50 protein-coding genes (1 of these 50 running past the window's edge) are annotated in these 57,671 nt (G+C 45.6%); 6 read left to right on the forward strand and 44 right to left on the reverse strand.

What is annotated here, in order from left to right; all coding sequences use genetic code 11:
• Window positions 1–302: 302 nt before the first annotated feature.
• The 3 genes from csrA to F0261_RS13810 form a co-directional block, all read right to left on the reverse strand.
• Window positions 303–494 (reverse strand): carbon storage regulator CsrA, encoded by a 192-nt coding sequence (gene csrA, locus F0261_RS13800; protein WP_012517705.1) that lies wholly within the window; start codon window positions 492–494, stop codon window positions 303–305.
• A 134-nt stretch (window positions 495–628) separates the two neighbouring features.
• Window positions 629–3,226, reverse strand: a complete 2,598-nt coding sequence (gene alaS / locus F0261_RS13805) for an alanine--tRNA ligase (RefSeq protein ID WP_014948671.1) — start codon at window positions 3,224–3,226, stop codon at window positions 629–631.
• Window positions 3,227–3,539: 313 nt separating this feature from the next.
• Window positions 3,540–3,998 carry a regulatory protein RecX gene (locus F0261_RS13810; protein ID WP_014948670.1) on the reverse strand — a complete coding sequence of 153 codons (459 nt, stop codon included), beginning with the start codon at window positions 3,996–3,998 and terminating at the stop codon, window positions 3,540–3,542.
• A 118-nt stretch (window positions 3,999–4,116) separates the two neighbouring features.
• Here F0261_RS13810 and F0261_RS13815 point away from each other — a divergent pair, with 118 nt between their 5' ends.
• Both F0261_RS13815 and F0261_RS13820 read left to right on the forward strand, forming a co-directional pair.
• Window positions 4,117–5,442, forward strand: coding sequence for a GNAT family N-acetyltransferase (locus tag F0261_RS13815; RefSeq protein WP_171338253.1), 1,326 nt, complete (start codon window positions 4,117–4,119; stop codon window positions 5,440–5,442).
• Entirely contained in the window at window positions 5,432–7,507 is a 2,076-nt protein-coding gene (locus F0261_RS13820; protein WP_171338254.1) for a M13 family metallopeptidase, read from the forward strand. Before F0261_RS13815 ends, F0261_RS13820 begins: the two co-directional genes overlap by 11 nt.
• Before the next feature lie 236 nt (window positions 7,508–7,743).
• On the opposite strand, the gene betI is transcribed toward F0261_RS13820, so the two are convergent.
• From betI to F0261_RS13840, 4 genes are all read right to left on the reverse strand, one after another.
• Complete coding sequence (gene betI, locus F0261_RS13825) at window positions 7,744–8,319, reverse strand: transcriptional regulator BetI (RefSeq protein ID WP_069943918.1); 576 nt, start codon at window positions 8,317–8,319, stop codon at window positions 7,744–7,746.
• A 73-nt stretch (window positions 8,320–8,392) separates the two neighbouring features.
• The gene (locus F0261_RS13830; RefSeq protein ID WP_171338255.1) at window positions 8,393–10,816 is read right to left on the reverse strand and encodes a TonB-dependent receptor; all 2,424 of its coding nucleotides are present in this window, start codon (window positions 10,814–10,816) and stop codon (window positions 8,393–8,395) included.
• A 253-nt stretch (window positions 10,817–11,069) separates the two neighbouring features.
• Window positions 11,070–12,707, reverse strand: coding sequence for a SulP family inorganic anion transporter (locus F0261_RS13835; protein WP_014978618.1), 1,638 nt, complete (start codon window positions 12,705–12,707; stop codon window positions 11,070–11,072).
• An 11-nt stretch (window positions 12,708–12,718) separates the two neighbouring features.
• A complete protein-coding gene (locus F0261_RS13840; protein WP_014948664.1) occupies window positions 12,719–13,372 on the reverse strand; it encodes a carbonic anhydrase in 654 nt (217 codons plus the stop codon).
• Window positions 13,373–13,531: 159 nt separating this feature from the next.
• On the opposite strand from F0261_RS13840, the gene F0261_RS13845 reads away from it, so the two are divergent.
• Window positions 13,532–14,500: a hydrogen peroxide-inducible genes activator gene (locus tag F0261_RS13845; protein ID WP_014978617.1), complete on the forward strand. Its 969-nt coding sequence runs from the start codon at window positions 13,532–13,534 to the stop codon at window positions 14,498–14,500.
• Window positions 14,501–14,517: 17 nt separating this feature from the next.
• Window positions 14,518–15,405: a LysR family transcriptional regulator gene (locus F0261_RS13850; RefSeq protein WP_041449819.1), complete on the forward strand. Its 888-nt coding sequence runs from the start codon at window positions 14,518–14,520 to the stop codon at window positions 15,403–15,405.
• A gap of 135 nt (window positions 15,406–15,540) precedes the next feature.
• Here the strand turns inward: F0261_RS13850 and F0261_RS13855 are convergent, their stop codons facing one another.
• From F0261_RS13855 to metA, 6 genes are all read right to left on the reverse strand, one after another.
• Complete coding sequence (locus F0261_RS13855; RefSeq protein ID WP_014978615.1) at window positions 15,541–17,562, reverse strand: methyl-accepting chemotaxis protein; 2,022 nt, start codon at window positions 17,560–17,562, stop codon at window positions 15,541–15,543.
• A gap of 488 nt (window positions 17,563–18,050) precedes the next feature.
• Entirely contained in the window at window positions 18,051–18,335 is a 285-nt protein-coding gene (locus F0261_RS13860) for a pyrimidine/purine nucleoside phosphorylase (RefSeq protein WP_014948660.1), read from the reverse strand.
• A 79-nt stretch (window positions 18,336–18,414) separates the two neighbouring features.
• On the reverse strand, window positions 18,415–19,005 hold the full coding sequence (locus tag F0261_RS13865; RefSeq protein WP_171338256.1) for a DUF938 domain-containing protein: 591 nt from the start codon (window positions 19,003–19,005) through the stop codon (window positions 18,415–18,417).
• A 23-nt stretch (window positions 19,006–19,028) separates the two neighbouring features.
• Window positions 19,029–21,653, reverse strand: coding sequence for a methionine synthase (metH, locus tag F0261_RS13870; protein WP_171338257.1), 2,625 nt, complete (start codon window positions 21,651–21,653; stop codon window positions 19,029–19,031).
• 9 nt (window positions 21,654–21,662) lie between these two features.
• Window positions 21,663–22,730: a homocysteine S-methyltransferase family protein gene (locus F0261_RS13875; protein ID WP_171338258.1), complete on the reverse strand. Its 1,068-nt coding sequence runs from the start codon at window positions 22,728–22,730 to the stop codon at window positions 21,663–21,665.
• A gap of 3 nt (window positions 22,731–22,733) precedes the next feature.
• Window positions 22,734–23,672 carry a homoserine O-succinyltransferase gene (gene metA, locus F0261_RS13880; protein WP_014978611.1) on the reverse strand — a complete coding sequence of 313 codons (939 nt, stop codon included), beginning with the start codon at window positions 23,670–23,672 and terminating at the stop codon, window positions 22,734–22,736.
• A 232-nt stretch (window positions 23,673–23,904) separates the two neighbouring features.
• Here metA and F0261_RS13885 point away from each other — a divergent pair, with 232 nt between their 5' ends.
• On the forward strand, window positions 23,905–25,821 hold the full coding sequence (locus tag F0261_RS13885; RefSeq protein WP_014978610.1) for a tetratricopeptide repeat protein: 1,917 nt from the start codon (window positions 23,905–23,907) through the stop codon (window positions 25,819–25,821).
• A gap of 30 nt (window positions 25,822–25,851) precedes the next feature.
• On the opposite strand, the gene F0261_RS13890 is transcribed toward F0261_RS13885, so the two are convergent.
• The 12 genes from F0261_RS13890 to flhA are packed head-to-tail and all read right to left on the reverse strand — an operon-like array spanning window position 25,852 to window position 38,216.
• The gene (locus F0261_RS13890; protein ID WP_171338259.1) at window positions 25,852–26,286 is read right to left on the reverse strand and encodes a DUF2802 domain-containing protein; all 435 of its coding nucleotides are present in this window, start codon (window positions 26,284–26,286) and stop codon (window positions 25,852–25,854) included.
• A 59-nt stretch (window positions 26,287–26,345) separates the two neighbouring features.
• Window positions 26,346–26,837 carry a chemotaxis protein CheW gene (locus F0261_RS13895; RefSeq protein WP_014978609.1) on the reverse strand — a complete coding sequence of 164 codons (492 nt, stop codon included), beginning with the start codon at window positions 26,835–26,837 and terminating at the stop codon, window positions 26,346–26,348.
• 17 nt (window positions 26,838–26,854) lie between these two features.
• Window positions 26,855–27,661: a chemotaxis protein CheW gene (locus F0261_RS13900; protein ID WP_014948653.1), complete on the reverse strand. Its 807-nt coding sequence runs from the start codon at window positions 27,659–27,661 to the stop codon at window positions 26,855–26,857.
• A gap of 7 nt (window positions 27,662–27,668) precedes the next feature.
• The gene (locus F0261_RS13905; protein ID WP_171338260.1) at window positions 27,669–28,433 is read right to left on the reverse strand and encodes a ParA family protein; all 765 of its coding nucleotides are present in this window, start codon (window positions 28,431–28,433) and stop codon (window positions 27,669–27,671) included.
• 28 nt (window positions 28,434–28,461) lie between these two features.
• Window positions 28,462–29,592 carry a chemotaxis response regulator protein-glutamate methylesterase gene (locus tag F0261_RS13910; protein ID WP_014948651.1) on the reverse strand — a complete coding sequence of 377 codons (1,131 nt, stop codon included), beginning with the start codon at window positions 29,590–29,592 and terminating at the stop codon, window positions 28,462–28,464.
• A gap of 28 nt (window positions 29,593–29,620) precedes the next feature.
• Window positions 29,621–31,855, reverse strand: coding sequence for a chemotaxis protein CheA (locus F0261_RS13915; protein ID WP_075176149.1), 2,235 nt, complete (start codon window positions 31,853–31,855; stop codon window positions 29,621–29,623).
• 12 nt (window positions 31,856–31,867) lie between these two features.
• Window positions 31,868–32,623 carry a protein phosphatase CheZ gene (locus F0261_RS13920; protein WP_014948650.1) on the reverse strand — a complete coding sequence of 252 codons (756 nt, stop codon included), beginning with the start codon at window positions 32,621–32,623 and terminating at the stop codon, window positions 31,868–31,870.
• Window positions 32,624–32,657: 34 nt separating this feature from the next.
• Window positions 32,658–33,041: a chemotaxis response regulator CheY gene (gene cheY / locus F0261_RS13925; protein WP_012517682.1), complete on the reverse strand. Its 384-nt coding sequence runs from the start codon at window positions 33,039–33,041 to the stop codon at window positions 32,658–32,660.
• 36 nt (window positions 33,042–33,077) lie between these two features.
• Window positions 33,078–33,809, reverse strand: a complete 732-nt coding sequence (locus F0261_RS13930; RefSeq protein WP_014948649.1) for an RNA polymerase sigma factor FliA — start codon at window positions 33,807–33,809, stop codon at window positions 33,078–33,080.
• Entirely contained in the window at window positions 33,806–34,672 is an 867-nt protein-coding gene (locus F0261_RS13935; protein WP_014948648.1) for a MinD/ParA family protein, read from the reverse strand. The genes F0261_RS13930 and F0261_RS13935 overlap by 4 nt, the downstream gene beginning before the upstream one ends.
• Before the next feature lie 5 nt (window positions 34,673–34,677).
• Complete coding sequence (gene flhF / locus F0261_RS13940; RefSeq protein WP_014978607.1) at window positions 34,678–36,087, reverse strand: flagellar biosynthesis protein FlhF; 1,410 nt, start codon at window positions 36,085–36,087, stop codon at window positions 34,678–34,680.
• A 29-nt stretch (window positions 36,088–36,116) separates the two neighbouring features.
• Complete coding sequence (gene flhA, locus F0261_RS13945) at window positions 36,117–38,216, reverse strand: flagellar biosynthesis protein FlhA (protein WP_014948646.1); 2,100 nt, start codon at window positions 38,214–38,216, stop codon at window positions 36,117–36,119.
• A 66-nt stretch (window positions 38,217–38,282) separates the two neighbouring features.
• On the opposite strand from flhA, the gene F0261_RS13950 reads away from it, so the two are divergent.
• The gene (locus F0261_RS13950) at window positions 38,283–38,744 is read left to right on the forward strand and encodes a D-Ala-D-Ala carboxypeptidase family metallohydrolase (RefSeq protein ID WP_367613868.1); all 462 of its coding nucleotides are present in this window, start codon (window positions 38,283–38,285) and stop codon (window positions 38,742–38,744) included.
• Between the two features lie 69 nt (window positions 38,745–38,813).
• Here the strand turns inward: F0261_RS13950 and flhB are convergent, their stop codons facing one another.
• The 19 genes from flhB to F0261_RS14045 all read right to left on the reverse strand — a co-directional run.
• Window positions 38,814–39,938: a flagellar biosynthesis protein FlhB gene (gene flhB / locus F0261_RS13955; RefSeq protein ID WP_131137291.1), complete on the reverse strand. Its 1,125-nt coding sequence runs from the start codon at window positions 39,936–39,938 to the stop codon at window positions 38,814–38,816.
• Between the two features lie 6 nt (window positions 39,939–39,944).
• Window positions 39,945–40,724, reverse strand: a complete 780-nt coding sequence (gene fliR / locus F0261_RS13960; RefSeq protein ID WP_171338261.1) for a flagellar biosynthetic protein FliR — start codon at window positions 40,722–40,724, stop codon at window positions 39,945–39,947.
• A gap of 12 nt (window positions 40,725–40,736) precedes the next feature.
• Complete coding sequence (gene fliQ, locus F0261_RS13965; protein ID WP_012517675.1) at window positions 40,737–41,006, reverse strand: flagellar biosynthesis protein FliQ; 270 nt, start codon at window positions 41,004–41,006, stop codon at window positions 40,737–40,739.
• Between the two features lie 8 nt (window positions 41,007–41,014).
• Entirely contained in the window at window positions 41,015–41,770 is a 756-nt protein-coding gene (gene fliP / locus F0261_RS13970; RefSeq protein ID WP_014978603.1) for a flagellar type III secretion system pore protein FliP, read from the reverse strand.
• Window positions 41,763–42,215: a flagellar biosynthetic protein FliO gene (fliO, locus tag F0261_RS13975; RefSeq protein WP_171338262.1), complete on the reverse strand. Its 453-nt coding sequence runs from the start codon at window positions 42,213–42,215 to the stop codon at window positions 41,763–41,765. The genes fliP and fliO overlap by 8 nt, the downstream gene beginning before the upstream one ends.
• Before the next feature lie 28 nt (window positions 42,216–42,243).
• Entirely contained in the window at window positions 42,244–42,651 is a 408-nt protein-coding gene (gene fliN / locus F0261_RS13980; RefSeq protein ID WP_014948639.1) for a flagellar motor switch protein FliN, read from the reverse strand.
• 17 nt (window positions 42,652–42,668) lie between these two features.
• Window positions 42,669–43,727 carry a flagellar motor switch protein FliM gene (fliM, locus tag F0261_RS13985; protein WP_014978601.1) on the reverse strand — a complete coding sequence of 353 codons (1,059 nt, stop codon included), beginning with the start codon at window positions 43,725–43,727 and terminating at the stop codon, window positions 42,669–42,671.
• Between the two features lie 27 nt (window positions 43,728–43,754).
• The gene (gene fliL / locus F0261_RS13990) at window positions 43,755–44,294 is read right to left on the reverse strand and encodes a flagellar basal body-associated protein FliL (RefSeq protein WP_014948637.1); all 540 of its coding nucleotides are present in this window, start codon (window positions 44,292–44,294) and stop codon (window positions 43,755–43,757) included.
• Between the two features lie 227 nt (window positions 44,295–44,521).
• The gene (locus F0261_RS13995; RefSeq protein WP_171338263.1) at window positions 44,522–46,837 is read right to left on the reverse strand and encodes a flagellar hook-length control protein FliK; all 2,316 of its coding nucleotides are present in this window, start codon (window positions 46,835–46,837) and stop codon (window positions 44,522–44,524) included.
• A 351-nt stretch (window positions 46,838–47,188) separates the two neighbouring features.
• Window positions 47,189–47,635 (reverse strand): flagellar export protein FliJ, encoded by a 447-nt coding sequence (gene fliJ, locus F0261_RS14000; RefSeq protein ID WP_014978599.1) that lies wholly within the window; start codon window positions 47,633–47,635, stop codon window positions 47,189–47,191.
• Window positions 47,636–47,707: 72 nt separating this feature from the next.
• Window positions 47,708–49,042 carry a flagellar protein export ATPase FliI gene (gene fliI, locus F0261_RS14005; protein WP_014948634.1) on the reverse strand — a complete coding sequence of 445 codons (1,335 nt, stop codon included), beginning with the start codon at window positions 49,040–49,042 and terminating at the stop codon, window positions 47,708–47,710.
• The gene (gene fliH / locus F0261_RS14010) at window positions 49,035–49,817 is read right to left on the reverse strand and encodes a flagellar assembly protein FliH (protein WP_014978597.1); all 783 of its coding nucleotides are present in this window, start codon (window positions 49,815–49,817) and stop codon (window positions 49,035–49,037) included. The genes fliI and fliH overlap by 8 nt, the downstream gene beginning before the upstream one ends.
• A gap of 39 nt (window positions 49,818–49,856) precedes the next feature.
• Complete coding sequence (fliG, locus tag F0261_RS14015; protein WP_014975903.1) at window positions 49,857–50,897, reverse strand: flagellar motor switch protein FliG; 1,041 nt, start codon at window positions 50,895–50,897, stop codon at window positions 49,857–49,859.
• Between the two features lie 12 nt (window positions 50,898–50,909).
• Window positions 50,910–52,604, reverse strand: a complete 1,695-nt coding sequence (fliF, locus tag F0261_RS14020) for a flagellar basal-body MS-ring/collar protein FliF (protein ID WP_171338264.1) — start codon at window positions 52,602–52,604, stop codon at window positions 50,910–50,912.
• Between the two features lie 12 nt (window positions 52,605–52,616).
• Window positions 52,617–52,952, reverse strand: coding sequence for a flagellar hook-basal body complex protein FliE (fliE, locus tag F0261_RS14025; RefSeq protein ID WP_014948630.1), 336 nt, complete (start codon window positions 52,950–52,952; stop codon window positions 52,617–52,619).
• 241 nt (window positions 52,953–53,193) lie between these two features.
• Window positions 53,194–54,531, reverse strand: a complete 1,338-nt coding sequence (locus tag F0261_RS14030; RefSeq protein WP_171338265.1) for a sigma-54 dependent transcriptional regulator — start codon at window positions 54,529–54,531, stop codon at window positions 53,194–53,196.
• Window positions 54,532–54,547: 16 nt separating this feature from the next.
• Window positions 54,548–55,690 (reverse strand): PAS domain-containing sensor histidine kinase, encoded by a 1,143-nt coding sequence (locus F0261_RS14035; RefSeq protein WP_171338266.1) that lies wholly within the window; start codon window positions 55,688–55,690, stop codon window positions 54,548–54,550.
• A 136-nt stretch (window positions 55,691–55,826) separates the two neighbouring features.
• Window positions 55,827–57,290 (reverse strand): sigma-54 dependent transcriptional regulator, encoded by a 1,464-nt coding sequence (locus F0261_RS14040; RefSeq protein ID WP_014978594.1) that lies wholly within the window; start codon window positions 57,288–57,290, stop codon window positions 55,827–55,829.
• A 163-nt stretch (window positions 57,291–57,453) separates the two neighbouring features.
• Window positions 57,454–57,671, reverse strand: the 3' end of a protein-coding gene (locus F0261_RS14045; RefSeq protein WP_014978593.1) for a flagellin. 577 nt of this gene lie beyond the right edge of the window; the window shows 218 of its 795 coding nt (coding positions 578–795); its start codon lies off the right edge, out of view — the gene reads right to left on this strand; it ends in the stop codon at window positions 57,454–57,456.

The raw sequence follows: 57,671 nt of genomic DNA on the forward strand, positions 1-57,671 counted from the left end.
GTTCATAACCAAGTACGCTGATTCGTATTACTTACTTGAGTTATTTAAAAACGCTCCAAAATCTCAAATAAAGCGGTAAATGTCTCGATTTAAAAATCGTCCACCCAGAAGGCTTTGTGCTAGAAAAAAGCTGTGCACGACCCAGAGACTTAACTTGGTCGTTAGCGCGAGACATCACAACGTCATTTCTGGCGAAATAGAACAGAAACAATAGACTTGCGCTAAAGCCCGATAAGATTTACTCACTTAAAACAAAAAAGGCCAGCGTAAGCTGACCTTTTCCAATGAAGCGTATAATGCAATTATTCTGCAGAGCCTGGCTGACCGCCTTTTTCTGCTTGAATGCGCATGTATATCTCTTCACGGTGCACAGAAACTTCTTTTGGTGCATTCACACCGATACGTACCTGATTCCCTTTTACACCTAGTACGGTAACGGTTACATCGTCACCAACCATAAGCGTTTCACCAACTCGACGAGTCAAAATAAGCATTCGCTTGCTCCTGTTCCTTAATACTGAACATCATCCATTAAGATTTGCCAACCCATCGGCACGACCCGATGGAAGCGACAGTGATTCCATGTTTCTGCGTCACTTCAAAAACTCACTGTTATACACAAAAATAATTATAGCTTATCTTGTAACCAAGCGTTAACCGAATCTAGTGCCTGGCCCAAGTTTTCAGGCTGATCACCGCCTGCCTGTGCCATATCTGGACGACCGCCCCCTTTGCCACCTACTTGTGATGCGACAAAGTTAACTAGCTCGCCCGCTTTAACTTTACTAGTGAGGTTTTTAGTAACGCCAGCAATAAGATTCACTTTCGCGTCATTAGCCACACCTAATACTACGATCCCTTCACCAATTCGGTTTTTAATGTCATCCATCATTGAACGCAAAGACTTCGCTTCAACACCTTCCAAATTCGCAATAAGAACTTTAACGCCATTTATCTCTACTGCATTACTAAGCATATCAGCACCTTGCTGACTCGCCAGTTTTTGTTTCGCAGAATTGAGCGCTTTTTCTAGTTCTTTAGTCTGATTTTGTAGAGAAACTACGCGATCAAGTACATTTTGGCTATCTGTTTTCAATAACGCAGACAATGAAGACAGTGTCGCTTGTTGGGTTTGCACGACTTCAAGTGCATGCTCGCCAGTAACTGCTTCGATACGTCGAACGCCCGATGCAATACCCGCTTCACTGGTAATTTTAAACAAGCCAATATCACCAGTACGTGTAACGTGAGTACCACCACATAGCTCTACAGAGAATGGCCCCATGGTTACCACGCGAACTTTTTCGTCGTACTTTTCACCAAATAGCGCCATTGCGCCTGATGCTTTGGCTTCATCCAAATCCATTAGTTCAGTTGCTAACGTGTGGTTTGCACGTATTTCTTGGTTAACTCGTCTTTCAATTTCAGCAAGTTGCTCAGCCGTTACTGCCTCAAAATGCGAGAAGTCAAAACGCATGCGCGGCGCTTCAACCAATGAACCTTTCTGAGTTACGTGCTCACCTAAAATTTCACGCAGTGCTGCATGAAGTAAATGCGTTGCGCTGTGGTTCTTTTTAATGGCTTCACGATTTGCTGCATCAATCGCTGCGGTTGCCGTATCACCTTTAGATACCGAACCTTTAGCAATACCTTTGTGTGCAAACGCATTACCCATTTTTTGGGTGTCGGTAACGATGAATTCACCGTTTGCCACGCGAAGCACACCTTTATCTCCAGCCTGACCACCACTTTCAGCGTAGAACGGTGTGCTGTCTAATACCACAACGCCTTCTTGACCGTCTTCAAGCTTCTCAACAAACGCATTGTCGGCAATAAGTTCAACCACATTCGCCTGGCCTTCTACATCGGTGTACCCCGTAAATGAGGTTGTGTGGTCAATAGCGAGTTTACTATTGTAGTCTGCACCAAAATTGCTAGCCTGCTGTGCACGGGCACGCTGTGCTTGCATAGCAGCTTCAAAACCTTCTTCGTCAATCTTAAGGTCGTGCTCACGTGCTACATCATTGGTTAAATCAGTAGGGAAACCATAGGTGTCGTAAAGCTTGAACACTACGTCACCCGGCACTGTGTCGCCTTCTAGAGTTTCTAATGTATCGTTTAGGATAGCCATACCACGGGCTAACGTTTTGCTAAACTGCTCTTCTTCAACACGTAGTACTTTTTCAATTACCGGTAGCTGGTCTACAAGTTCTGGATACGCTTCACCCATTTCTTTGGCAAGTGATGCCACAAGTTTATAGAAGAAGATATCGTTTGCGCCAAGCTGATAGCCGTGGCGAACAGCGCGACGAATAATGCGACGTAATACGTATCCGCGCCCTTCATTTGATGGCATAACGCCATCGCAAATTAAGAAGCTGCACGAACGAATGTGATCGGCGATAACCCGTAGCGATTTATTTTCTAAATCTTCGCTTCCAACAATTGATGCTGCTGATTTGATCAAGTTTTGGAAAAGGTCGATCTCGTAGTTGCTGTGCACGTTCTGCAAGATAGCGGAAATACGCTCTAGGCCCATACCGGTATCGATTGAAGGCTTAGGGAGTGGTTCCATGGTACCGTCAGCTTGTTTGTTAAACTGCATAAATACCAGGTTCCAAATTTCGATAAAGCGGTCGCCGTCTTCTTCAGGTGTTCCCGGAGGACCTCCCCAAATGTGCGCACCGTGATCGTAAAAGATTTCAGAACAAGGACCACATGGACCGGTATCGCCCATAGACCAGAAGTTATCTGACGTGCTAATGCGAATAATCTTTTCTTTTGGAACACCAATATGGTTTTCCCAGATGTCGAAAGCTTCGTCATCTTCAGAATAAACGGTGACTAAGAGCTTTTCTTTTGGCAAACCAATTTCTTTGGTAAGGAAATTCCATGCAAACTCTATCGCTTCTTTTTTGAAATAATCGCCAAAGCTGAAATTACCCAGCATTTCAAAAAAGGTATGGTGACGCGCAGTGTAACCTACGTTCTCAAGGTCATTATGCTTACCACCTGCGCGAACGCAGCGCTGCGACGATACCGCACGGGTATAGCTGCGCTTTTCCGCACCTAAAAAACAGTCTTTAAACTGGTTCATGCCCGCATTGGTAAAAAGAAGTGTGGGATCATCTGCCGGAACCAGTGACGAGCTCGCCACCGCTTGGTGGCCATGGCTTTTAAAATAATCGATAAACTTGTTACGTAAGTCAGCAGTTGATAATGTCATTGAAAACCTAACTTCCTTTATTCTATTTTTGAAACGTGCGATTTGCCTGTTCTAATGAGCCTTATAATCGGGGCGTTTTGCTAATACACAACACGCCAATCTCCGCTATATTTCTCTGGATAATTAAAATGCACACAAATTTGCGCAACAATACCATGGATAGCGCAATTTTGTTAAGTCTAACGGGGGTAAGATAGGCTCAAATTTCACTTTAAGTAGACGAAAATAGCCAGTATTAACAAAACGAATCGCCGACAGCCCATATTTACAAGGCAACATAGCCGAGAACCCAGCCGTTCGTGCCAAAGCCGTTTTAGCTAGATTCGTTTGCGCTTACCGCATATTCAATGTGATCTTGGTAAAAGCCACGATATTGAAGAAATTGTTTCTGCTTTTGTCTCAACGCGAATTCGGTTTCATAAAACTCGCCAAACTTTTTCTCTTTTACTTTTTTAGCACTTTCAAACCAGTCAGCATCAATCTCTCTCATTGCGTGTTCTGCAGTACTTTCATCTACACCGTATTGCTGTAAGTCTAATTTAATCGCGCGGGGTCCCTTCCCTTTTAAGTACAGTGCGCGAGCTCGGCTTTCTGCAAATCTAGCATCGCTTTGGATATCAGCATCTTTGAATTCCTCCAGAATAGGCATGAAAGCATCACTCGCTATTCCCTTCTGCTGCAACTTTCGCATAATCTCGTTAAAACTATGCTCTCGTCGTGCCAGCATGCGAGTAATCGCGTCGGTAATGATTTTTCGGTCGAACTCTGACATTTTTGTAAACTTACTCTTCTGTATTAAACGTAGAAACCGCGTTATTTTAGCGTTAATTACTAGTACATTGCGACTATCTAGCGTTTTACGCACTTAACCTCTACATGATGTAAACTGCATGACAGCATCCAACTATCGCATAACAATAATAGATTCGATTGAACAGATCTCTAAAGAGCGCTGGCAATACCTCGCAAAAGAATCGGGTCCTTTCGTTTCTTATGAATTTTTACATGCGCTAGAACGCAGCGGCTCGTGCAGCAATGAATCTGGGTGGCAGCCTTGCCATATTGCTATAGCGCAGAGCCAGCATGAGGCTGTTAATCTCGTTATTCCCGGCTACCTGAAAACTCACAGCTACGGTGAATACGTGTTTGACCACGCATGGGCTAATGCTTATGCACAGCACGGTCTCGACTATTATCCTAAATGGATATCGGCCATTCCCTTCACGCCCGTAACAGGCTCTAGACTACTTTCTGATGGGCACATTGCGCTTACTCCGTCACTTTTAAGTGAACTAGAAAATACATTGACAGCGTATGTAGAGTCCGTATTTGGTGAGGCTTTGTCATCTTTTCATTGGCTATTTCCCAATGAAAGCACCTCGGCTCAACTCATTGGTAAAGGCGAGACTGAGGCCAGTGAATTAGCCGATGATTTGCCTAATGACCAATTCAAAGTTCAACCCAGTATTCCCAGCCACTACCTGACCCGATACGCGGTTCAGTTTCAGTGGCATAACTACGGTTATGGTGATTTCGACGATTTTCTTAACGCGCTTACCTCCCGCAAAAGAAAAGATATCAAGAAAAGTCGACGTAAACTGAACGAGCAAGGCGTCCGCTTTACCCATCATACCGGCAACGAGATTAGTCCAGAGACACTGCAGTTTTTCACAAAGTGTTACAAAGCAACCTATTTAAAACGAAGCGGTCACGTGGGATATTTGAATGATGTGTTCTTTGAGCAGCTTGTCGAGAGCATGAGCGATAACATGCTTATAGTTACGGCAATAGAGAATGAGGTAGCAGTAGCCAGCGCCCTCTTTTTCTACGATGAGACAGGACTGTATGGCAGATACTGGGGAGCACTGAAAGAAATAGACGGGCTACATTTTGCCTGCTGCTATTTTGAAGGCATTGAATTCGCCATTGAGAAAAAACTATCGCTTTTTAATCCCGGCACCCAAGGTGAACATAAAATACTTCGAGGCTTCGAGCCCATTTATTGCCGTTCTCATCACAAATTACAACATCCGTCGTTTCACACTGCTGTAGCAGACTTTTTACAGCGAGAAACGCCACATATCGCAAGCTATTTTAATCAGGCACGGAATGCTTTACCGTTTAACAAGGAATTTGTGCCTACTTTAAAAACAACGAGTGTCACTGCACCTAACGACGACACTTATAATCACAACGAGAAAAACGATGAAATATAAACTTCTTGCCGTAGCGATTGCGGCATCTTTGGGACTTGCTGGTTGCGGTCAGCCTGAAAAAGCCCAAGAACAAACCAGCAATGTTGAAGCGCCAGAAATGAAGGGCGAAGCGGAACTAGGCTCTTTTGGCGTAGACTTGACCGCTCGTAATGAAGCGGTAAAACCTGGTGATGACTTCTTCATGTACGCGAGCGGTACATGGTACGACAACTACGAGCTGCCCGCTGACAAAACTCGCTACGGCGCGTTTACGGGTCTTGCAGAGCGTAGTGAAGAGCAAGTTAAAAACATCATTGATGGGCTAATGGACAAGTCTTCACTAAATGCAGAAGAAAAGCTTGTTCACGACTTTTTCGTTGCTTATATGGATACAGATACCATCAACGAAAAAGGTATTGAGCCAATTAAAGACGTACTCACGTCTATCGATAGTATTGAAAACAAAACTGACCTAACCAAAGCATTTGGTAACAGCTGGTTAGTAGGCTCAACCACGCCAATTGGCGGCGGTATGTGGTACAACCGCCTTGACCCAAATGAATACCAATTAAGTGTTGGTGTTGGTGGTTTAGGCCTTCCTGATCGCGACTACTACCTGAGCGATAGCGAACGTTTTGTTAAAATTCGTGAAGCGTATGTAGCGCACATCGAGCAGATGCTAAATTTTGCAGGCGAAGAAAACGCAGCTGAAAAAGCGGCGAACATTCTTGCCCTTGAAACACAAATTGCAGAAATTCAGTGGCCTCGCGAAAAACGCCGTGACCGCGATCTTACTCTAAACCAGATTGAACGTAGCAAGCTGTCTGACGAGTACCCTGGCTTTGATTGGGATACGTATTTTGCTCAAACCGGTTATAAGGTACCTGAGCTAAATATTACACAGCCTGAGCCAGTAAAAGACGTTATTAAAATTATTAACGAAGCTGATCTCGCTGATTGGAAGTCGTACTTGAAATATCACACTATTTCAAACAATGCGGATTTCCTTTCTGAAGATATCTACCTAGCCAACTTTGACTTCTTTGGTCGTACACTAAGCGGTCAGCAAGAGCCTCGTCCTCGTTGGAAACGCGCAGTGAGCCAAATGTCTGGTACTGAATCACTTGGTTTTGCTATCGGTAAGATTTACGTAAACGAATACTTCCCAGAAAGCTCAAAAGAGCAGATGGCAGAGCTGGTTGAGAACTTGCGTACAGCACTAGGTGAGCGTATTGAAAACCTAGACTGGATGAGCGAAGAAACCAAGGTAAATGCGAAAGAAAAGCTAATGGCATTTAACCCTAAAATTGGTTATCCGGACGAATGGCAGTCTTTCGACGGCGTAACTATTAGCGACAAAGACTTAGTAGGCAACGTTCGTAATCTTCGCACATTCTTCCAAGACCAGTCAGTAGAACGTGAGCTAGAGAAGACCGACCGCAACCGCTGGGGCATGACACCACAACGTGTAAATGCGTACTACAATAGCTCGTTCAATGAAATTGTATTCCCAGCGGCTATCTTGCAACCGCCATTCTTCGATCCAAATGCCGACGCTGCTGTAAATTACGGTGCAATCGGTGCGGTAATTGGTCACGAAATGGGACATGGTTTTGACGATCAAGGCTCGAAGTCAGATGCAAACGGTATTCAGCGCAACTGGTGGACCGATGCTGACCGCGCAGCGTTTGAAGAAAAAGCGGATATGCTAGCCGAGCAATACAGCCAGTACGAGCCTATCGAAGGTAACTTCGTAAATGGTCGCAACAGCTTGGGTGAAAACATTGGTGACGTGGGTGGTCTAGCCATGGCTTACCACGCCTACAAACTTAGCCTTAACGGCAAAGAAGCGCCGGTAATTGACGGCCTAACAGGCGATCAGCGTTTCTTCCTTGCATGGGCACAAGTGTGGAAAGAAAAACGCACTGAAGAAAGCATGCTGAATCAACTTCGCGCAGGTACACACGCGCCAGGTCGTTATCGTGCACAAGCTCCAAGAAACCATGATGCATGGTATGAAGCGTTTGACGTGAAACCAGGTGATGCACTTTATCTTGCGCCAGAAGAGCGCGTAAGAATTTGGTAACTCATTGAGTTAAGCACTTAGTGAGTACATGCTAGCTTCTCGCGCCGGATAGCGATTTGTATCTGGCGCCAGCTAATACCAGTCCGCATAAATCATGTAGCTCATTTAGAAAGTGTAGATAATTAAAAAGGGCGGTTCGACTTATCTCGAACCGCCCTTTTTATTTTTCTAATAGTATTCGATCAGTGGTACTTATACGCCAGCCGCGAGTACTTGTTTAACTTCCGTTTGCTTATTTATCTTCCGTATTGGGCAACTAAATCGCGAACGTATTGCTTGCAACGGGCTACAGCTTCTGAAAAATCACCGTTACCCACACTGCCCATGGAATAACGAAGCCAATACCCATCAATTAATGCAGCGGTAGACGCAGCGGCGTTTTTGACCTGCTCAGGTTTAAGTAGCTTGCGGTAACTAAACGCTAAATTACGCTCTAAGCGTTTGTGGTTAATACACTGCAAACGATGCAAGCCTTCGTTGTGAAGTGACAACGCCCAGAAGTTAAACCAGGTATTGGTGGCGGAACTCGCCCCTTGGGTTTGTGAAAAGTTATTTTCAATAATGAAATCAATCCGCTCTAGGGGATCGTCAATACGCTGCGTGATTTTTAGCGCATCGAGAAGGTGGCGCATCGTTGCTTCAATTAAACCTTGCTTGTCACCAAAATAGTGACTGATTATCCCTGAAGAAAGCCCAGCTCTTTTGCTAATTAAGCTAATCGTTGTACCGTGATAGCCAACTTCTGCCATCACTTCTAGCGTTGCTTCTATTAATTGCTTCTTGCGAACTGGCTCCATTCCCACCTTGGGCATGCTACAACTCCAAACCTTAAATCTAAAAAATAACCTGCGACAGCACAATGCCGCCGCAGGCATGATATCACGATTAAAAGGTTAAGCGTGCGTTGACTGCAACAGCGCGAGGTGCGCCAATCCAAAATGCACCTGGTGCAATGGTAGACGCATAGTCTTCATCAAACAGGTTGTTTACTGTTAAACGCACTTCTAGCTCTTCAGCACCTGAACCAATGTTTTCGATAAAGCCGCCAATATAGAAGTCGCTAACGATATAGTCATCAACTTGTGCTGCATTATCAATATCCAGGTAGCGGCTATCAACGTACTTGGTAGACAGGCCTGCAAAGTAGTTATCGCGTGCCCAATCAAGGCTAATTACCGCCATAGTGTCAGGCGTACCGATAACCGTATTACCTTCAATAGCTACCAGTGACACTTCAGGGTTTTCAGGGTCAGCGATGGCTGCCAGCGCATCGTCAAGTGTATCGTATTGCGTACCTGAACTACCTACCGTCGCAATATATTCTGACTCGCTTAAGGTAATAGAAGTGAACAACGAGAACTCTTCGGTTAGCATAATGTCTGCTGAAATTTCAAAACCACTAGACTCAATACCGCCCACGTTTTTGTATCCACCCGCGGCTGCTTCAAGAAAGTCTATGCCCTCTGAGGTTTCGTTACTGGTAAATTGAATACGGTCGTTAAACTCAATATTGTAGTAGGTCACGCTGGCATTGAAGCCAGGTGAAGAGTAGCGGAAACCTACGTCAATGTTGTCAGCGGTTTCTGGCTTTATAAAGCGAAGGTCAGTATCGTTGCGCTCTAGTTGCGCATCTTTAATTGCCGCAAAGTTCTCACCGTAACCTGCGAAAACTTCCACTCCTTCAATGGGTAAAGGTGCGACGATACCGGCTGAGAATAAGGTATCTGAGTCAGTATTCACCGCTAAGTTGTTGGCTGAATCAAAGTTGTCCGTTTTTTCGATATCTACGTTAAACTTCTTGGCACCAGCGCGAATGCGGGCAAAGCCTAGATCAAGCTCATCTTCCACATAGTACATCAAGGTATCAACTGGGAAGGTTCTATCGTACTGCACCCAGTAAGGCACGTTGTCATAATCGATACTAATAGACGAATTGGTAATTTTATGCCAATCGCGAGACTCGCCACGCTCATAGTCTTCCCACCAAATACCAAAACGTACGGTATTATCAAAATCACCAATTTTGGTGTACCACACAGCATCAGCATTAATGCCAAAACGCTCTTTATCATAATGGGTGTGACGATATGAGCCCACAGGAATAGCGCCTTGCGCGTGACAGCCTGGGTCATATTCTGCACCTGCACCACCATAAGGGAAGGTCAGTGAGCTTTGACAACCATCAATAGGACTTAGCTGGTTGCCTTGTCTATCAACAAAGTAGATTTGTCCCAGCTCTTCTCCACCGAATACCGTATTTCCAACAATAAGCTCTGAGTGCCCTTCTGCTCCGTCATCAGTGATATCGACAATATAGGGTGGAACCCATTCGCCGCGTCCTTCATTGTCGTGATAATACACGTTAGTCATAAAATCGACCTGGCCAATAGTAAAGTCAGCCTGTAAATAAGCGAAAAGGTTTTCGCGTAGGGTAGACCAACCTCGACGATACGCCTGATCTTGATAAGGCACACCTGTCCACTCGTCAGTTAACTGGTCCCAGTCTGGATTTTGCTCATATTGCGCCAGCCCGTATATGCGCTGGTAGTTATCTTCGTGGGTATCGTCGTAAGACAGGTAACCTGTAAGAGACACGTCGTTAACGGTAGAGATAAACTTCATGGCTAAATGATCACGGGTGTTCTCTGCTGCCTGCTGCATAAAGTCAGAACTTTCTTGACTTGAAAGGCTTATCCACGCGTAAGTATCTTTAAAGATTTCGCCTGTTTCGTAGCGTACATAGTATTTTGACGCATCAAATGAACCCGCTGTTACACTGGTTATTAAGCCCTGCTCCGCAGACGGGTTAATGGTGGTGAAATTCAGTGTGCCGCCCAAGGCTTCGTGTGAACGGGAAGCGATATCCGCCGTACCCTGAGAAACTTCAACGCCTTTTACGTTTTCGGTATCGATATAGCGATTCGCTTTCGCGCCACCACCGTAATTCGAGTTACCGTTGGCGATGCCATCTACCGTCATGCCAATTTGCTGCTCGTTTAGGTTTACTTGAAAGCCACGAATAACAATAGACGTTGACCAGTCATCAGCCCCAAAGGTATCACCTTCGTTAATAAGCACACCCGGCAGGTTATCAACCGCGGCTAACACACTGCTAAGATTAGCCTGTTGTTTAAACATATCGTCGCTCGTTGCGTTATTCGCGTAAGAAACGCTTCGCCCAACAACGGTAATTTCTTCTATGCGCTCTTCGTCAGCACGCTCTGCTTCCTCTGCCCACGCCACTGTAGGTGTAGTCATAGACGAAAGTGCTGCAAGTACAGCTAACGAGAGTTTATTGTGTGTTTTCATGTGTTTCCCAAAGTAGTTGTGTAATGTTTACTCACTACTCTAGGGAGGAATTGTTACAGTAGCGTTAAGTTTAATTGAACAATCAATTAATAAAACATTTTCCATGTTTGTTTACTCAATGACATCCAAGTAAACATGCACCAGCTATAAACGGACCCAGAAATTTAGCAAAGAAATCTTTGCCTAACAGACACAAAAAAGCCCTCACTAAGGAGGGCCAAAAGGGAAAGGTTTATCTTACCTTGATATTACTTTACGACTGCGTTGCGGCTTGAAAACGGGTATTTTTGCTTTCAGTCCCGGCTACTTGCTTTTCTGCGTAAAGCAAGGCGTCGTGTAGCGTGTCAAAGTTGGGGATACCTGGGTGCGCTTCGTTTACGCCCTCAAGCACCTTATTGACTTCTGCATTAGCACCACAAATAACCAGCTGACGACCTGCCGCTAGTGCATCTGAAGTAACTGTATCAACTGCCATCGCAGCAGAAACATCCATAAGTGGAACGCGCGAGAAATCTAAAATGGTGACTTTAGAACCCGGTTTCACACGCTCACGAACGTGGTGGCCCAAATCGGCAGCCGCACCAAAGCTTAGTGGTCCGCCAAAACTAAAGATTGATACTTTGTCTTTAAGAGATTCCAGAAGCTCATTATCTTTAGGGTCGTTTAACGACTCAGGGATTTTCTTAAGCTCTTCAATTTGCAGCTGTGCGATTTGCTTAACGTAAGCTAATGCTGCGAATACCACGCCAACACCAACTGCTGTGATCAGATCTACAAATACCGTTAGCGCAAGCACCATAATCATTAGGCCGAAGTCCCAACGTGGGCCTTTGTGAGCGCGCTTCAAGTAACTCCAGTCGATGATATCTAAGCCTACTTTAACCAAGATACCAGCAAGAACAGCGTGAGGAATTTGCGCCGCTAGCGGGCTAAGACCTAACACAATTGCTAGAAGAACTAGCGCGTGTACCATGCCCGATATGTTGTACTTACCACCGCTACGGATATTTACAACAGTACGCATCGTTGCGCCTGCACCTGCGATACCGCCGATAAGACCAGCAAATGTATTACCAATACCTTGGCCGATTAGCTCTTTATTGCTATCGTGACGGGTACGCGTCATGTTATCAGCAACAAGAGATGTAAGTAGACTGTCGATGGCTCCCAGCACAGCTAGAATAAACGCGGCTTCAAGAATAAGCAGTGCTTTACTTTGGTCAAATACTGGAAGGTGAAGGCTAGGTAAACCCGTCGGGATATCACCAAGGATTGGCACAGACAGCGCTAAGCTTACAAGCGTGCCAATGATAAGTGCAGCCAGTGCGCCAGGCACATACTTGCCTAATTGCGGTGGCCATTTGTAGGCAATAACCAAGGTACCAAGGCCTAACGCCAAGGTTGCAAAATCAATATCGGCAAGCGCGGTTGGCAAGTATGTCAATGCGCCGATTGTTCCGCCGGGAGGCTCATGGCCCAGTAAGCGGCCGATTTGAAGAATGATGATGATTGCACCGATGCCCGACATAAAGCCCGATATTACCGGGTAAGGCACTAGGCGAATGTATTGACCAACACCAAGGACACCAAAAACAATCTGGAATACACCGGCCAATATCACAGCTGTGAATATAAGGCTAGCGTCGCCTGATAGACTTGCGAACAAGCCTGCAAGAACAACAACCATAGGCCCCGTTGGACCAGAAATCTGTGCTGGTGTACCACCGAAAAGTGCGGCAAAGAAGCCAACCGCAATAGCACCGTACAGGCCCGCCATTGGGCCTAAGCCTGACGCTACACCAAGTGCAAGCGCCAGTGGTAAAGCAACAATACCGGCTGTTAAACCGCCGGTAAAATCGCCTCGTAGGTTTGAAAGGTTAATTTTTACCATAGTTATAGACCTTATTCACCGCGAGCAAGTTGTGCTTCGGCAGTAGACTCGTCCATTACATCGAATTCACCAGACTCAGTGTTGTAGTAAAGCACTTCACCTGAACCAATGTTATAAACCCATCCGTGAAGCTTAACCTGACCTGTTGCAATTTTTGCAGCAACAGCAGGGTGAGTGCGAAGGTGCTGAATTTGCTGAACAACGTTCTCTTTCGTTACCGCTTCCAGGTCGTCAATAGAAAGGTCTGAATGGCCACAGCGCTCTTTAACAACTTCAGTTGCAACACGGCAATGACCTAGCCACTCTTTTACATGCGGTAGCGCACTTAAGCCTTCAGGGTTGATGGCGCCTTTCATCGCACCACAGTCAGTATGGCCACAAATAACAATATGAGAAACGCCCAGTGCAGCAACTGCAAACTCAATAGACGCTGTCATGCCACCAGTTTGGTTGCTGTGAGGAGGTACGATGTTGCCCGCATTACGGCAGATAAATAGCTCACCTGGATCAGTTTGTGTTACTAAGTTCGGGTCGATACGTGAATCAGAGCACGTAATGAAAAGCACTTCAGGGTTCTGCCCGGTAGCTAGTTTTTGAAACGTAGCTTTTTTGTTTGGGTAAACTTCTTTCTGGAATTTGGCAACACCTGAGATAACGTGATCCATATATAACTCCCAATTTTTTTAATAATTGTAATGATTATGTAATTACGCCAGTTTCACCTGATAGATTAATAGTTTAATATACTAACTCGCGATAGTTAAATACTATCACCGCTTACGTATCACTACTCATAAGCATAGTAAGAGAGAGCCATTTTCACCATGCAATTCAACGGAAAGACCCCGTCAATTAACCAAATCCGCTATTTTGTTGCAGTGGCTAAATACTTAAGCTTCAGGCAGGCAGCAGGAATACTGGGAATTAGTCAGCCTACTCTGACCAGTCAGATCAGTGCGCTAGAAAACCTATTAGGGCTAACGCTTTTTGAACGTTCACGCACAGGAACGCTGTTATCTCCCCAAGGTAAAGCCTTGCTTGATGCAGCGGAAGAGGTGCTGCAGGCCTCTCAACGGTTCAGCGAAATTGCACGAGACTTGTCCGAGGGTGAAGTCGTAACCTACCGGTTAGGAATACCGCCAACACTAGGGCCTTATTTACTTCCCTTTGTGCTACCAGATCTGCACAAACGGAAGCCCGGCTTGCGCTTCTATGTTCGAGAAGGCGCCCCTAACGCACTGCAACACGGTCTACTGCGTGGTGAATATGACCTAATTCTTTCCCCACTTTCGGGCGAGAACTCTCAATTGATCACGCAACCACTCTTCAAAGAGCCTTTAAAATTCGTCACGCCTTCTGATCACAAATTGTCAGGAAAAGCCTATGTTAAGCCAGAAGAAATAAGCGGCGAGAAAGTGTTAACACTAGAAGACCGACATCACTTTCATCATCAAGTGCAGCGCATTTGCGATGAGATTGGGGCAGATTTACAGCGTGATTATGAGGGCACCAGCCTAGATACTTTGCGTCAAATGGTGGTAATGGGCATGGGTGTAGCCTTCCTACCCGGGCTTTATATCCATTCTGAGTTGCACAAGCCTGAAGCGTTACACGTGTGTGAAATTGCCGATATGCCTATTGAGCGTCAGCACTCATTAGCGTGGAGAAACACTGCGCCTGGACGAAAGACCTTTAGAGAAATATCAATTATCATAAAAGAGATAATTGAAACTCGCCTGTCGGACGCCGTGACTATAGTCAGTGCTGCTCCAAGCCCTCTTCCAAAACGTTAAACTGGTTGTAATTTATTATGATTGATAGACAACATTTACGAATAGTAAGAGCGATAGATGCTGAAGGCACGATGACAGAAGCGGCAAAATCGCTTTTTCTAACCCAGTCAGCGTTAAGCCACGCAATGAAAAAGTTGGAAGCTCATTTTGACGTACCGCTTTGGAAAAAAGACGGCAGAAGACTCACGCTGACTCAGGCGGGTCAGAGTGTATTGGGCTTAGCTCACCGAGTTTTACCCCAGTTTGAGCATACTGAAGCCCAATTACGCAGATTTGCCGATGGTAAACAGGGCATATTACGCATTGGGATGGAGTGCTACCCATGTTTTGAATGGTTGCTCAAGGTTGTAGCGCCTTTTTTGAAAGCCTTTCCCGATGTTGATGTAGATGTACGCCGCGCGTTCTCTTTTGGCGGTTTACAAGCGCTTCACGGGTACGATATTGATATATTGCTCACGCCAGACCCTCTTTCACTTGAAACCATTACCTACACGCCAGTGTTCGAATATGAGCAAGTATTGGTAATGGATAAGCACCACCCTTTGGCAGAGAAGCCATTTGTTACACCGAAAGACTTAAGCAATGAGACCCTTATCACCTACCCCGTAGAACTCAGTCGACTGGACGTATTCACGCATTTTCTTACTCCTGCCAATTGCACAGTGAGGCAACATAAAACGATTGAAACCACAGAGATCATGTTACAAATGGTAGCCGCGGGACGTGGTGTTACTGCGCTACCTAAATGGTTAATTGATGAATCAAAAGAAAGCGATCTCTTGACTTGTCGGTCGCTTGGTGAACAAGGCGTGTCAAAAACGCTGTACTTGGGTCATAGAAAAGCGCAGGACGTATTGGGGTTTGTAGACGATTTCATTGCCCTCTCGCAAACGCACAAGCCATAGGTGTTCCAAACAGTATTTCAGAAACTTATGTCATACTAGGGAATAAAATAATTCGCTAGCCAACAATGTTGGCAAGCGAAAACGCTCTAATTAAAGACTGTCGCGCATTATGCGCGCTTAACGGTATGAATGGCGCTAAATTTTAAACTGTCCCACCAATTCTTTTAAGTCACCAGAGACGGCACTTAACTGCGTAGCTTCCACAGCTAACTCTTCTGCATGCTGACTAGTTTTATCACTTAAACCAGTGATAGCTACGAGCGACTTATTAATATCTTGCGCCACTTCCGTTTGCTGCTCGGTAGCAAGTGCTATGTGAGTACTTTGCTCGTGAACCAAACCTATAGACTGGGTAATGTCTTTAAGCGTTTCGACCACTTTCTCTGTTTTATCGACACCAGATTGAGAACGGGTTTGTCCTTCCTGCATAACACTGTTGGTCTGCTCAGACATCGCCTGCAATCGCTCTACCATTTTTCGTATATCAGTCGTCGATTCTTGTGTACGACTTGCTAAAGAGCGAACTTCATCTGCAACAACGGCAAAGCCGCGCCCCTGTTCACCGGCTCTCGCCGCTTCAATGGCTGCGTTTAATGCCAGTAAATTAGTTTGTTCAGCTATGCTGTTAATTACATCGACTACAGCACCGATGCTATCTGACTCTTTGCTCAATCCGCCTACAACTTCAACACCCTGACTGATGGCGTCAGCCAGCGCGCGAATTTCCCTCATAGCATCTTGCACTTGTTCACTGCCGGCTTGTACCAATTCATCTGCTTTAGTCGCAGCGTCACTGGACTGTGCCGCATTTTTTGAAATTTCAACGACGGTAGCAGCCATCTGCGTCACTGCCGTAGACACATTATCCACCTGACTACGCTCTTGATTAATTTCCTTACTAGTCGCGTGACTCACATCTCGAAGGTGATCCGCTGCATCAGAAACAGCCTTAGTGTTAGCGGCAGTATCTTTTAGCAATGATCTTAGTTTATCGGTAAAGGTATTAAACTCTATAGCAAGCGCACCGATTTCGTCGTTACTCTTAACTTCCAGACGCTTGGTTAAGTCGCCGTCGCCATGCGCTATTTCCGCCATTGCATTGCGCATTTCGACCAAAGGCTGAGTGACTTTAGCACTCGCAAAATAAGTAATAAGGGCTATTAATCCAATAATCACAAAGGCGACGATAATTGCCGTAGTAATTGCATTATTTATAGGGCTATCAATGATGCTTGCAGGGATAAGAATGCCCAGCGACCAATTCATTTGTGGGTTAGTTAACTGAGCGTGCTCAAAAACCGCAACATAGTCTTCCCCCTTCCAGGTTACGTGCACAATACCAGATTCATTAGCCGCTATATTACTTGCCAACTTGCCAAACCCTTCAGTGCTATCAAACACGCTGTCAAAGTTGCGAATAGAGGAGCTTAGTGGCAACGCTTTGCTCTGTTTTGGAAAGTAAACAATGTTTTGGTTTTCATCGAGTAAAAACGCCGTGCCTTGATCTTCATAACGAATGGCATCTATGACCTTACCCACCGTGCTAATAAGAATATCGACACCGCCAACGCCTAGTAACGCTCCATTTTTGTATATCGGGGTTTGTACTACTGCAGATACGCTTCCATCTTGGGAATCGACAGCAGGAGGCGTTACATATAGCTTTCCTTTTTCAACGGCAGTAGTAAACCACGGACGCTTAGTTGCAAAGTAACCGGCGTTAGGATTGCCAGCATCAGGACCCGATGTGTCGACGCCGACTCGGCCCTCTTCATAGAAGTATTCACCCGTCTTAGCTGAACCAAAGAACGCAGATTTAATGATGGGATCTTGGCTGCTGATGCCCTCAAATGTAGCATAGATATCTTCAGATTGAGCCAGTTGGCTTTCGGGCGCCCCTCGCGTGTTATGGCGCGTAAAAAAATCTTGTAGAAAAGGACTACTTAGGAACGCTCTAGCAACGCCGCCATAGGTTGCGAAGAAGCCTTCAACGTCATTAGCTTCACGTGCAACTAAGGATTTAAGCTCTTTTTCTACGCGACTGCGGGTGTTATCTGCAACGGTATTGACTAAGAAAAACGCCGTAATGAGTAACATCAAAGCTATGCTACCGCCAACGATAAGCATGAACTTTTTTTGGAGTGATATGGATTTCATTTGTACTTCTCATTGTTTACTAAACGCCACAACGTGTGAAAAGTATATTCCAGCACTAGGGCCTGTTGACCTTTGTTGTACATTTTTTCAGCGGTCTTTGTGCCATCTAGACAAGGCGGATGTTTGACGGTTTAGTGGTTCTAAGTCGAAAACATTCAACGCCGTATAGATGGCACAAAGGCGCTGCCCGAAGGGGTCGTTATGGAAGCCTTTTACTCTTTGTCACAGCCCTTTAACTTAGCCCACTAGGCTTGCAGGACTGTTTCGCGATTAAAAGGCTTCCATTTAGACCAAAATTCGTACATCAAAGGTTAACAGGCCCTGATAATTCGCACACATTACAGGTTTAGTTTTATTAGTATAAAAGCGCAAGTGAGCCGAGCTCGCTTGCACTTCTAATACTTTGAGATATACAGAGAAATTTTACAACCTCTGAAAGTCAATTCTACGAAAGTTTAAATACAGTGTGAATTAAACACTTTTAAGAATTAGCTGTAAAAGCAAAGATAAGCGGTAGGCGTAGACACTTTTACGTCAAAAGAAGCATCGGCGGGTACATTAAAGCTGGTGCCTGTAGCAAAAGATTGCCATTCGTCACTTCCCGGAAGCTTCACAACTAGCTCACCTTCAACCACTTTCATTAGCTCTTTTTGTGATGTAGAAAATGTATATTCACCCGGCGACATCACGCCCGAGGTGCAGGGGCCGTTTGCAGATTCAAACCCAATCGAGCTCACTTTATTGTCGAAATAATGGTTTACTTTAAAGCTCATAGTTACTCCTTTGATTTGAGTGCTGTTGCTCTTTGTTTTAACTTTCCGTAATACAAATAGCTCCAGCCCTGGTACTTATTTAGCGTTTTTGCCAAATAAGCATATGGTTATTGGCGGGCATATCGATAATATCTTGCAAGCTCAACTCGCCTGCCCAAGCGGTAAGCTCGTTGATATCGCGGTAACCACCATAGCCACGCGCTAAGAGCGAAGCGTGGAAGGCTTGGTTACTTTCAGAGGTAAATTTACCGCTGTGTGTAAAAGGGCCATACTGACAAAATATGCCCCCTTTGGGTAAGTGCAACGCTACTGATTCCATTAGTAGCTTTGCCTCTTCTTTCTGCATGATATGTGCGGTGTTTGCCGTAAAAATGCCGTCTACGTCGAGGTTAGGAAATACATCTTGCCCCACAGTGAATGCAATGGGAGGTTTCACATTACCCACATTTGTATCACTCAGCCAAGCGGTAATGCCCTCGTGGTAGTGCGGTTGATCGCTTGTGTGCCAAATAAGATGGGGTAAGTGTTCAGCCAAAAATACGGCATGTTGTCCTGTCCCGCTTCCTATCTCTAAAACTTGTCGGCAGTTAGCAAATGTACGTTCAAGCACACTCAAAATGGCGCGCTTGTTGTTTTCACAGGCCTGACTAAAAGGCTTTTCGATTTGCATACACGTTATCTGCCTTATCAGCATTAATCACTTAGGTTAGGACCCAACCACTTTTCGGCTTCTTCTAAAGTCCAGCCTTTACGCGCGGCGTAATCTTCTACTTGGTCGGCTTGAATTTTGGCAACCGCAAAGTATTTGGCATCTGGGTGTGCAAAATACCAGCCCGATACCGACGCGCCCGGCCACATGGCGTAACTTTCCGTAAGCTTCATACCTGTGTGCTGCTCTGCTGACAATAAGTCCCAAATAAGCTGCTTCTCAGTGTGTTCTGGACACGCTGCATAACCGGGTGCAGGTCGAATGCCCCGATACTTTTCTCGTATCAGTTCTTCGTTACTTAATGATTCGTCAGCGGCGTAGCCCCAGTAGTGCTTGCGTACTTGTTCGTGTAGATATTCTGCAAACGCTTCAGCTAGTCTGTCTGCCACGGCTTTGACCATAATACCGTTGTAGTCATCACCTGCTTGAATATAACTATTAGCAAGCTCGTCTTCACCTATACCACCGGTGACGGCGAAAGCACCCACATAATCATTTATGCCGCTCGATTTCTCAGCAACAAAGTCTGCCAAACAATAATTTGCGAATTTGTCTTTTAAGGTTTGCTGACGCAAATGGTGGGCAACGCCTTGAACCTCACTTCTAGATTCATCAGTATAAATTTCAACATCGTCATCAACGCGGTTAGCAGGAAACAAGCCGATAACGCCTTTTGCCTCAAGACTCTTCTCTTCGATAATCTTATCCAACATAGCGTTGGCATCATTAAACAATGACCGGGCCTGCTCACCGACTACTTCATCCTCGAGTATACGTGGGTATTTGCCTGCTAAAGACCAGGTTAAGAAAAATGGTGTCCAGTCAATGTAGTTACGAAGCGTAGCTAAATCGGCGGTTACCGGTGTAACACCTAAGCTCGCAGGTTTTACCGGTAAAGTCGTATAATCTGGCTTAAAAGCGTTTTCTCTCGCCTGAGTTAATGTCACCGGCTTGCTGCGCGGCTTTTTACGGGCGTGCTGTTCACGTACCGTATCGTATTCTTTTGCCAGTTCTTCTGCATAAATATCGCGAGACGCTTTGTTTAGAAGACGCTGACATACGCCTACTGCTCTACTTGCATTTGGAACATAAGCCACAGGCGCATGGTAATTTTGTTCAATTTTTACTGCGGTATGCGCTTTAGACGTCGTCGCCCCGCCAATAAGTAAAGGAATATCAAAGCCTTGACGTTCCATTTCTTTGGCTACGTGAACCATCTCATCAAGTGATGGCGTAATAAGGCCTGACAAACCAATCATATCAACGTTTTCATCTTTAGCGGTTTGTAAAATTGTTGCCGCTGGCACCATCACGCCTAGGTCAATCACTTCAAAGTTATTACACTGAAGTACCACGCCTACGATATTTTTACCGATATCGTGAACATCACCTTTTACCGTAGCGAGAAGAATTTTACCGTTGCTTTTAGCATCGTCTGACTTTTCTTCTTCAATGTATGGCTGTAAATGGGCTACCGCTTTTTTCATAACGCGAGCCGACTTTACCACCTGCGGAAGGAACATCTTACCTTCGCCGAACAAATCCCCTACTACGTTCATGCCGTCCATTAATGGCCCTTCGATAACGTGTAACGGACGCTCAGCTTGCTGACGCGCTTCTTCGGTATCTTCAATAATGTAATCGGTGATGCCCTTAACAAGCGCGTGCTCTAAGCGCTTATTTACCTCTTGTTCGCGCCAAGACAAGTCTTCTTTTGCGGCAGCCTTACCATCACCTTGATAATTAGGGGCAATATCAAGCAAGCGCTCTGTGGCATCACTTCTGCGATTTAGAATCACGTCTTCAACGGCATCTCGAAGTTCAGCGGGAATTTCGTCATATACCTCTAGCTGACCGGCATTAACGATTGCCATATCCATACCGGCTCGAATAGCGTGGTACAGAAACACCGAGTGCATAGCCTCGCGCACTGGGTTGTTTCCCCTGAAAGAGAAAGAGATGTTAGAAAGGCCACCAGAAATATGGGAATACGGACAGGTTTTACGTATCTCACGGGTAGCTTCGATAAAATCAACCGCGTAATTATCGTGTTCTTCAATCCCCGTTGCTACTGCGAAAATATTGGGGTCAAAGATAATATCTTCAGGCGGAAAACCAACTTCTTCAGTCAAAAGCTTGTAGCTACGCTGACAAATTTCAACTTTGCGGGCTTGTGTGTCGGCCTGCCCGGTCTCGTCAAACGCCATCACTACGGTTGCAGCACCATAGCGCTTTATTAGCTTAGCTTGATTTAAGAAGAGTTCTTCACCTTCTTTTAAGCTAATCGAGTTAACTATCGCTTTACCTTGTACACACTTAAGCCCGGCTTCGATAATTTCCCATTTAGACGAGTCGATCATAATGGGAACTCGGCTAATATCTGGCTCAGAAGCGATAAGGTTTAAAAATGTGATCATGGCCTGCTTTGAATCAAGCATGGCCTCATCCATATTGATATCGATGATTTGGGCACCGTTTTCTACCTGCTGTCTTGCGACATCAAGAGCGGTTTCATAATCACCTTCAAGAATAAGACGTTTAAAGCGAGCAGAACCTGTAACGTTAGTGCGCTCACCGATATTAATAAATGTTGAAAATTCTGCGCTCATAATGCCCTCCTAGTGTACAAACGGCTCTAGGCCTGACAAACGCATTTTAGGTTTAAATTCGGGAATCTTGCGTGGCGCGAGACCTTCAACCGCACTGGCAATATCGCGAATGTGCTCTGGGGTACTCCCACAACAACCACCTACGATATTTACTAGCCCTGATTGCGCCCATTCTTTGATATGCTCGGCCATCTCCGGACCTTCCATATCGTATTCACCAAATTCGTTAGGTAAGCCCGCATTAGGGTGGGCAGATATGAAGCACTCACTCACATTAGCCACTTCATCGACATATTGACGTAATAGGTCTGGTCCAAGTGCGCAGTTTAAGCCGAATGAAAACGGACTTATGTGCCGCATTGAGTAATAAAATGCTTCCGCGGTTTGACCAGAGAGCGTACGCCCTGAAGCGTCTGTGATAGTGCCTGATACCATCACGGGCAAAGACTTACCTAGTTTTTCAAACACCGACTCTACGGCAAACGCTGCTGCTTTGGCGTTTAGCGTATCGAAAATAGTTTCAAGCATGATTAGGTCAACGCCGCCCTCAATGAGTGCTTCGGTAGACTCGCTATACGCTTCTACTAACTCGTCAAACGTGACGTTGCGCTTACCTGGGTCATTGACATCAGGTGAGATTGAAGCGGTGCGGTTTGTTGGACCTAGTACACCGGCTACGAAACGAGGTTTCTCAGGTGTTTTTGCGGTGAATTCGTCGGCAGCTTTGCGCGCTAACTTAGCCGCAGCCACATTAATATCCCGTGATTGGGCCTGCATGTCATAATCGGCCATAGCGATAGTCGTCGCGTTAAACGTATTGGTTTCTATAATATCTGCGCCAGCTTCAAAATAATCACAGTGAATCTGATAAATAATGTCTGGCTGGGTAAGTACTAATAGGTCGTTATTACCCTTTACGTCGCAGTGCCAGTCGGCAAACTGTGTTCCGCGATAATCTTCTTCTTCTAACTTATGGCGCTGGATCATGGTGCCCATGGCGCCGTCTAATATAAGAATGCGCTTTTTAGCGGCTTCTGTAAGCGTTGTCTGCGCGCTAGAATTTGGTCTTTGGCTCACGTGCTACCTCTTTGGCTGTGACTTTTCAGCAAGCTGACTTAAATCGTAAGGCGTGGTCTGATAAACATAATAATTCAGCCAGTTTGTAAACAATAGGCTGCCGTGTGAGCGCCACTGTACAATAGGAGGCTTGGCTGGATCATCCCCTTCAAAATAATTTTTTGGAATTACTGGCGTTTGTCCCGCGGCAATATCTCGAAAATACTCGTCTTTAAGTGTATCTGGATCGTATTCCGGGTGACCCGTTACAAATACCATGCGCTTATCTTCTGACGCCACAATATAAGCGCCTACATCGTCAGACTCTGCAACAACACTAAGTCCATCGACGCTGTTATACAACGAGGTGTTAATATGCCCATAGCGGGAATGTGGTGCGTAAAAAGAAGGGTCAAAGCCTCTTAATAGCTCATTGTTCGGGTCATTCACTTTATGTTTAAAGACACCTGAAAACTTTTCGTCTCTAAGCTCTCGTGTAATGCCGTAAAAGTGATACATGGCGGCGTGAGCAGCCCAACATAAGTAAAGGGTTGAGTTCACGTGACGCTGCGCCCACTCCAATATGGTGGTCATGGTTTCCCAGTACTTTACTTCCTCGTAATCGATAAGCGCGAGAGGCGCACCGGTGACAATGAGGCCATCGTATTTCTTATTCGCTACCGCTGAAAAGTCGTGATAGAAAGCATCCATGTGCGATTGCGGGGTATTCTTCGGCGCTTGATTATCAATTCGAATTAAATCCACGTTTATTTGCAGTGGCGTGTTCGATAACAGGCGAAGTAACTGTACCTCTGTTTCTATCTTGTTCGGCATTAAATTAAGAATACCGACTTCAAGAGGACGAATATCCTGATTGGCAGCCCTGTCCATGTCCATGGTAAAAATATTTTCACCTAGTAGTACATTCTGCGCGGGTAACTGCTCAGGAATACGAATTGGCATAGAGGGCTCCAGTGATAAATTACAATATCTGTATTGTGTCTATAACTGGCAATATGTCAACATCTTTACGTCTAGACGTCTAAACGAAATTGATACTTTTGAACCCATTAAGACACAACTTAGACTCCTCTTATGATTGATGAATGAAAAACTAATTGTTATAAATTGTTTAATTTTTATTCTCCCCTTAATTATTTTACACGCCATAGAAACCAAAGAAAGGAAGACACAAATGACTCAGTCATCAAAACGGACTTACGGTCAATTAGTAGAAAACTGGTTTCTGCGCAATTACAAGGCAGTATGTATTATTGGTGGTGCGGTTATTGGTTTGCTTAGCTTTTACGACACTATGCGACAACAAGGAAAATCTTTTGTTTGTGATATGCCCTATATGTCAGGCTGGAGCTGGCTTAAATGTCAGCAGCTAAGTCAATCTCAAATAGAATGGTTAATGCAATTGGATAAAGACGGTAAGCTTTCTGCGATACAAAGAGAACTACTCGAGAAGGAAGAGCACCGTCTAATAAATAACCTGCTGGAACGATTAGCTGAACCAATTTCAGAAGATGAACCAGAGGCTCGTGCTGCTACAGAGTTGGTTATAATAAATAAGTTAGATGAAGCAGAACCGTCTGAATTAAATGCACTAGAGCTTATTTCGAATGGGAAAACAGATGAAGGGCTCGCTAATCTAGAAGCTCAAGCAGTAGAAGCCCAAAGCAACGCTACAAAAAAATGGCGTCAGTTAGGAAAACTTTCCTACGCCGTTAACACAGACTTAGCAATAACCGCTTACCAGCAAATCCATAAATTAGGGGTAGCTAATATTTGGGACAAAATATATCTCTCTAGATTATTGCAACGAGCTGGTAAAACCCATGAAGCGTATGTCATCGTGAAAGATGCTCTAGGTAATAACAGCTTAAACAGTAGGCATTTGGGTACAATACATAACGAAATGGGCGACTTGTATGTAACTATGGGCAATTTACCAGAAGCCTTAATCTCTTACGAAAACGCATTGAGGATTCGTAAAAAATTAGTAACAAACGATTCAAGCAACTTCAAATTAAAGCGAGACCTCGCTGTTTCATATGACAAATTTGGTCATATTGAGCTGGCCCAAGGCAATCTGCCAGCGGCGCTCAAAGCTTACCAACAAGCTTGGACTATTGCACATACTCTAGTGGAAAACACGCCTTCCAACCATGAATGGCAACGAGACTTATCAGTCTCCTTTGATAACATTGCCAATATAGAACGATTACGAGGCAATTATTTTTCAGCGCTCATATCTTATAAACAAGCTTTAGATATACGTAAGTCCTTAACCGACGCTTTTCCTGAAAATAGCAGTCGTCAGAGAGATCTTCTTGTTTCCTATGACAAAATTGGACACATCGAAAGATTACTGGGGGATTTTTCGAATTCCCTAAGCGCATATACAAAGGTTTTAAAAATTGCACAAGCATTAGTAGCGCGCGATCCTAGCAATAGAGAATGGAATAGGGATTTAGCGGCTTCTTTTAGCAACATAGGCCATATCAAAAGATCGCAAGGAGACTTAGATGCTGCCCACGAGTCTTATAATCAAGCTCTTTCGATAACTAGAGCCCTTGCTTATAACGACCCCAACAATAGTGAGTGGCAAAGAGATTTATCAGTGGCGTTTAATAATATTGGTCTTGTGAAACTTACCGAAGGTTCCTTGGATGAATCTTTAACATTTTATCGTGAGGCATTAAGCATTCTCGAAGAATTAGTGACGCGAGATCCTGCAAATAATGAATGGAAAAGGTATTACTCGATATCACAGATGAACATAGGAGATATAGAGTTAAAAAAAGGAAATTACGCAGCTGCTTTGCAGTTGTTTGATAGAGCATTAGCAATAAGAATAGATTTAACGGATAGAATACCTAGTAATCGTGAATGGCGGAACGATTTAGCAGTTTCTTTTCACAAAATTGGAGACCTGTATCGCGCCATGGGTCAGATTAGCAATGCGCTCTTAAACTACGAAAAAAGCTTGTCTCTTCTAGGACAACTCATGGAGCACTTTCCTGACAATCACAATATTCGAACTACCGAAAAACTAGTTCAGATAAAGCTACATAATCTTCGAGGAAAAATAGCAAAGAATTAGTATTTGCTGATTGCAAATAACTACAAGCAACTAATTATTTTGTTTATGCACCATTGCCAACATCTCAGCTTCGGCACGAGGAATGTCGCAGGCTTCAATAATTTCATCAATGCTAGCGCCTTGCTTGACTAAGTCCGCCGCACGCTGATATAGGCGTAGGGAAGGATCTTGAAGCTTGAGTTCTCGAAGCTGGTTTTCAATATCAGTTTGCTTTTCGTCTAACTCTTGAAGGTGTCGAGTGATCACCAAGGTGCGTGCTTGCGCCTCAGTTTGTTGATTATTTGCATTTTTAGCAAGGGCTTCAGTGCGGGCAATAGCCTCTGCGTTAGCATGTTCGCTTTCGCTTAATGCAGAACGCAACTGCTTAATGTGTGAATACAGCACACCCATCGCTGCGATGAGTATAACTACAAGAATACACAGTATGAGTTCTAATAAGGTAGGTGCAGCAAGCTGCCAATCCATGGACATAACCCTTGGGGAAATGTAGGCAGTATTATAGTCAATACCGCCTATTCATTTATTTAGATGTTGCTAAGCTCGTCCCACTCTTCGTCGCTTAACAATTTATTAAGATCTACAAGAATAAGCAGTTCGCCGTCGCGGTTACTTACACCTTGGATAAACTTAGCACTCTCTTCAGTACCTACGTTAGGGGCACTGTCAATCTCTGAAGATTTCAAGTAAACCACCTCAGCGACACTATCCACCAGAATACCAACCACCTGCTCGTCAGACTCAATAATAACGATACGGGTATTGTCAGTCATTTCTGTTGGCGGTAATCCGAAACGTGCACGTGTATCGATAACCGTTACTACGTTACCACGCAGATTGATAATACCAAGTACATAGTCAGGTGCACCGGGTACAGGGGCTATTTCGGTATAACGCAAGACCTCTTGAACTTGCATCACGTTGATACCGTAAGTTTCTTCACCTAAGCGATACGTTACCCATTGAAGGACTTCGTCGTTGCTGTCGGTGGCGTTATTATTTATTCTTTCGTCGCTCATGAACCTGGCTCCCAATACTATGGCGTCTGGTCGTTACTGCCTAAGCCTTTGTTAAGCATAGATATTAATTCTTCAACGTCAATTAACGCGCACATCTTTTCTTTAACCATCCCTGCTAACCAGGGACGCTTACCTGTGGACTCGCGCCATTTAACATCATCGGTAGTCAAATTGACCGTATTGACTAGCTTTTCACTAGCCAGACCCCACGCACTTTCCCCTAACATTATAAGATATCGGTAGTTAAGCGATTGTGCGAGGTTTTCGTCATATTTTTCTGGCATTACCCATTTTGCAGAGTCAACAACACTAAGTTTAGACTCTCTGTGCAACATTACACCCATAAACCAATCAGGTTTTCCAAATAAAGGGCCAATCTTCTCAATTTGGTGGATCCCACCTAGCGACGTCAAAGGCACCGCAAGTGTTAACCCTGCAACCTCAAAGAATAGCGCCTGAAAGCGAAAACCGAGAGTATCCTTTAGTGGAACTTTTGTTTTTTCAGCGCGGTTTAACGCAGCTTCTTGTTCATTTTCTACTAAAGTTTCTGCGTGAGACTGTTGCTGTTCATCTTCAATTGTCTCTGCTTTTTGCGTTTCAATTAACGATGTAACCTTTTCCGCTATCGCTTCTTGTTCATTCGATTGCGGCTCACTTTCATTGGCGGTAGAAGCAAGTGCCGTTTCAGCCATCTGCTGAGAAGCCTGCTCGAGCAATTTTGCCGTGCGCGCAGTCACATCTTCCGGTGCTTCTGGCTCTTTGAGGAGGCTATCAAGGTATGCCTCCATCACTTCTTCACGGGCAAAAGGCGATTGCTTGCTCATGTTCTCGTTATTTCTCCAATACCGCTAATAGTTTCTCGTACGCAGACACACCACGTGTTTTGGGGTACGCTGCGGAAATGGGAAGCTGTACTAAACTCGCATCCCTGAAGTGCGTGTCGACGGGAATAACCCCTTCCCACACGCGCTCACCATAGTCATTCATTAAGCGCTTTCGCGATGCAAGCGCCGCGTTAGTTCGCTTATCAAACATAGTTGGAATAATCACAGTATCAAAGGATTTGTCCAACGAACGTCCCATAATTTCCATGGTACGAATCATTCTGTCTAGCCCTTTAAGCGCCAGATATTCCGTTTGGGTAGGCACGATAACCTTGTCACACGCTGCAAGAGCGTTAACCATCAGCACCCCAAGCACTGGAGGGCAATCGATGATAGCAACATCGAATTCCCCTGCGATTTTTGCCAACGCTTTTTTTAGGACTAAGCCCATACCTTTTTCGCTACCCATCGTTCTATCTAAGGTCGCGAGCGCCATTGTTGCAGGAAGCACATATAAGTTGTCTAACTTTGTCGGGCACAGACAATCCATAACATTATCGGCCGTAATGTCATTAGACTTAATAAAAATATCGTAAACTGAATGACTTGACGCTTCTGCATCGATACCGAAGTAATAACTCAGCGATGCATGTGGATCAGTATCAATCATGAGCACTCGCTTGCCTTGCTGTGCAAGCAAGCCGCCAAGGCTCACCGTAGTGGTAGTCTTTCCTACACCACCTTTCTGATTCGCTACTGTCCACACTTTCATATTTGCTGTTCCATTACTGTTCAAACTGCTATCGCATTTCGGTTTGAACGCAACTGCTCATATCATCAATGTTTATATTTTTACTGGATATATTGGCAACGGCTACAGCTTGAGGCATACCGTACACAACACAGGAATCTTGGTCTTGAGCCCAAATCGTTGCGCCTTTTTCCTTGAGCATTCGGCATCCTTCTCTGCCGTCAGCCCCCATACCCGTTAATATAATTCCTAATACATCCCCACCATAAGCTTTAGCCAGAGAACTGAAAGTGAGATCAACACTGGGCTTATAATTCACCTTGTCGCTCGCACTTGCATCAACAATGGCAATGCGTTTATTCGCACCTATGGTTTCTAGCAACATTTGCTTCCCACCGGGAGCAAGATACGCATGACCTGGTTTTAGAATGTCGCCGTGCTCGGCTTCTTTTACTCTAATCTTACAGTTTGTGTCTAAACGCTGTGCAAATGCCGTAGTAAATGTTCCAGGCATGTGTTGTACAAGCAAAATGGGGTATGGAAACTCTGCAGGTAAAGGGGACAGCACTTTTTGAAGCGCCACAGGCCCGCCTGTAGAAGCCCCAATTGCCAAACACTTGTAGTGCTTTCCCGTCGCTCTTACAGACGAAACGGTTGGTTGTTTGGCTGCGTCTTTATGCCCTGATAGCAACCCTGATGTTTTAAAAAACGCCTGCTTTGGCGCATTATCAGGAAGCTTTCTTGCCTCTGTAGAGCGAAACGACGGACGCTTAAGACCAATACCACGACGCGCTATTAAGCGTACTTTTGTACACAACAAGCGCGATGCGTCTTTTCTGTCCTGCGCGATATCTTCAAATTTCTTGGGTAAGAAATCGAGCGCGCCCGCTTCTAACGCATCTAATGTTGCTTGCGCACCATGATGCGTAAGCGAAGAAAACATAAGAATAGGTGTAGGCCGTTTGTCCATTATGGCCTTTACAGCTGAAATGCCGTCCATGACAGGCATTTCAACATCCATCGTTATCACATCCGGCTTAAGCGCTTCTGCTTTTTCAAGTGCATCGCGCCCATTTCTCGCTTCCCCAACAACTTCAAGTTCCCTATCGCCATCGAGTATTTCTTTTACTCGACGACGATAAAAAGTCGAGTCGTCCACGACAAGGACTTTAAAGACCATGGATTATTATTCCTGTTAATTCATCGCCTTACTTGATGGGTTTACGCGCATACCGTTTAAGCAGGCTCGGAATATCTAAAATTAGTGCAATTCCACCGTCTGATGTAATCGTGGCTCCCGCCATACCAGGCGTGCCTTGCAATAATGCATCAAGAGGTTTAATAACCACTTCTTCTTGGCCTATTAGCGCGTCTACTACGAATCCTACTTGTTGTGTACCAATTTGCACTACAACAACGTGTCCCTTTTCTCTATCGATGTTTTTGGGACCTCGAATCAACCATTCACCAAGGAAGAACAACGGAATTGCTTTTGAACGAACTATCATTGTTAGCTGGCCATCGACCGTGTTGGTCTTTTTGATGTCCATATTTATTATTTCGTTCACCGCACCTAATGGTAACGCAAAGGTTTGTTTTCCTACAACAATCATTAGCGTCGGAAGAATGGCTAGCGTTAGCGGAACTTTGATATCCAGTCGCGTGCCTTTTCCTAGCTGTGAATCAATGTTCACGGTGCCGTTAAGTTGGTTAATTTTGGTCTTAACCACGTCCATGCCCACACCGCGACCAGAAATATCACTAATTTCTGTTTTGGTTGAGAACCCTGGCGCGAATATCAAGTTAAACGCTTCAACATCCGACATACGTGCAGCTGCGTCTGCGTCTAGTACACCGCGACTAATAGCAATTTCTTTAAGCTTTTCAGGATCCATTCCTTTACCATCATCTTCGATGGTTAGAAGAATATGATCGCCTTCTTGAGATGCCGATAGCTGAACCGTACCCATGCGCGGTTTACCCGCTGCAGCACGGTCATCAGGCATTTCAATACCATGGTCGACGGAGTTTCTCACCAAATGCACAAGTGGATCGGCCAGTGCTTCGACCAGGTTTTTGTCTAAATCAGTTTCCTCACCCACAAGCTCAAGGGTTATTTCTTTTTTCAAGCTTCTAGCGAGGTCTCGAACAACGCGAGGGAAACGACCAAACACCTTCTTGATAGGTTGCATGCGGGTTTTCATTACCGCACCTTGCAAGTCGCCCGTTACCACATCTAAGTTGGCAATGGCTTTGGACATGCTTTCGTCGTTACTGTTGATACCCAAGCTTATTAGCCTGTTTCTCACTAGTACGAGTTCACCCACCATGTTCATAATTTGGTCAAGGCGCTTGGTATCTACACGTACTGTAGTCTCAGCAGGAGGCGCAGCTGGTGCCGCCTTCTTCTCATCTTTTTTAGGCGCTGCTTTTGGTGCAGCAGGTGCGCTTGCTTTAGCTGGCGCTGCGGCGCTTGGAGCAGGCGTCGCTTTTGGCGCAGCTGGCGCTGCTTGTTTCGCTTTTTGAACCGCTTCTGTTGCTGCCTTATCTACAGGAGGCTCTGGCGCCTTTGAAACGGCTCCTTGCTTGGTAGGCCCTTGCCCTGAGCCATGCAGTTGGTCAAGCAGTGCTTCAAATTCGTCATCGGTGATTTCTTCATCACCAGCTGCACTCGGCGTAACTGGTGCTGGAGCTGGTGTATTTGCCGTTGGCGCAGCTTCTTCACCACCAAACTTGCCTTTGCCATGTAAATCATCGAGCAGCGCTTCAAATTCTTCGTCGGTGATATCGTCGTTATCACTAGCGGCAGCAGGTGCAGCAGCCTTTGCAGGTTCGCTTTTAGCCGCTGAGGACTGTCCTGGTGCCCCAGAGCCATGAAGCTCATCAAGCAGCGCTTCAAACTCATCTTCAGTGATTTCGTCAATACCACCGCTATCACCAGAACTTGGTGCCTGTGCAGTAGGCTCTTCAACAACTAATTCTGGCTCTTCAATCGCGGGCTCAGGTTCTGACGCCGGCGCGCTTTGTTCACCAAAAATATTCTCATCTGGAGATTCCGGGCGACTTAGTTTGTGTAACAAGTCGACTAGGTGTGCATCTGCTGGCTCTAATGGATCCCGAGCTTTCACTCGTTCAAACATTTCAACCACCACATCTGTGGCTTGCAGAATAATATCCATTAGTTCAGGGGTTAGTGTTCGTTGCCCGTTACGCATTACGTCAAAGACGTTTTCCGCACCGTGACAAATTTCTACTAACTCGGTAAGAGACAGGAACCCTGCTCCCCCTTTAACTGTGTGATAACCACGGAAAATTGCATTCAACAAATCCGCATCTTCAGGATTGTTCTCAAGATCAACGAGCTGTTCTTGTAATTGTTCAAGTATCTCTCCAGCCTCAACTAGAAAGTCCTGTAATATATCCTCGTCAACATCAAACGACATGCGCCCGCTCCCCTAAAAACCTAAGCTAGACAGAAGATCATCTACATCATCTTGGCCTGACACGACGTCGTCGCGCTTATCGGCATCAATGATAGGGCCTTCTGCCTCTACACCATCAACCTTATCGGCCTTAACGCTAGATGGTTTAGTTTGTTCTGCACCGTCGCGTTCACCAAACATGGTAAGCATGTTAACTAAGCTGTCTTCCACTTCTTTAACCAAGTCGATAACGCGGCGAATAACCTGACCAGTTAAGTCTTGATAACCTTGAGCCATCAATACTTCTGTAAGTAACTGTGTAAGTTTAGCTGACTGTGCCGAACCTTCTTCCAACAATTCGTCTAAGTCTGCGCATAAAGCCTTGAATTCTCCCAACTCTATTTGGCGATTCATCAGCTTCTTCCACTCAGGCATAACCTTTTCGATGCGCGCCGACAGCATTTCAGCTATAGGCATGCTCGCTTCAACGGCATCCATAGTAGTATTAGCAGCTTTTTCAGTTTCTTCAATTACGTAGGTTAGGCGGGATTGTGCATCGGGAATATCATCGGTCGCGAGATTTTTAATGCGGTCGTCTATTTGGAAATTATTCAGCGCGTCATGGAGCTGACGCGTCAGTTTCCCTACTTCGGCAAACAACTCAACGTTTTCTTTCATTGAGGCCGCTTCTAATAGGGCATTGGCTGAAGCGTTGTCACCCTCTTCAAGGTAGGTGACAAGCTGTTTTGCTTCTTCCAACGAAATTGGAACGTTTACATTCGTTGACATCCAGTAAACCTCATTTCTCTGGTGAGCGTCTGGATCAACCTAAACGTTCGAATATTTTATCTAATTTTTCTTTAAGTGTTGCTGCAGTGAACGGCTTAACAACGTAGCCATTAACACCTGCTTGCGCGGCGGCAACAATTTGCTCTTTCTTCGCTTCAGCAGTAACCATAAGTACTGGTAGGTGCTTGAGCTTGTCATCGGCTCTAATCGCGCGAAGCAAGTCAATACCCTGCATTCCAGGCATGTTCCAATCGGTAACTACGAAATCGAAATCACCTTGCTGCAACATAGGCAATGCAGTACTTCCGTCATCCGCTTCCTGGATGTTGGAAAAACCCAAATCTTTAAGTAGGTTTTTGATGATACGTCTCATGGTAGAAAAATCATCGACCACGAGAATTTTCATGCTTTTGTCCAAAATAGCCTCCAGTGAGGGGTTAATTGTTATTAATTTCTATTCTTCGTCAGCTTGCCACGACTTCATTCGTGATTTGAGTTTTAACATGGCCTGACTGTGAATTTGACTGACTCTCGATTCACTTACATCAAGAACCTCCCCAATTTCTCTTAGGTTCAGCTCTTCATCATAATACAGCGAAAGTACAATCGCTTCTCTTTCAGGTAATGTCGTAATTGCATGGGCAAGCGCTTTTTGGAAAGCGCCTTGCATCAAATCTTCCAGTGGTGCGTCGCTACCTCGATTTTGCTCTGTCGAAATAACATCTTCTGACACACCTAAATCTTCAATACCTACCAGCTTTCCGGCATTTACTTCATTAAGCATTTGGTGATAGTCCTGCAAGCTTACATTAAGCTTATCAGCAATATCAGAATCTCTAGCATCGCGGCCTGTTTCGCTTTCTACTTGCGAAATTGCTTCAGTGATCGCTCGGCCATTTCGGTGGACTGAACGCGGTGTCCAATCCCCTTTGCGAATTTCATCTAGCATAGCACCGCGAATGCGAATACCGGCAAACGTTTCAAAGCTGGCTCCTTTTGAACCATCAAAGTTTCGCGCGGCTTCTAATAATCCAATCATGCCTGATTGAATTAAATCGTCTACAAGAACACTAGCCGGCAATCGCGCTATCAAGTGATGCGCTATACGCTTAACCAATGGCGCATGTCTTTCGACTAACTGCGCTTTATCGGTTTGTTGTTGATAAGCGGCTGCCTTGCTGTTCAACGCTGACTTCCTACGGCTTTTTCTGCAACTAATTGTTCAATGAAAAACTCTAAATGGCCACCTGGCTGCGCTGGAATAGGCCATGTTAAGGCTTTACTTGCCAACTGTGTTATTGCAACGGCTGCCGGTGAACCTGGGTAAGCATCGACAATGGCAGTTTGTTTACGTACTGCTTTACGAATGTTCTCGTCAAACGGTACTGTCGCCACTAATTCTAGTGCAACATCTAAAAAACGCCCTGTCACTTTGCTTAATTTACTAAATAGCTCTTGGCCTTCTCGCACGTCGCGCACCATATTAGCCACAACTTTGAAGCGGAAAACACCGTGCTCTCTATTCAGAATTTTTATCAATGCATACGCATCTGTCAATGAAGTAGGCTCGTCACACACAACGACCATGATGTCTTGTGAGGCTTTTGAAAAGCTCAACACCATGTCTGAAATACCTGCCGCTGTATCAACGATAAGCACGTCAATTTGCGAGCGCAGCTCACTAAAGGCTCGAATTAGGCCAGCGTGTTGCGTTGGCGACAATTCTGCCATCGACTGCGTGCCTGATGTGGCAGGGGCAATCTTTATTCCGTGCGGACCGGTAACTAATACTTCATCAAGTGTACATTCGCCGGAAAGCACGTGGGATAAGTTTTTCTCAACACGCAAACCTAACATAACGTCTACGTTAGCAAGACCGAGGTCCGCATCGAGAACCATTACACGTTTACCTTGCTTCGCCATGGCGATAGCGGTGTTCAATGTAATGTTTGTTTTACCTACGCCACCTTTGCCACCGGTGACGGCGATTACTTTGATTAACCGTGATTGCTTCATTTTTCTTAAGCTACTCGCTTGGTCGTCAATCATACTGCTTATGCTGTTTTAATTGCGTTGTTACCACTAGTATGATTCAAACCGTACTTTTTATAAAGCTTTGCAGCAGCGGAAACCAAAGATTTCGCTTCTGCAATCTTAATGTCTTCAGGTACTTTTTGACCATCGGTGACATAACTAACCGGTAATTGGTATTCAACCGCTGCACTAAGCACCTCTCCTAAAGAGTAGCACTCATCTAACTTTGTGAAAATACAGCCACTTAGTTCAATATCATCATACGCTTGAATGATTCTCTGCAAAGCAGGATATTGCGTATTTGCTTGCGCTACCAAATATTTTTTAACATTTGGCATTTGTCCGTTATCAAACTGCTTAATTTGTTTAATTAATCGACTATCTCTTTGACTAAATCCAGCCGTATCAATCAATACTAGTCGCTTATGACGAAGTTGGAATAATAAATCCGCAAGTTCTTCACTAGTCTGCGCTTTTCTCACCGTGCAGCCAATAATCTTTCCGTATGTCGCTAGCTGCTCATAGGCGGCAATTCTATACGTATCGATGGTAATCATCGCAACCGACTCTGCACCGTATTTCTGCGCATAGCGGGCAGCAAGTTTCGCAACGGTAGTCGTTTTACCGGTACCTGTTGGTCCTACTAATGCAACAGCACCTTGTGCGCTAAGTATATCGTTTCCTGTCACATTTATGCGATTAGCCAATAGGTTAAGAAGATATACCCATGCATCTCGTTCGTTGTAATGTGACGGCGTATAGCTAATAAGCTGTTTCGCTAACGCGTTGCTTAACCCCATATCGGTTAAACGGGTGATTAGATATTGATGAACAGGTTTTTGACGTTTGTTCTTAGCTTCCATCAAGTCGGCCACTTGATATTGTAATACATCGCGAAGAGACGCTAGCTCTTCCTTGATTTGCGCAAGCTCCGCTGACTGCGTCACAGAGGTATCATCCATACTTGACGCTTGATGCTCTGGGAAAGCGTTCTGACGAACTGGTTCATGAGAAGACTGCTGGGCTTCTACGTCGTCAATAAAGGCTTCTGAAAAGTCTAAGTGCGAAGCAATTTCATTGGCGTGCTTAGCATTCGCTGTCATTGGTTGGTTTGGTTGCGCGGGACTCGCTACGCCATTGTTTCCACCGTGCTGCTTTTCTAGCAGTGCTTTTAGGCTATCAGGACCGTCGTCACCAATGATTTCGCTCAAGCTAGGCACTGCCTTTTGACCAGGTATTTTTGCAGCGGCTTGTGGAGACGCTTTCGGCGTAAATAACTTCGCTTCAGGTTCTTTGTCGTAGGCTGCGACAAGCTCAATACCGTCAGCGACTTTGCGATTTGACATGATCACAGCGTCACTGCCCAATTCAGCTTTAACTTGGCTTAACGCCTCACGCATATCTTTGCCGAAGAAACGTCTAATTTTCATTGCAACCTCTCCAATCACCCAGTGTCAGATTATTGACCGACCGAACTGACTATTTTTATTTGTTTGTCGTCAGGCACTTCTTGGTAAGACAGAACATGAAGCCCAACAACCGAATATTTTAAGAAGCGAGACAGAACGGGTCGTAGCATGCCTGAGGTAAGGAGTACTGCAGGCTCTCCTTCTAACTCTTGCTGCTGACTGGCTTGCTGCAATGATTTTTGCAGCTTGTCTGCCAGACCTGGTTCTATGCCAGCGCCATCTTCGCCACCTGCTTGAAGTGACTGGTGCAACATCTGTTCCAACTCTGGCGCCAAGGTTATGACAGGTATCTCTTTTGCACCTTGAGTGATTTCTTGGACAATTAAACGTTTAAGGGCAATACGCACTGCAGACACTAAAACATCGGGGTCTTGGCTGCGCGTGCCGTACTCACTGAGTGTTTGAACGATTGTACGCATATCGCGAATAGGCACGCCTTCAAACAATAAGGTTTGCAGTACCTTCACGACGGTGCTTAACGGAAGAATGTCTGGTACTAACCCTTCAACCAGTTTCGGATGCTGTTTGGCAAGCATATCAAGAAGTTGTTGCGCTTCCTCGTGCCCTAATAATTGATATGCATTGTTAGAGAGCAATTGGCTTAAATGGGTCGCTACAACGGTCGCAGCGTCTACTACTGTGTACCCAAGGGTTTGTGCATGCTCCCGTTTGTTGGGCTTAATCCATACTGCGTCTAAGCCGAACGCGGGGTCTTTAGTGGCACGCCCTTCTAATTTACCGAACACTTGCCCTGGATTAATAGCAAGTTCTTCATCGTGACTGATGATGGAATCGCCTATCGTTACGCCTAGCATAGCGATGGTGTAAGTGTTGGGCTCTAAATCCAAGTTATCGCGAATGTGGACAGGCGGAATAAGGAAACCCAGCTCTTGCGATAGTTTCTTACGTACGCCTTTAATGCGCGTCAACAACTCGCCACCTTGGGATTTATCGACAAGAGGAATTAAGCGATAGCCCACTTCCAATCCGATGGTATCTACCTGCTGAACATCATCCCAGCCAAGCTCTTTCACTTCAGGCGCAACCGATTCATCTTTTACCACATTGTCTGGCACTTTGGGCTCTGCGGCCTTTCTCTTCTCTTGGACCGACTGCCAGTAAGCAAAGCCTGCAATCAAGAATGAAAAGCCTAAGAATGCGATATGAGGCATCCCAGGAATGATACCCATCACAAATAGAACGCCCGAGGCTATATAAAGAGCTTGATTATTACCAAGCTGACCGCGGATTTCTTTGCCCATTTCCTGAGTCTCGTTTTCACGAGTAACGATAATGGCTGTAGCGACCGAAAGTAACAATGAAGGAATTTGCGCCACCAAACCATCACCGATGGTCAATATGGTGTAGATTTCTATAGCGTTACCGAATGAAAGCCCGTGCTGAATCATGCCAATAAAAAGACCACCGACAATATTAATCAGCATGATGAAAAGGCCTGCGACCGCATCACCCTTTACAAATTTTGACGCACCGTCCATCGACCCGTAAAAATCCGCTTCTGCGGTAATTTCTTCACGGCGTTTACGTGCTTGATCTTGATCTATATACCCTGCATTTAAATCAGCATCTATGGCCATTTGCTTACCGGGCATAGCATCTAACGTAAAGCGAGCGCTTACTTCTGAAATTCGTCCTGCGCCTGCGGTTACAACTTTGAAGTTGATAATAAGAAGAATGGCGAAAACAACAATACCTACGGCGTAGTTACCGCCGATAACAACCGCACCGAAGGCTTCAATCACTTTTCCTGCAGCATCACCGCCCTCGTGCCCATAAAGTAAAACAACCCGCGTTGAAGCAACGTTCAACGCAAGTCTTAGTACCGTAGCGATAAGTAACACCAAGGGGAAAATGCCGAAATCTACTGGACGCTGGGTAAGTACAGCCACCAAGATAATGACTAGCGACAACGCAATATTAAAGCTAAACAGCACGTCCAGTAAGAATGGCGGCATAGGCAAAATAACCATGCCCATAATTGCCAAGAGGACGATGGGTGCGCCTAAACCACTGGTAAAATTTTGCAGCTGATTTTTATCGAATCGCTGAAGATAACCGGATAACTGCATGGCTTGGTGTCTCTCTATCAGAAAATTGACGCTTTATGTGAATCTTCTAGTGAGTTTTCAACTAACGTGCCAGCTTTGTGTTTTACGCAAAAGTTATCCAAATCTGAGCAGCAACAAGGATTTCCCAAATATGTACATTTGCGAGCAGGCCTTTTGTTGAAACTGGAAAAAATACTGCACACCTTAAATGACGAAGGGCATGCTGTTGAAGGATTAACCATAATGAGTGGATATCGCACTCCGTTCTCCAACAAAGCTATTGGCAATGTTCAGTACAGCCGACACGTTTGGGGTGGCGCAGCGGATTTCTATATCGATCAGTCACCGAAAGATGGGGTGATGGATGACCTCAATAAAGACGGTGTGGTAAACCGCGAAGACGCGGTATGGCTCGCGAACTTTATATCAAACATGTCTAAACAAGGCGCTTTCGGCCCAAGAGTCGGTGGGCTTGGTATTTACGGTGCTAATGCGGCGCACGGGCCTTGTGTTCATGTGGATGTGAGAGGAACCCTAGCGCGCTGGTAAAATTGTTGGTTCGGGGCAAATAACTATGCCCCACCTTCAAAGTCAATTTTCACCCATTTAGCGGTTGGGTTAGTGTCGGTACTCTGGTGGGATAGGCAAATCCCGTTTAAGTGGCTTAGGACGTTTACCCTTACCTGCTCTATGCGCTTTTAACTGATAAACATGTGCGAGCACCTGCGCTACCGCCATAAATAAAGCGTTAGGAATTTCATCGTCCACTTCAGTGGAGTAGAAAATGGCGCGGGCAAGCATGGGAGAAGGGATCAACGGCACATCGTTGGCGGTAGCAATTTTTCTGATGTGCATCGCTAGCTCATCAGCACCTTTAGCGACCACAACCGGCGCCCTCACTCCCTTCTCATCATACTTGATAGCAACCGAGAAATGGGTCGGGTTAGTCACCACTACGTCTGCTTGTGGTACTTCCTGCATCATGCGCTTGGTTGCAGCCTGATATTGCAGACGGCGAATTCGGCCTTTAACCATAGGGTCGCCTTCCGCATTTTTTCGTTCGTCTTTAACCTCTTGCTTGGTCATCTTCATTTCTTTGTTGTGCTTATACATTTGATAAGGCACATCAATGAGCGCGATAGGGATCATGCCGCACACCAGAATAAGAAACGCCCACTTAAGCATGTCGAGGGCGTGAAAGATGTTTCCCGGATAAAGCTCCATATCTAAATGCAGCGCTTCATCTTCAAAGAATAACAGTGCCCCAATGGCCATGCCGATAATGACTACAACTTTCGCAATAGACTTAAGTAACTCTACCAAGCCGTTCATGCCAAACATGCGTTTGAAGCCTTGGATAGGGCTCATTTTTGAACCCTTAGGTTTTGCACCTTCCCAGGTAAAGTTAAAACCGCCAAGGGCGATAGAGCCATAAATGCCCGCTATCATTGCCACAACCATGTATAGCAGCACGGCAGGACCTACTGCCGAAAAGGCTTCACCCCATGCGCCAAACATGTGGGTGATATCATAGGTTTCGTCACGAGAGAGAATGAACATTCTCTGAGTAAGTTTAAAAACAGATTCAGCAATCCACCCGCCCACAAACAAGAACATAAAAGCACTGACGATAAGTACTAGGGTCGTAGAGAGTTCACGGGATCGGGCTAGCTGCCCTTTTTTTCGGGCATCTTCGAGTTTTTTCCCCGTGGGGTCTTCTGTTTTTTCGCTTGAATCTGCCATGTTTTCCTACGAACAAATATTCAATAGTTCACACATAAACTGTTCGGCTCTAAACCATTGGGTTTCGAAGTGTGCAGTAAAGTTATCAAGTGTTATCCAAATAATCAGTAATCCCATTACCTGAGCAATGGAAAAACCAATACTAAAAATGTTTAGCTGTGGTGCAGCTTTGGTCATTACGCCAAACGCCAAGTTCACGATAAGTAACGAGACGATTGGCGCAAGGGAGAGGGTCACTGCCGATATGAACATCCAGCCGGCCCAATGAGCAATATCGCGGAACTGTTCACCGGTCCACCATGCTTCGCCTATAGGAAACGCCTCAAAGCTCATGACTATCATTTGGATCATGGACAAATGTCCATCCAAGGTCCAAAACAATAAAGTCGCTAGTATCAGATAAAACTGGCCGACTGCGGGCACGTTAATACCGTTTACCGGGTCAACGATTGACGCAAACCCCAAACCGGTTTGCATTGCTATAATTTGACCTGCAAGTACGAAGGTATTGAGCACCATCATTGATATAAAACCAATGGCAATGCCTATTAGCAACTGCTGAATAACGATTAAAAATGTGCCCACATCCACCAAATTATCTATGGGTGACGGGGGCACTACCGGCATGATAATGAGCGTGAGCATTATACCCAACAAGGCTCTTACCTGCGGCGGAATGGATTTAGCACTCAAGCCAATCATGGCCACGAATAAGCCGCTAATGCGCATAAACGGCAGCAGCATGTCTGCAAGAAATTGATTGATGGTCGCGAGTTCGACTTCCACAGCTTTAGCCTTCTATCCCACAACCTGCGGGATCATATCAACCATTCTGAAAGTAAAGTCCATAAGCTGTTGCACCAACCAGTTTCCACCCCAACTCAGCGCGAGAAGCGTAACAAGCAAGCGGGGCAAGAAACTCATGGTCTGTTCGTTGATACTGGTGGCTGCCTGAAAAACAGCAACAACTAGACCTACGATCAAGCTTGGAACAATCACCGCAGATACCAACACAATAACCATGAACATGGCTTCTCGCAGTATTTCTACAAAGACTTCTGGTGACATAAGCCCTCCTAGACGCCCATACCGAAGCTGGTCGCCAACGTACCGAAAATCAGGTTCCAACCATCAACCAGCACGAACAACATGAGCTTAAACGGCAAAGATACAATCATAGGTGAAAGCATCATCATACCCATAGCCATCAATATAGACGCTACCACCAAGTCAATAATAAGAAAGGGAATAAATAGCATAAAACCAATTTGAAACGCGGTTTTAAGTTCACTGGTTACAAAAGCCGGAATTAGAATGGTTAGCGGCACTTCATCCGTATCGGCATATTTTCCTTCATCTCCAGCTATCCGTACAAACGTTTCTAGGTCTTTTACCCTTGTTTGTGAAAGCATAAATGCGCGCATGGGGCCTTTGGCTTGCTCAAGAGCGTCTAAACTGGTGAGTTGCTCGTTAAGGTAAGGCTGTAAAGCTCGCTCGTTCACCTCTTCAAACACCGGCGCCATAATAAACATGGATAGAAACAAACTAACGCCAATGAGTATCTGGTTTGACGGTGATTGCTGTAAGCCAATCGCCTGACGCAGAATAGACAACACTACAATAATACGCGTGAAAGAGGTCATCATCATGATAAACGCAGGAATAAGGCTTAGCGCTGTCATGATAAACAGCGCTTGAAGCGTCATGGTGTAGTCTTGAGAACCATCTTGATTGGTCGTAACCGTTACTGCGGAAATTCCCTGCTGAGCATAGGCGGGCTCAACGAGAAGTAATAAGGGCAGTATTAAAAGTAGCCAGGCAAACTTACGCATCTCTCGACTCTTCCTTTGTTTTATTCTTTTCTATATTCGGGTTGAGCTTTTCCGCCATGGCAGCAACAAGTTTTTGTTTAAACGCATCGCCACCATTTTGTTGCTCGCCTGTGGTTTTGTTCACACCTTTCACAGGCACATCGAGATTCTTATCTAATTTGCTTAAATGAGAGATGTTGTGACTGGTTACACCAATGAGGTGCTGCTCTTCACCTACCTGAATCACCATGATTTTTTCTTTTGTGCCAACAACCATGCTGGCCGCGACTTTCATTTGATTTCCACCCATCGCAGTGACATTAAATCGACGCATCACATAAGCGAGAGCGAAAATGACGCCAACAACGACAAGTAAAGAAAGGAAAATTGACAGTACCGACGTGGGATTGGTGATTGACTGGGTCGACTGCGCGACAGCTATCTGGCTAAATAAAAGGGGCAGCATTGCGCAACCCCTTACTTTATAAGAAGTTTTATCTGAGCTTCTTGATTCTCTCAATTTGACTAATAACATCCGTTAATCGAATACCGAATTTGTCGTTGACCACTACTACTTCTCCATGAGCAATCAACGTGCCATTAACTAATACATCTAGTGGCTCACCGGCAACACGATCCAGCTCCACCACAGAACCCTGGTTCAACTGTAGCAGATTTCGGATACTTATTTGACTACGACCGACTTCCATCGAAATAGTCACAGGAATATCTAGAATGGTATCTAGCTTTTTCTTTTCTTCTTGCGTAATCGGCGCGTCGTCAGTTAATTCGTCAAGTTCAGCAACTTGTACGTCTTCGTTATCGCCAGCCTCTTGTTCCGCTTCAGATTCGGCTTGTTCGGCCATTGCCGCTGCCCAATCGTCCATACCGTCTTCACTCATGGGAACTCCCCTCTACCTTACAGGTCTTCTTCGAGTACTTGCAGTTCTGCGTCATTATCAATAATGCGCCCACCGCGGGTTAATAACTGTAGCTCAGACTTCACTGAAGTCGGTCTTGCAATCTTCTCTACAATTTTCAGTGCCAAATTGTCGCGACTGCGACCTAATTTAGCCCTGAACGTGGGTAAATCTTCAATTAATACTGTGATGGTTTCTGGCATCTCCACAGGGATGATATCGCCAGGTTTAAACTCCATCACATCGCGAAGCGGTACATTAACGTCTAGCATATGCGTAGTTAACGCTACTTTAACGTCCATGATTTCATCGCGAAGCGCCTTACTCCAACGTAAGTCTGTATCTTCTTTATCGCTTTGAACACCCGCATCAAGCAATTCGCGAATGGGCTCTAACATTGAGTATGGCAAGGACACGTGGAAGTCGCCACCGCCGCCATCTAGTTCGATATGGAACGAGCTGATGACCACCACCTCGGTCGGGCTCACAATGTTCGCCATCGCAGGGTTTACTTCTGAGTCCAAATATTCAAACGACACATCCATGACTGGTGCCCAGGCTTCTTTATAATCTTCAAAGATTATTTTAAGCAGCATCTGGATAATACGGCGCTCCGTTGGCGTAAACTCCCGGCCTTCAATTTTCGCATGATAGCGACCATCGCCACCAAAGAAGTTGTCTACCAGAATAAATACCAAGCGGGCTTCCATGGTGATAAGCCCCGTGCCTTTAAGCGGACGGAAACGCACCATGTTCAAACTCGTTGGAACGAATAATGTGTGAATATATTCGCCAAACTTGATCATCTGAATACCGTTAATCGATACTTCAGCTGAACGTCGCATCATGTTGAACAAACTCACACGCATGTGACGTGCGAAACGTTCATTAACTATTTCAAGCGTAGGCATACGCCCACGCACAATTCTGTCTTGCGAGGAGAAGTCGTACTCGAGCGTAGAAGCATCAGAGTCGCTGCCGCCGACCTCTTCTTCTTCTACATCATCTACCCCGTGTAATAGGGCATCGATTTCATCTTGAGATAATAAATCACTCACCGTCTTCTACCTTACTTAGTCAATGCATTACTGCATGACAAACCCAGTGAACAATACGCGCTCAACTACATCGCTGCCCGTAATGTCCTTTAATGCTTTTTGTACTTCTGTTACTGCCTGCTCGCGAAGCTCAATTTTACCGGCTTCGGTAACCAGATCGTCTGCATTTGAAGTACTAAAAGCCTGTAGTAATGTCCCTTCAATTAGCGGTATATGCGTCTTCGCCAACTCTTCATTGTCAGAACCGCGCACAAGCAACTGCACTTTTATCTGAACCAACCTGTCTCTTCCCGCGCCCGGCACGTTAAAAACAAATGGTCTCGGCATCGCTACGTAAAGCGCAGTGCCCATTTCAGCTTTCCCTGCTGCTGATGCTGGTGCACTCGCAGCCGCTGCTGCGGCATCAGTCTCGGCAAGCTGTTCGGCTGCTGGCTCATCACCGCCTGCGAACAATAAGAAATAGGCAGCTGCACCGCCTCCTAAAAGAACCACAGCGATAATGATGATCAACATCATTTTGCCTTTCTTTTTACCGCCTTCTTCTACTTGTAATTCTTCTTCAGCCATGTGTAACTCGTCAGTAATGCTCGGAAAAAACGTATTATCAAGGTTCCGTCAAAAATGGCAATGCCATTGTTTGAGGAAAACAATATGTGTACGGGTAATTTTTTGCGTCTTCACGCTTCCTATTACCCTCTAATATCACCTACTGCTCACTCCTTTCATTCAAAACATAGCAGCGTTTACGTATTCTCTCTATGCGACCTATTGGTAATAATTCATACGGGATGTGGTTAAGCGTAAAAGTCTATGCCGCCCTTGTCCGCGCGCGAAATCGACTGCTCAATAACCCGTATGCCATCCGTGTCGTCTACACCGTCATTTTCTCCACGATCCCCAGCTCCCTGACGTTGGTGACTGTTTCCTGCAAGTTGCTGGCCATTTTCTTGACCAGAAGAATTATCTTTCCTAACTTGGGCGTCGCCTAACTCAATACCCTGTTCTGAAAGCATATCCCTTAGCTTAGGCATAGCATCGGCCAACGCATCTTTAGCTTGCTGTGATTGCACAACAAAGCTCACGCTTGCAGCGTCACCCGCCACATTTACTCTCACCTGCATACTGCCAAGCTCGGGAGGATCTAAGCGAATTTCAGCCATGGTATTTCGCGCATTAACCATCCAGCGAATTTTCTCACTAAGCTGCTGCTGGCCGTCGCTCTTATGAATATTGACCGCTTTATCAAAACCTTCAAACTGCTGCTGAGTTTTTGACGCTTCAGCGCGAAGCTGGGAGTTTTCCTGCATAACCGATTCAGTTGGATTAACCAATCCAGCAATAGCGTGTTGAGCACTTGCTTGAGTTTGCGTCATCAAATTTAAGAATTGACTGGCTTGACCGTCTACACGCGCTGTCATTGAAGCAACCACATCAGCACTTACCGCAGCATCTTTTGCGGCATCGGCAACAATAGTTGATAAATCAATGCCAGGCTCCCTACCTTGCTGGACTTGTTGCTGAAACTCGTTAATGCCAGCGATAATGTTAGCCTTCACCGCTTGTTGCTGCGCACCACCAGGCAGAGCCGCGACTATACGCTCTGCAAACGCTTCTGTTGCCTTTTGCGCGCTTTGTGGCGATAGCTCACTTATCGCTGAAAGCAGGTCGCTTGAAATTTCTGTAGCACCAAAAGAATCAACTACCTTGGTTTGCTCGCCGCTGTTATCAACGTTTGACAGCCCCTCAGATGATACTGATTTAGCGTCGTTTGATGCTGCTGCATTTACCGCCACGCTGCCCGCAACAGCTGCCTCTGAAGTTAACTCGGCCAATAACTCTTGAGCCTCGGCGAGATTGTCATCAAGAGATTTTGCCTGAATATTGTTAAGTTCATCTGCTAGTAGACTTAGTACGAGCGATTCATCGGCCGATTTTTTGCCGCTTTCAGATAGCCCATTTAACGTTTCTAACATACCGCTTAATGCATTTGCGGCTTCAGTGTCTGACGCTAGACCTTGTTCAGGATTTTCTGTGTTCTCAGTCTGCATGAGCTTGGCAATTAATGCTGAAAGCTCATTCTCATTGTTTACTTTTTTATCTGAATTAGTATTGATATCGGTTTGCGCATTTGAAGACGCATTGTTCGCTCCACTATCACTTCCACTCTGTTGGTTGTTAGCGTTGCCACCAATAAGAAGTGAAGTTAGTGCAGTGAGTGTTTGTTGTGCTTCAGACGACAGGGATTCGATGGCTAATTCACCATCATTGTTACTATTAAGTTGCGACAACAGATGAGCCATGACCGATGGCATATCGCTCGCATCCACATCCTCCGGAAGCTTCCAAAGTTTTCCGCTTTCTTTTATAGATACGACGTTAACTGCCTCGCCTGCAGCTTCAGAGATACCCTTATCTTCTGTGGTACCTGATTCACCTGAAGATTCATCACTTTTTCCAAAACGATTGGCTACCGTCTCAACGTAGGCAATCCAGTCTGGCTCGCCATCGTCTTTGCTTGGCTTTCCGTCTGGCGTGCCAGGAGAGGTTATAACGCCAGCCTCGGCATCTTTCCTGCCGCCTTCTCCAATGACATACTGCGCGTCGGTCACGTTTTTTTGTTCAACGGCGCCTTCAGCGTCGTCAATAACGAGATTGGTATTTTCACCGTCAGTTGAGGGCTGCGTTGTCGTTGCTGAACCTTGCGCAACCTCGTGTGCACTAAGCGTTGCATTTTCTTCTTGATTTGCATTATGAGAGTCAGCTTCAGACTCAGCTGGAATATCTGTCACTTCGTCACGAACAGGTAAATCCGTATGTCCCGCATCGCGGTCTTTACCATTTTTGATCGTGTCACTGGATACTGAAGATTGGGGAGCCGCTCTGTCCGAACGGTTTGCTGTTCGAGATTGAGCAACCTGATCTTCTTTTTCGTTTAAAACAAAATCTGACTTGGTCGTTTTCGCTTCTTGATAAAGTCGGTTAAATGCTTGGTTATTTTCACTGTTCGCTTGTTGCTGAGTTCCGATACCCGTTCCAACGGCTTTCGCCGTACCAGAAGCAGAGAATGGTAATGCGGCAATGTCTGTTTTATGTGCGGCAACTTGTTGCATATTGTCCTACCGTCCTACATTTAAATCGTCTTTCACCAAGAAGACGTATCGTGATGCGAATGATTCAGGTGGCGTTTTATTACAAAAAACTTGATGCCATTTCATCGCAAACCCACCAGCGCTTACTTAAATTACAATCACTTAGCATTGCTTAGTCAGCATGCATCGCTATGATTTTTCGCTACGGCCCTTAGTCGCCCTCGCTGAATTTCAAACGCTATACTGTGTGATGAAACTCAAAGAAACGATGATTTACCGTAGTAGCGATTGCAAAGTAATTACGTCGCGCTAGTACATTATGAAATGGTTTTTGCAAGGGTTGAGCCAAAGTGGCAGAGGCTCGACTAATTATCAGAAAGGCGAGCGCCTAGCTCTGAAAAATCGTTGGGTAGCAAACTCATCCATCATGGCCTGCTCAGCTCTGGCTTCTTTTTTCTGCTCTGCTAACTTTTTCTTATCTAGCAACAAGGTAACAGCTTTCACTTTTTGTTGTTGCTTTAGCCAAAGTTGCTTTCGCTGATCCGCCGCCATTTGTGCACGAGCAATCACTTGCATCTGTTGTTCGCATGCTTTATCCAGTTTTCCAACGAAGGATAAATGCTGCTGATAATAGGTAGCGGTAACACCTGCTTGACCGGTTTGTTGAATACCTTTTATGTAGTCAATGCGGTACTGCTCGAGACTGGTTAGCTTTTGCTTTTGCTGATTAACGTTCTGTTGGGCCTGTTTGTAGTATCGGGCTTCTCGCTGCTCTTTTTCGCGCTCGAATTCGGCTAAACGTTCTAGTTGTTTAGACATTATGCGATACCTTTTGGAAAGTTGATGACTTCTGGATCATAGGCAAGCTAACTTGCATTGCAGCAGTATACATTAGCCTTGCCCCAAGCCTTTAGCCAGTGCAGCCATGCCTTCTAAGCTCTCGTCATACGGTATGACTTGTTTCATCCCTTGCTGCAATAAAGCATTGATTGCAGGTTCTGCGCGAATAGCCAGATCAATACGCGGGTCTGATCCTTTCGCATAAGCGCCAATAGAAATGAGGTCTTGGTTTTGTTTGTAGTTTGAATAAACTTGTCGAATACGACGCGCCATCAATTGATGTTCTTCGCTCACGACCATAGGCATTACACGACTTATTGACGCCTCAATATCAATAGCAGGGTAATGACCGCTATCGGCAAGGGTTCGCGACAACACCACGTGACCATCTAAAATAGCGCGAGCAGCGTCAGCAATCGGGTCTTGCAAATCGTCACCTTCGGTAAGTACCGTATAAAAGGCCGTGATAGAGCCTTGGCGCTCGCTACCGTTACCTGCACGTTCTACTAGTGCGGGCAGCCGAGCAAACACCGAAGGCGGATAACCTTTTGTGGCTGGTGGCTCACCCACAGCTAATGCAATCTCACGCTGCGCCATGGCATAGCGAGTTAACGAATCAATCAACAACAGCACCTTCATACCTTTGTCGCGGAAGTACTCAGCAATCGTTACCGCAGTCTCACATCCTTTCAATCGCATGAGCGGCGAAGTATCGGCTGGCGCTGCCACTACAACCGCCCGTTGGCGTTCTTCTTCTGTCAGTATTTCGTGGATAAACTCTTTTACTTCTCGGCCACGCTCACCTACAAGCCCAACCACGACCACATCGGCTTCACAGCCTCGGGTCATCATGCCAAGTAGCACACTTTTACCCACGCCACTTCCTGCAAAAAGCCCCATACGCTGACCAACGCCAACCGTATTTAACGCATTGATGGCACGTACGCCAACATCCATAGGGGTGTTGATTGGACGGCGAATGAGCGGGTTCATAGGAGGACGCGTAGTGGGAGCTCGCGCTTCGGCATTGATTTCACCCAGTCCGTCAAGTGGCTGACCGTTGCCATCGACTACACGTCCCAACAGTCCCATACCTACCGGCAAACCGCTTTGCCGGTTTAACGGCATAACGCGACTCCCTGGCACAATACCGCGAACGGCTTCAGTGGGCATCAAATAGGTAATATCATCACCAAAGCCAACCACTTCAGCTTCTATTTCGCCTTCGATGGTTTGCACTAAACATTGACTGCCCACCGGCAGCTGGCAACCTACAGCTTCAAGGGTAAGCCCTATGCCCCGGACTAATTTTCCCGCCGCAACAACGGGTGGCGATGTCACTTGTTTAGTCAATGATTCAAAATGGGCATGCCAAGGGCTAGTCATTAGATAAACCTTGGTTTAAAAGAAACTTATCGATAACGTCGCGGCATCGACGCTCAATCGACACATCTACGGCATTTTGCGCAGTGGTAATGTCACAGCCACCGCGTTCCATTGCTGGTGCTTCAACCAAATTCCAGCCTTTTTTGGTCATTTCCTCTTCACCAAAATGCTCTTTTACTAATTCAATATCTTCAGGATTCATATGAATTTGATAGTCAGCTTGATTAATTGGTAGCGCCTTAATACCTTCGCTTAACGCCTGCATTATAACCTGTTGGTTAGTACTTACCTCTGTTTTAATAACTGCTTTTGCAAGAGTTACGGCAAGTTTTACCAATTGATCTCGGGTTTCATCGTTGGCTTGCGAGAGTGGGTCGTGAAATTTTTCAGCAAGCATGTGCCATACTTCAGCTTGAGTAGCCATTTGCTGGCGGCCTTCTTCTAGCCCTTGCTCAAGCCCTTCGTTATGCCCCTGCTCCTTCCCTTCAGACAAACCCGCTTCAAGGCCTTGCGCTTTCCCTTCTTCAAAACCTTTTTCTTTGCCTTCCTGATAACCTTCATCATAAGCAGCCTGACGTATAGCTTCGATTTCTTCAGCGGTAGGCGGCTTGATCTCTTCCTCAACTTCAGGCGGCTCGTACTTCCAGTCTGAACGTTTGTTTAACGCGTTGGTCGGCTCGTTTTCTCGGGGTGCAGTGGGGTCATCAACGAAAGGTAGGTCCCATTTTTTAGCTTCATTTACTTCGTTTTCGCTGAAACTTTTTTTGGCAGTCATATGTTTACCTAGGCTAAATGAGTGACAGGACTATCGTTCTTATAAGAACTCTTCGCCACCGCCACCACCAAGCATGATTTCACCAGAGTCAGAAAGTCGACGGGCAACAGAAAGGATCTCTTTCTGCGCAGTTTCCACTTCACTAATACGCACAGGACCAAGCGCTTCCAAGTCATCATTAAGCATTTCAGCCGCACGCTTAGACATGTTGCGCATAATTTTGTCTTTGAGCTCTTCGTCAGCACCTTTAATGGCTTTAAGCAGCGCGTCTTGCTGTACTTCGCGCAGTATGGCCTGAATACCCTTGTCGTCTACATCGACTAAATTGTCGAATACAAACATCAGGTCTTGAATTTGCTGGCTCATCTCTTCGTCTTGCTCGCGAATAGCATCCATCAACTGACCTTCTATCGCGGTATCTAGGTAGTTCATGATGTTCGCCGCCGACTTCAAGCCGCCCATTTTGGCTGCTTGCGTACCCGCTTGACCCGCAAACTGTTTCTCCATGATTTCGTTCAGCTCTTGTAGTGCAGCCGGCTGAACTTCTTCTAGATTTGCAATACGCATTAGCAAGTCGAGTCGCACTTTTTCAGGGAACTGCGCCAATATTTCAGCACTTTGTTCAGGCTCTAAATAAGACAATACGATAGTTTGAATCTGCGGGTGCTCATTGCGAATAATGCTGGCTACTTGCTTAGAATCCATCCACTTCAATGAGTCTAGGCCTTTTGCACCGCTTCCCATCAGGATTTGATCAATTAGGTTTGCGGCCTTATCTTCACCTAACGCGGCTGTTAGCGCACGTTTAACAAAGTCTTGGCTTTGGAAGCCAATGGTACTGTAATTCTGAATTTCTTCGATAAAGTGCTTATGAACCGCCGTAATTTTGGTTTGCGTCATATCGTCCACTTTTGCCATTTCAGTACCGAGCTTTTGTACTTGCTTGGGCTCTAAGTGTTTCAATATCTGGGCGGCGTCTTCTTCAGAAAGACTCAGCAGCAAGATGGCCGCTTTTTCTACGCCTTCTAATTTACTGACGTCGTATGACGGCTCGTCAACATTGGCAAGTTCTTCAGCCATAATCTTATCTCACTACTCGTCTTGCATTAACCAGCCCTTCACTACTTGGGCTGATAACTCAGGTTCATTGGCCACAAGGGCACGTACGGCTTTAAGTACATCTTCATCTTTGTGCAGGTCAGGCAGCATGAGTGAACCATCTGGCGCAAAACCGACCTGCCCTTCATCAAAGTCAGACGTTAACATGCTAATGGTGTCATCGCCTAAATCTAAGCCCTCGTCTGCATCAAATTCATCGGCGTCGTTCGACTCATCAGGATTAATAAGACGACGTAGCATAGGACGAATCACGAAGATGATAAGCACTATTATAACCAAGCCACCAACAACTAGCTTTAGAATTGGTAGAAATCCGGGCTGCTCCCAAATAGGCGCGTCTTCAATTTCCCCTGCGTCCATCCGAGTAAAGGGCACGCTTACAACTTCTAACGAATCACCACGGGTAACGTCAAAGCCAATGCCGCCCTGTAAAAGCCTACGTATGTTGAGAATCTCTTCTTGTTTACGCGGTGTTGGCGTCATCGCACCGTCTTCACCCGCAACTTGGGTATAGTCCACCGCCACAGATACACTTAATCTGCGAATAACCCCTGTCTGTTTCTTGGTATGACTGATGGTGGTATCAAGTTCGTAGTTGCGTGTTGATTCTTTCGCTGTGCGCCCAGGCATAGTTGGTTGACTGCCGCCCACAGCATTTTCTGGAATATTAGAATCTAACGGAGGCTGATTAGACAGTGCACCAGGAATACCGCCAACACCGCCACCTACGCTGTTTTCTTCCATGATCATTTCACTGCGAACCGCAGGTAAATCGGGGTTGTAGCTACGCTGTGTTTGCTCCATAGCTGTAAAGTCCATGGTAACGTCAGCTTGTGCTGTGTAGTTACCTATGCCCAATACTGGAATCAGTATCGCGTCAATTTTTTCTAAGTACTCTTGCTCACGCTGGCGCTCAATCTCGTATTCTTTTCTGGCACGAGCACTCATAGAATCTTGAGAGCCTGAGTTAAGCAGACGACCATTGCTGTCTGTTACGGTTACCTTAGACGGCTCCATGTTTTGCACTGCAGACGCCACGATATCGACAACAGCATCAACCTCTTCACCTGCAATAACGGCACCGCGCTTAGCCGTTAGCACAACGGTTGCCGACGCTTTCTTCTCTCTTCGCGCAAATACGTTCTCTTTAGGCATAGCTAACAAGACACGGGCTTTTTGAATACTCGCGATATCTTCGATGGTAGCCGCGATTTGTTGCTCGCGGGCGTGTTTTAGACGTTCCATCTCAACACGCTGGCTCACACCAAACCCCATATCCTGCATAATGATATCGGTACCGGCATCAGAGGCCTTTGTTAGCCCTTGGCGGGTCATGCCTAAACGGATGTTTTGGAATTCGTCACTTCTTACGTAAACAATATTGCCTTCAAGCTTATAGTCGATTTGGTTTGCATCCATATAATCGAGGGTTTCAATAAGCTCTTGGGTTTCCATTTTCGCAAGTGGACGGTAATCAGGTTCTTGCGACCAGATAAGAATAAAAATAGCGATGGCGACGCAGATTACCAAAACAACCACAAGGGCCATTTGGCGCATCATATCTGCGCTACCTAAAGTGTCCATAAAACCAGATTTGTTTTCTGGCTCATTGTCCACTGCTTGATTTTGATCAGGAACCGTAAGGTTTGTACCTGTAGCTTCAGCCATAACCTACTCCACCTACACCGGCATATTCATTATTGTTTTATAGGCTTCAAGTACTTTGTTACGTACTTGAACAGTGGCTTCAAAAGCAATGCCCGCCTTTTCTTTCGTCAGCATAACTTGAGCTAGGCTTAAGTTAGGGTCGCCCATTTCAAAACGCTGCTGCGCGTCTTTAGATTCGAGCTGCATGCCGTTTACACCATCTACCGCATTCTTTAGCATGGTCGAGAAATCACTTGCCGAGCTATTAACTTCACTAAGCGGCTGCTGTTGAGGCTCATTAACTTGAAGACGAGTTTGCCCAATCATGTTCTGCATTTCTTGATACAAACTATTGGCTTTAACGTCCATAACCACTCCTAGTGCTTTTTCGAGACCGCCTGAACATCGGCGTATAACTTATGTATAGAGGGGATTTAGCAAAGGGCTTGCCAACTTTAAAAAGACATATATATCAATAAGATAAATTAAAAATAAGAGGGTTAGCCAAATTTATGGCGTTTGACTTAGTGTGAGCAACAAAAAACCGCCGCCTTCTTTACTACAGAGGCGACGGATAAGGACGAGGAAACCGAAAGTGTAGAAAGCGACCTTATGCGGGCACTTCAATACCGTCTTCGCGCATGCGCGCTAATTTGTAACGAAGGGTTCTTGGACTAATGCCGAGCTTTTCTGCCACATCTTTACGCTTGCCGTTACACGACACCAATGTATCGAGGATAATTTGATGTTCTTGGTAACGAAGCTCAGACCCTAACCTATTTTCTTCAACATGCTCTTGCAGTGTTTCAACAGGTGCCGTCATGTCTTCGTCAATCATTAAATCGCTGGCGTCGATTTCATTGTGTTCACATAAAATAAGCGCCCGCTGAACCACGTTTTCTAGTTCGCGAACGTTCCCAGGCCAGCTGTATTGCGACAGCTTATTGCGTGCTGCTGCGCTTAACCTGATAGTACCCAGCCCTTGAGAACTAGCGTGACGCTGAACCAGGTGTTCGGAAAGAGGGACAATATCACCCGGACGTTCCGAAAGCGGGCGCCACTCGATAGGGAATACATTTAAGCGATAGTACAAATCTTCTCTAAACTCTCCCGCATCCACTGCTTTTCTCAAATCTCGGTTACTTGTAGCAATAACACGGACGTTGAGCTTAACGGTTTTACGTCCGCCAAGACGCTCTACTTCGCGCTCTTGTAACACGCGTAGCAGTTTAGCTTGAAGCGCCAAATCCATCTCGGTTATTTCATCAAGTAACAGCGTACCGTCTTGGGCTTGTTCAAATTTACCCGGGCAAGCTTGGATTGCGCCAGTGAACGCACCTTTTTCGTAACCAAACAAGGTCGCTTCTAGCATGTTCTCTGGTATGGCTGCACAGTTGATGGCGACAAATGGCGCATCGCTTCGCGGCGACTGATCGTGAATATAGCGAGACAGCACTTCTTTACCCGAACCGCTTGGTCCCATAACCATCACAGTGGCGTCGGACTTCGCGACTTTGCGAGAAAGCTCAAGTAACTTCAAGCTTGAAGGGTCAGCAACAATAGGCGTGCGTGACTCTATTTTTTGTGCAGGCGCGTAGCGTCCCACTAAATTAAGCAGTACTTCTGGGGCAAACGGTTTGGATAGATAATCTGTTGCGCCATCGCGCATTGCCTGCACGGCATCATCAATAGTGGCATAGGCTGTCATCAATAGCACCGGCATATTGGGGTACTTGGTTTTGATACTTTTAAGTAGCGTTAAACCGCTCATTTCGCCCATTTGAATATCGCTTACCACTAAATCGACGGAGCGCGAAGACAGCACCATTAACGCTTCTTCAGCACAGTCAGCGGCAACAACCTCATAGTTACCTAACAGAAGAGTGTCTAGGAGTGCTTCGCGTAATCCTGCGTCATCTTCAACAATTAAAATGGTAGTTTTAGACATTATTCTCTCCTATGACCTACGCAACATGCGTCAATGTTTGTAAAGATTGAGCGTTCACCACACATGGCAAAGACACACTAAAGCACGCCCCACCTTCTGGCATATTTGATACGCTAAGCAAACCGTTGTGGGCGTTTACGACGGATTTAACAACCGCAAGGCCAAGGCCCGTGCCATGAGTTTTAGTTGTGAAAAACGGTTCAAAAATTTTGTTTTTGAGTTTATCCGGTACGCCAGGACCTTTATCTATAATGGCCACATGCAAACGTTCATCAGACACTGCAGTTTCTACGTGCACGCACTCCCCTTTTGGAGTAACTTGGCTCGCGTTGTGAACAAGGTTTAATAACGCGCCTTGAAGCGCTGTAAGATTACCGGTAATAGATACGTTTTTATCGAAGCCGCTAAAAGTTAGCGTTTGCTGTGCTTGAGCCGTCATGGTTTGGGCAATGCCTTCAATTGAAGTAAACAACTCTCCCAAGCTAATTTGGCTGACCACTTGTTCTTCCCCTGACTTAGCGAAAAGCAGCATGTCGTTAACCTGACTCTCTAGCTCTTTAAGCCTGTCAGTTAGCTTGTTTGCAAATTGAGTTTGTGCTTCTTGTCCCAAGCCTTTGCGCGTTAAATTAGACGCATAGAGCATGGCCGCAGAGAGAGGCGTACGAATTTGGTGAGCAAGGGATGCCACCATTTTTCCCAAAGAGGACAGGCGCTGCATATGACTCACGCGTGCTTGCAGCTGCCGCGTTTCGGTTAAGTCGGTAATGACAATTAATTGCCCAGGCTCATTTTCTAATGGCGTGATAGAAAGCTTCACTCGGCGACCGTCAACAAGTGAGACTTCGTGGCCATCGTCAGCGCGAGGCTTGAATGAGCGCGTGATAATACTTCGCCACACTTCCTCTTCCAGCGGTTCACCTAACAGTGCTTTCGCTTGCTCATTGGCTTGGCGTACGATCCCTTTGCCATCTATAACGATAACGCCCGCAGGCATTACCTGAAGTAAGTGTTCAAGTCGACTCGCCTGCAACCGTAAAGACGAAATATCGTCACAGCTTGAGGGGTCGTATTCATCACGAGATATCGCATTATCAATACTATCTAACGCATAGCTTGATGCTGAGTACTCAGTTGATTGTGGTGTGCTGTCAAAAGCCATATTGCCCTCGTCAAATTGCAGACGCTGTTAAACTATGGCTTAAATAAAGCAGAAGATGTGCCAATTCATCATTGGCTTATTTTTCAGTTAGATAGGATGAAATTATAGAGAAAAGCGCAACGTCAATTACCTGACATTACGCTTCTTCAGTACGTTGAATATCGTACTTCCGCATTTTCTCGACAAGCGTTGTTCTGCGCATACCAAGTTTGTCGGCAGCTCGAGCCACCACCCAATCTTGATTGTCTAACGCCTGTCGAATGAGGTTTACTTCCAACTCAGAAAGGTACTCTTTGAGATTAACCCCTTCCTCAGGTAAAGATGAAGAAACCATTCCGTTCAAACCCTCATGGCTTTGCTCGTTAAGATCTTCTTCTGGCTCTTGTGCGGCCGCTTCAGCAAAGAGTGCATTGAATGCTTCACGCTCAAGAATTTCTTCTGGATAATCAGGCTCGTAAGCCTGTACATCACCGTATTGATATTTCTCAGGTAAATCGGCGATATCGACGATTTGACCAGGATAAAGAATAGTTAAGCGTTCAACCAAGTTAGACAGCTCACGAACGTTGCCCGCCCATTCGTGCTCCATTAACGAGGCGATCGCTTGCTCGGTAAAGCGCACACCTTCCACCCCATCACCTTGGATACGGCTATTTAGCTCTTGAAGCAATAAGGGGATATCGTCTTTTCGTTGTCTGAGTGCAGGGCTATCAATTGGGAATACGTTGAGTCGGTAATACAAATCCTCACGGAACTTGTCTTCACTGATCATGGTTTCCAAATTGCGGTGCGTCGCGGCGATGATGCGTACGTTACACTGAAGGGGCTTGTTGCCGCCCACGCGCTCGAAGGTACGCTCTTGTAACACGCGCAATAATTTAACCTGCATCTGAAGCGGCATATCGCCGATTTCATCCAAAAACAACGTACCGCCTTCCGCTAACTCAAAACGGCCTTTACGCGCGCTGATTGCGCCAGTAAATGCCCCTTTTTCGTGACCAAATAGCTCGCTTTCTAGCAGCTCGCCAGGAATGGCACCGCAGTTTACCGGAATAAATGGCCCGTCTTTGCGTTCAGATAAGAAGTGAACATTACGTGCAACGACCTCTTTACCTGTTCCAGACTCACCTAGAATCAAGACAGTGGCATCAGTTGGAGCAACCTGTTCAACTAATCGACGAACTATTTGTATTTGTTCGCTTTTACCAATAAGGCTTCTAAACAGTCGCGTCTTTGTTCCCGATGTACGAGACAAGCTCGGTTTGCGCCTTGAGTATTCTTGGCAACGATGGATAGCTTGGGTCAAAACGGGATAGGTTAATGGCGTTGCAATAACGCTAACGAGATTACACCCTGCTGATGCTTGGCTATTATTTTCAACCAATGCTACAAATGGTATGTGAGGAAACTTCTCAACCAGTCCGCTGACTATGGCTGGCGATATGTGCTCTATAAGAACAGCATCAGCCCCACTATCTTGCAAATACCGTTCGCAATCACTAAAGCCTCGCGATTGACACGATTCTCCCATGAAGGTAACGATAGTTTCCAAGTTTTGAATAAGTTCCTGGTTGTCACTAACCAGCAAAATGTTCTTCATCAATTCCCCGAGAACGCTTTGTTATTATTTACAGTTTAGCGCATTTACAAATTGTAACGACAAAAGATCGGAGCGCAACCGCTGTTTTCGGAAATGTATCAATAAAAAAAGCAGGTTACCCTGCTTCTTTCGATTAATTTTAGCAAAATTAACGTATGTTGGTTTAACTCAACAGAGATAAAACCTGACTTTGCTGCTGATTCGCTTGCGCTTGAACGGTTAGCGCCGCCTGACCAAGCACATCGTTTGACGCTTGCTGTGACACAGCTTGAGCAAAATCAAGATCTTGAATGCGGCTACGCGCTTCAGCGGTGTTCACGTTAGCTTGAGTAAGAGAACGCGCCGCACTTTCGAAACGGTTTTGGGTAGCACCTAAATCGC

The organism is Alteromonas sp. 07-89-2 (genome assembly GCF_013113925.1).
In the GTDB taxonomy this organism is placed as follows: Bacteria; Pseudomonadota; Gammaproteobacteria; order Enterobacterales; family Alteromonadaceae; genus Alteromonas; species Alteromonas macleodii.

What these genes read in the sequence shown, in the direction of transcription:
- csrA (WP_012517705.1), bottom strand. Translation starts at nt 494, where the DNA reads ATGCTTATTTTGACTCGTCGAGTTGGTGAAACGCTTATGGTTGGTGAC.
- alaS (WP_014948671.1), bottom strand. Translation starts at nt 3,226, where the DNA reads ATGACATTATCAACTGCTGACTTACGTAACAAGTTTATCGATTATTTT.
- F0261_RS13810 (WP_014948670.1), bottom strand. Translation starts at nt 3,998, where the DNA reads ATGTCAGAGTTCGACCGAAAAATCATTACCGACGCGATTACTCGCATG.
- F0261_RS13815 (WP_171338253.1), top strand. Translation starts at nt 4,117, where the DNA reads ATGACAGCATCCAACTATCGCATAACAATAATAGATTCGATTGAACAG.
- F0261_RS13820 (WP_171338254.1), top strand. Translation starts at nt 5,432, where the DNA reads ATGAAATATAAACTTCTTGCCGTAGCGATTGCGGCATCTTTGGGACTT.
- betI (WP_069943918.1), bottom strand. Translation starts at nt 8,319, where the DNA reads ATGCCCAAGGTGGGAATGGAGCCAGTTCGCAAGAAGCAATTAATAGAA.
- F0261_RS13830 (WP_171338255.1), bottom strand. Translation starts at nt 10,816, where the DNA reads ATGAAAACACACAATAAACTCTCGTTAGCTGTACTTGCAGCACTTTCG.
- F0261_RS13835 (WP_014978618.1), bottom strand. Translation starts at nt 12,707, where the DNA reads ATGGTAAAAATTAACCTTTCAAACCTACGAGGCGATTTTACCGGCGGT.
- F0261_RS13840 (WP_014948664.1), bottom strand. Translation starts at nt 13,372, where the DNA reads ATGGATCACGTTATCTCAGGTGTTGCCAAATTCCAGAAAGAAGTTTAC.
- F0261_RS13845 (WP_014978617.1), top strand. Translation starts at nt 13,532, where the DNA reads ATGCAATTCAACGGAAAGACCCCGTCAATTAACCAAATCCGCTATTTT.
- F0261_RS13850 (WP_041449819.1), top strand. Translation starts at nt 14,518, where the DNA reads ATGATTGATAGACAACATTTACGAATAGTAAGAGCGATAGATGCTGAA.
- F0261_RS13855 (WP_014978615.1), bottom strand. Translation starts at nt 17,562, where the DNA reads ATGAAATCCATATCACTCCAAAAAAAGTTCATGCTTATCGTTGGCGGT.
- F0261_RS13860 (WP_014948660.1), bottom strand. Translation starts at nt 18,335, where the DNA reads ATGAGCTTTAAAGTAAACCATTATTTCGACAATAAAGTGAGCTCGATT.
- F0261_RS13865 (WP_171338256.1), bottom strand. Translation starts at nt 19,005, where the DNA reads ATGCAAATCGAAAAGCCTTTTAGTCAGGCCTGTGAAAACAACAAGCGC.
- metH (WP_171338257.1), bottom strand. Translation starts at nt 21,653, where the DNA reads ATGAGCGCAGAATTTTCAACATTTATTAATATCGGTGAGCGCACTAAC.
- metA (WP_014978611.1), bottom strand. Translation starts at nt 23,672, where the DNA reads ATGCCAATTCGTATTCCTGAGCAGTTACCCGCGCAGAATGTACTACTA.
- F0261_RS13885 (WP_014978610.1), top strand. Translation starts at nt 23,905, where the DNA reads ATGACTCAGTCATCAAAACGGACTTACGGTCAATTAGTAGAAAACTGG.
- F0261_RS13890 (WP_171338259.1), bottom strand. Translation starts at nt 26,286, where the DNA reads ATGGATTGGCAGCTTGCTGCACCTACCTTATTAGAACTCATACTGTGT.
- F0261_RS13895 (WP_014978609.1), bottom strand. Translation starts at nt 26,837, where the DNA reads ATGAGCGACGAAAGAATAAATAATAACGCCACCGACAGCAACGACGAA.
- F0261_RS13900 (WP_014948653.1), bottom strand. Translation starts at nt 27,661, where the DNA reads ATGAGCAAGCAATCGCCTTTTGCCCGTGAAGAAGTGATGGAGGCATAC.
- F0261_RS13905 (WP_171338260.1), bottom strand. Translation starts at nt 28,433, where the DNA reads ATGAAAGTGTGGACAGTAGCGAATCAGAAAGGTGGTGTAGGAAAGACT.
- F0261_RS13910 (WP_014948651.1), bottom strand. Translation starts at nt 29,592, where the DNA reads ATGGTCTTTAAAGTCCTTGTCGTGGACGACTCGACTTTTTATCGTCGT.
- F0261_RS13915 (WP_075176149.1), bottom strand. Translation starts at nt 31,855, where the DNA reads ATGTCGTTTGATGTTGACGAGGATATATTACAGGACTTTCTAGTTGAG.
- F0261_RS13920 (WP_014948650.1), bottom strand. Translation starts at nt 32,623, where the DNA reads ATGTCAACGAATGTAAACGTTCCAATTTCGTTGGAAGAAGCAAAACAG.
- F0261_RS13935 (WP_014948648.1), bottom strand. Translation starts at nt 34,672, where the DNA reads ATGATTGACGACCAAGCGAGTAGCTTAAGAAAAATGAAGCAATCACGG.
- flhF (WP_014978607.1), bottom strand. Translation starts at nt 36,087, where the DNA reads ATGAAAATTAGACGTTTCTTCGGCAAAGATATGCGTGAGGCGTTAAGC.
- flhA (WP_014948646.1), bottom strand. Translation starts at nt 38,216, where the DNA reads ATGCAGTTATCCGGTTATCTTCAGCGATTCGATAAAAATCAGCTGCAA.
- flhB (WP_131137291.1), bottom strand. Translation starts at nt 39,938, where the DNA reads ATGGCAGATTCAAGCGAAAAAACAGAAGACCCCACGGGGAAAAAACTC.
- fliQ (WP_012517675.1), bottom strand. Translation starts at nt 41,006, where the DNA reads ATGTCACCAGAAGTCTTTGTAGAAATACTGCGAGAAGCCATGTTCATG.
- fliP (WP_014978603.1), bottom strand. Translation starts at nt 41,770, where the DNA reads ATGCGTAAGTTTGCCTGGCTACTTTTAATACTGCCCTTATTACTTCTC.
- fliO (WP_171338262.1), bottom strand. Translation starts at nt 42,215, where the DNA reads ATGCTGCCCCTTTTATTTAGCCAGATAGCTGTCGCGCAGTCGACCCAG.
- fliN (WP_014948639.1), bottom strand. Translation starts at nt 42,651, where the DNA reads ATGAGTGAAGACGGTATGGACGATTGGGCAGCGGCAATGGCCGAACAA.
- fliL (WP_014948637.1), bottom strand. Translation starts at nt 44,294, where the DNA reads ATGGCTGAAGAAGAATTACAAGTAGAAGAAGGCGGTAAAAAGAAAGGC.
- F0261_RS13995 (WP_171338263.1), bottom strand. Translation starts at nt 46,837, where the DNA reads ATGCAACAAGTTGCCGCACATAAAACAGACATTGCCGCATTACCATTC.
- fliJ (WP_014978599.1), bottom strand. Translation starts at nt 47,635, where the DNA reads ATGTCTAAACAACTAGAACGTTTAGCCGAATTCGAGCGCGAAAAAGAG.
- fliI (WP_014948634.1), bottom strand. Translation starts at nt 49,042, where the DNA reads ATGACTAGCCCTTGGCATGCCCATTTTGAATCATTGACTAAACAAGTG.
- fliH (WP_014978597.1), bottom strand. Translation starts at nt 49,817, where the DNA reads ATGACTGCCAAAAAAAGTTTCAGCGAAAACGAAGTAAATGAAGCTAAA.
- fliG (WP_014975903.1), bottom strand. Translation starts at nt 50,897, where the DNA reads ATGGCTGAAGAACTTGCCAATGTTGACGAGCCGTCATACGACGTCAGT.
- fliF (WP_171338264.1), bottom strand. Translation starts at nt 52,604, where the DNA reads ATGGCTGAAGCTACAGGTACAAACCTTACGGTTCCTGATCAAAATCAA.
- fliE (WP_014948630.1), bottom strand. Translation starts at nt 52,952, where the DNA reads ATGGACGTTAAAGCCAATAGTTTGTATCAAGAAATGCAGAACATGATT.
- F0261_RS14030 (WP_171338265.1), bottom strand. Translation starts at nt 54,531, where the DNA reads ATGTCTAAAACTACCATTTTAATTGTTGAAGATGACGCAGGATTACGC.
- F0261_RS14035 (WP_171338266.1), bottom strand. Translation starts at nt 55,690, where the DNA reads ATGGCTTTTGACAGCACACCACAATCAACTGAGTACTCAGCATCAAGC.
- F0261_RS14040 (WP_014978594.1), bottom strand. Translation starts at nt 57,290, where the DNA reads ATGAAGAACATTTTGCTGGTTAGTGACAACCAGGAACTTATTCAAAAC.